Annotated in this window: 40 protein-coding genes (1 of these 40 running past the window's edge); 22 read left to right on the forward strand and 18 right to left on the reverse strand. The window is 74.3% G+C overall.

The genetic code is table 11. From position 1 onward, the window contains the following. Positions 1-256 carry the final stretch of a TetR/AcrR family transcriptional regulator gene (locus tag ACZ4XJ_RS22565; RefSeq protein WP_468497126.1) on the forward strand. 446 nt of this gene lie to the left of the window's left edge, so the window shows 256 of its 702 coding nt (coding positions 447-702); its start codon lies beyond the left edge, outside the window; its stop codon occupies positions 254-256. A 147-nt stretch (positions 257-403) separates the two neighbouring features. Next, entirely contained in the window at positions 404-1,576 is a 1,173-nt protein-coding gene (locus ACZ4XJ_RS22570; RefSeq protein ID WP_362883593.1) for an acyl-CoA dehydrogenase family protein, read from the forward strand. Positions 1,577-1,785: 209 nt separating this feature from the next. Here the strand turns inward: ACZ4XJ_RS22570 and ACZ4XJ_RS22575 are convergent, their stop codons facing one another. After that, positions 1,786-2,193 carry a hypothetical protein gene (locus ACZ4XJ_RS22575; protein ID WP_362882942.1) on the reverse strand — a complete coding sequence of 136 codons (408 nt, stop codon included), beginning with the start codon at positions 2,191-2,193 and terminating at the stop codon, positions 1,786-1,788. A 266-nt stretch (positions 2,194-2,459) separates the two neighbouring features. On the opposite strand from ACZ4XJ_RS22575, the gene ACZ4XJ_RS22580 reads away from it, so the two are divergent. Together ACZ4XJ_RS22580 and ACZ4XJ_RS22585 are read left to right on the forward strand one after the other, a co-directional pair. Then, positions 2,460-3,593, forward strand: coding sequence for an Rv3169 family protein (locus tag ACZ4XJ_RS22580; RefSeq protein WP_468497127.1), 1,134 nt, complete (start codon positions 2,460-2,462; stop codon positions 3,591-3,593). Positions 3,594-3,629: 36 nt separating this feature from the next. After that, entirely contained in the window at positions 3,630-4,730 is a 1,101-nt protein-coding gene (locus ACZ4XJ_RS22585) for a phosphotransferase family protein (protein ID WP_468497128.1), read from the forward strand. Between the two features lie 6 nt (positions 4,731-4,736). On the opposite strand, the gene ACZ4XJ_RS22590 is transcribed toward ACZ4XJ_RS22585, so the two are convergent. After that, positions 4,737-5,174, reverse strand: coding sequence for a hypothetical protein (locus tag ACZ4XJ_RS22590; RefSeq protein ID WP_362882947.1), 438 nt, complete (start codon positions 5,172-5,174; stop codon positions 4,737-4,739). 219 nt (positions 5,175-5,393) lie between these two features. On the opposite strand from ACZ4XJ_RS22590, the gene ACZ4XJ_RS22595 reads away from it, so the two are divergent. From ACZ4XJ_RS22595 to fxsA, 4 genes are all read left to right on the forward strand, one after another. After that, positions 5,394-5,834 carry an Lrp/AsnC family transcriptional regulator gene (locus ACZ4XJ_RS22595; RefSeq protein WP_030011705.1) on the forward strand — a complete coding sequence of 147 codons (441 nt, stop codon included), beginning with the start codon at positions 5,394-5,396 and terminating at the stop codon, positions 5,832-5,834. A 67-nt stretch (positions 5,835-5,901) separates the two neighbouring features. After that, positions 5,902-7,536, forward strand: coding sequence for an amidohydrolase (locus ACZ4XJ_RS22600; protein WP_468497129.1), 1,635 nt, complete (start codon positions 5,902-5,904; stop codon positions 7,534-7,536). A 299-nt stretch (positions 7,537-7,835) separates the two neighbouring features. Next, positions 7,836-8,618: a polyprenol monophosphomannose synthase gene (locus tag ACZ4XJ_RS22605; protein WP_362882950.1), complete on the forward strand. Its 783-nt coding sequence runs from the start codon at positions 7,836-7,838 to the stop codon at positions 8,616-8,618. 142 nt (positions 8,619-8,760) lie between these two features. Further along, positions 8,761-9,348, forward strand: coding sequence for an FxsA family membrane protein (gene fxsA / locus ACZ4XJ_RS22610; protein WP_468497130.1), 588 nt, complete (start codon positions 8,761-8,763; stop codon positions 9,346-9,348). A 109-nt stretch (positions 9,349-9,457) separates the two neighbouring features. Here fxsA and ACZ4XJ_RS22615 read toward each other — a convergent pair whose 3' ends face one another. The 3 genes from ACZ4XJ_RS22615 to ACZ4XJ_RS22625 all read right to left on the reverse strand — a co-directional run bounded on the left by ACZ4XJ_RS22615 (position 9,458) and on the right by ACZ4XJ_RS22625 (position 12,341). Continuing rightward, positions 9,458-9,832 carry an RNA polymerase-binding protein RbpA gene (locus tag ACZ4XJ_RS22615; protein ID WP_007262928.1) on the reverse strand — a complete coding sequence of 125 codons (375 nt, stop codon included), beginning with the start codon at positions 9,830-9,832 and terminating at the stop codon, positions 9,458-9,460. Positions 9,833-10,133: 301 nt separating this feature from the next. Continuing rightward, the gene (locus ACZ4XJ_RS22620) at positions 10,134-11,504 is read right to left on the reverse strand and encodes an MFS transporter (protein WP_468497131.1); all 1,371 of its coding nucleotides are present in this window, start codon (positions 11,502-11,504) and stop codon (positions 10,134-10,136) included. Positions 11,505-11,570: 66 nt separating this feature from the next. Beyond that, the gene (locus ACZ4XJ_RS22625) at positions 11,571-12,341 is read right to left on the reverse strand and encodes a glycerophosphodiester phosphodiesterase (protein ID WP_468497132.1); all 771 of its coding nucleotides are present in this window, start codon (positions 12,339-12,341) and stop codon (positions 11,571-11,573) included. Between the two features lie 179 nt (positions 12,342-12,520). Between ACZ4XJ_RS22625 and ACZ4XJ_RS22630 the strand changes: the two genes are divergently transcribed. Then, on the forward strand, positions 12,521-14,023 hold the full coding sequence (locus tag ACZ4XJ_RS22630; protein WP_362882957.1) for an SCO1417 family PLP biosynthesis transcription factor: 1,503 nt from the start codon (positions 12,521-12,523) through the stop codon (positions 14,021-14,023). A gap of 9 nt (positions 14,024-14,032) precedes the next feature. On the opposite strand, the gene ACZ4XJ_RS22635 is transcribed toward ACZ4XJ_RS22630, so the two are convergent. Together ACZ4XJ_RS22635 and ACZ4XJ_RS22640 are read right to left on the reverse strand one after the other, a co-directional pair. Next, positions 14,033-15,709, reverse strand: a complete 1,677-nt coding sequence (locus ACZ4XJ_RS22635; RefSeq protein ID WP_468497133.1) for a P-loop NTPase family protein — start codon at positions 15,707-15,709, stop codon at positions 14,033-14,035. Between the two features lie 50 nt (positions 15,710-15,759). Then, positions 15,760-15,954 carry a hypothetical protein gene (locus tag ACZ4XJ_RS22640; RefSeq protein ID WP_030031218.1) on the reverse strand — a complete coding sequence of 65 codons (195 nt, stop codon included), beginning with the start codon at positions 15,952-15,954 and terminating at the stop codon, positions 15,760-15,762. A gap of 305 nt (positions 15,955-16,259) precedes the next feature. Between ACZ4XJ_RS22640 and ACZ4XJ_RS22645 the strand changes: the two genes are divergently transcribed. Together ACZ4XJ_RS22645 and ACZ4XJ_RS22650 are read left to right on the forward strand one after the other, a co-directional pair. Further along, positions 16,260-16,661, forward strand: coding sequence for an ankyrin repeat domain-containing protein (locus ACZ4XJ_RS22645; RefSeq protein ID WP_362882961.1), 402 nt, complete (start codon positions 16,260-16,262; stop codon positions 16,659-16,661). A gap of 342 nt (positions 16,662-17,003) precedes the next feature. After that, positions 17,004-18,401 (forward strand): HEAT repeat domain-containing protein, encoded by a 1,398-nt coding sequence (locus ACZ4XJ_RS22650; protein ID WP_468497134.1) that lies wholly within the window; start codon positions 17,004-17,006, stop codon positions 18,399-18,401. Between the two features lie 53 nt (positions 18,402-18,454). Here ACZ4XJ_RS22650 and ACZ4XJ_RS22655 read toward each other — a convergent pair whose 3' ends face one another. The 3 genes from ACZ4XJ_RS22655 to ACZ4XJ_RS22665 are packed head-to-tail and all read right to left on the reverse strand — an operon-like array spanning position 18,455 to position 20,714. Then, the gene (locus ACZ4XJ_RS22655) at positions 18,455-19,318 is read right to left on the reverse strand and encodes a 5-oxoprolinase subunit C family protein (RefSeq protein ID WP_468497135.1); all 864 of its coding nucleotides are present in this window, start codon (positions 19,316-19,318) and stop codon (positions 18,455-18,457) included. After that, entirely contained in the window at positions 19,315-19,932 is a 618-nt protein-coding gene (locus ACZ4XJ_RS22660) for a 5-oxoprolinase subunit B family protein (RefSeq protein ID WP_468497156.1), read from the reverse strand. The genes ACZ4XJ_RS22655 and ACZ4XJ_RS22660 overlap by 4 nt, the downstream gene beginning before the upstream one ends. A 2-nt stretch (positions 19,933-19,934) precedes the next feature. Further along, positions 19,935-20,714 carry a LamB/YcsF family protein gene (locus ACZ4XJ_RS22665; RefSeq protein ID WP_362882998.1) on the reverse strand — a complete coding sequence of 260 codons (780 nt, stop codon included), beginning with the start codon at positions 20,712-20,714 and terminating at the stop codon, positions 19,935-19,937. A gap of 93 nt (positions 20,715-20,807) precedes the next feature. On the opposite strand from ACZ4XJ_RS22665, the gene ACZ4XJ_RS22670 reads away from it, so the two are divergent. From ACZ4XJ_RS22670 to ACZ4XJ_RS22685, 4 genes are read left to right on the forward strand one after another with little or no spacing between them, the layout of a single operon-like run. Beyond that, a complete protein-coding gene (locus tag ACZ4XJ_RS22670; protein WP_383993292.1) occupies positions 20,808-22,358 on the forward strand; it encodes a hypothetical protein in 1,551 nt (516 codons plus the stop codon). After that, the gene (locus ACZ4XJ_RS22675; RefSeq protein WP_468497136.1) at positions 22,355-22,567 is read left to right on the forward strand and encodes a hypothetical protein; all 213 of its coding nucleotides are present in this window, start codon (positions 22,355-22,357) and stop codon (positions 22,565-22,567) included. The genes ACZ4XJ_RS22670 and ACZ4XJ_RS22675 overlap by 4 nt, the downstream gene beginning before the upstream one ends. After that, positions 22,564-23,466: a hypothetical protein gene (locus ACZ4XJ_RS22680; RefSeq protein WP_383993286.1), complete on the forward strand. Its 903-nt coding sequence runs from the start codon at positions 22,564-22,566 to the stop codon at positions 23,464-23,466. The genes ACZ4XJ_RS22675 and ACZ4XJ_RS22680 overlap by 4 nt, the downstream gene beginning before the upstream one ends. A 58-nt stretch (positions 23,467-23,524) precedes the next feature. Beyond that, positions 23,525-28,186, forward strand: a complete 4,662-nt coding sequence (locus ACZ4XJ_RS22685; protein ID WP_468497137.1) for a hypothetical protein — start codon at positions 23,525-23,527, stop codon at positions 28,184-28,186. A gap of 108 nt (positions 28,187-28,294) precedes the next feature. On the opposite strand, the gene ACZ4XJ_RS22690 is transcribed toward ACZ4XJ_RS22685, so the two are convergent. Then, positions 28,295-28,675, reverse strand: a complete 381-nt coding sequence (locus tag ACZ4XJ_RS22690) for a hypothetical protein (RefSeq protein WP_468497138.1) — start codon at positions 28,673-28,675, stop codon at positions 28,295-28,297. A gap of 390 nt (positions 28,676-29,065) precedes the next feature. Between ACZ4XJ_RS22690 and ACZ4XJ_RS22695 the strand changes: the two genes are divergently transcribed. From ACZ4XJ_RS22695 to ACZ4XJ_RS22710, 4 genes are read left to right on the forward strand one after another with little or no spacing between them, the layout of a single operon-like run. Then, positions 29,066-31,936 carry a nitrate- and nitrite sensing domain-containing protein gene (locus ACZ4XJ_RS22695; protein WP_362882973.1) on the forward strand — a complete coding sequence of 957 codons (2,871 nt, stop codon included), beginning with the start codon at positions 29,066-29,068 and terminating at the stop codon, positions 31,934-31,936. Further along, positions 31,933-32,364 carry a roadblock/LC7 domain-containing protein gene (locus ACZ4XJ_RS22700; protein ID WP_468497139.1) on the forward strand — a complete coding sequence of 144 codons (432 nt, stop codon included), beginning with the start codon at positions 31,933-31,935 and terminating at the stop codon, positions 32,362-32,364. Before ACZ4XJ_RS22695 ends, ACZ4XJ_RS22700 begins: the two co-directional genes overlap by 4 nt. Positions 32,365-32,374: 10 nt before the next feature. After that, complete coding sequence (locus tag ACZ4XJ_RS22705) at positions 32,375-32,827, forward strand: DUF742 domain-containing protein (protein ID WP_383993272.1); 453 nt, start codon at positions 32,375-32,377, stop codon at positions 32,825-32,827. Beyond that, complete coding sequence (locus tag ACZ4XJ_RS22710) at positions 32,808-33,452, forward strand: GTP-binding protein (RefSeq protein WP_362882979.1); 645 nt, start codon at positions 32,808-32,810, stop codon at positions 33,450-33,452. Before ACZ4XJ_RS22705 ends, ACZ4XJ_RS22710 begins: the two co-directional genes overlap by 20 nt. Positions 33,453-33,714: 262 nt before the next feature. Here ACZ4XJ_RS22710 and ACZ4XJ_RS22715 read toward each other — a convergent pair whose 3' ends face one another. Genes ACZ4XJ_RS22715 through ACZ4XJ_RS22730 form a run of 4 tightly spaced genes read right to left on the reverse strand, consistent with a single transcriptional unit; the run spans position 33,715 to position 36,512 of the window. Continuing rightward, positions 33,715-34,905 carry a lipid-transfer protein gene (locus ACZ4XJ_RS22715; protein WP_468497140.1) on the reverse strand — a complete coding sequence of 397 codons (1,191 nt, stop codon included), beginning with the start codon at positions 34,903-34,905 and terminating at the stop codon, positions 33,715-33,717. Next, positions 34,902-35,357, reverse strand: a complete 456-nt coding sequence (locus ACZ4XJ_RS22720; protein ID WP_362882983.1) for a Zn-ribbon domain-containing OB-fold protein — start codon at positions 35,355-35,357, stop codon at positions 34,902-34,904. The genes ACZ4XJ_RS22715 and ACZ4XJ_RS22720 overlap by 4 nt, the downstream gene beginning before the upstream one ends. A 32-nt stretch (positions 35,358-35,389) precedes the next feature. After that, positions 35,390-35,758, reverse strand: a complete 369-nt coding sequence (locus tag ACZ4XJ_RS22725) for an Mpo1-like protein (protein WP_468497141.1) — start codon at positions 35,756-35,758, stop codon at positions 35,390-35,392. Between the two features lie 13 nt (positions 35,759-35,771). Then, positions 35,772-36,512: a M15 family metallopeptidase gene (locus tag ACZ4XJ_RS22730; protein WP_468497157.1), complete on the reverse strand. Its 741-nt coding sequence runs from the start codon at positions 36,510-36,512 to the stop codon at positions 35,772-35,774. 254 nt (positions 36,513-36,766) lie between these two features. Between ACZ4XJ_RS22730 and ACZ4XJ_RS22735 the strand changes: the two genes are divergently transcribed. Then, positions 36,767-37,276: an NUDIX domain-containing protein gene (locus tag ACZ4XJ_RS22735; protein WP_468497142.1), complete on the forward strand. Its 510-nt coding sequence runs from the start codon at positions 36,767-36,769 to the stop codon at positions 37,274-37,276. A gap of 507 nt (positions 37,277-37,783) precedes the next feature. Here ACZ4XJ_RS22735 and ACZ4XJ_RS22740 read toward each other — a convergent pair. Continuing rightward, entirely contained in the window at positions 37,784-40,192 is a 2,409-nt protein-coding gene (locus tag ACZ4XJ_RS22740) for a glycoside hydrolase family 31 protein (RefSeq protein WP_468497143.1), read from the reverse strand. A gap of 211 nt (positions 40,193-40,403) precedes the next feature. On the opposite strand from ACZ4XJ_RS22740, the gene ACZ4XJ_RS22745 reads away from it, so the two are divergent. After that, positions 40,404-42,380, forward strand: a complete 1,977-nt coding sequence (locus tag ACZ4XJ_RS22745) for an acetoacetate--CoA ligase (protein WP_468497144.1) — start codon at positions 40,404-40,406, stop codon at positions 42,378-42,380. A 70-nt stretch (positions 42,381-42,450) separates the two neighbouring features. Beyond that, positions 42,451-43,392: a hypothetical protein gene (locus tag ACZ4XJ_RS22750; RefSeq protein WP_468497145.1), complete on the forward strand. Its 942-nt coding sequence runs from the start codon at positions 42,451-42,453 to the stop codon at positions 43,390-43,392. 70 nt (positions 43,393-43,462) lie between these two features. Here ACZ4XJ_RS22750 and ptsP read toward each other — a convergent pair whose 3' ends face one another. Continuing rightward, positions 43,463-45,133: a phosphoenolpyruvate--protein phosphotransferase gene (ptsP, locus tag ACZ4XJ_RS22755; RefSeq protein WP_468497146.1), complete on the reverse strand. Its 1,671-nt coding sequence runs from the start codon at positions 45,131-45,133 to the stop codon at positions 43,463-43,465. 70 nt (positions 45,134-45,203) lie between these two features. Further along, entirely contained in the window at positions 45,204-45,653 is a 450-nt protein-coding gene (locus ACZ4XJ_RS22760) for a PTS sugar transporter subunit IIA (RefSeq protein WP_362882996.1), read from the reverse strand. Positions 45,654-46,150 lie beyond the last annotated feature (497 nt).

Below are 46,150 nucleotides of genomic sequence, written 5' to 3' on the forward strand. Positions count from 1 at the left end.
GCTCGCCCGGCTCGCCCTCGTCGGCTGGCTCTCCGGCGTCGAGGGCGTCACCCTGGACTGGATCGGCGCCCTGGGGGCGGAGGGGCAGCCCGACCGGGCGACCGTCGGAGCGCTGCTCGTACGCCAGCTCCGTGCGACGCTGACCGTGATCGAGGAGTTCGTCCCGCAGTGTCCCGCCCCTCCGGCGGACCTGGACGGGGCGTCGAACGCCCTCGGCCACGGTGATGATCAAGCACCGGTGACGGAAAGCGTCTGATCGGGCATACTCAACCCGCCGCAGCCGCTCTTCGAGCCCTTCCGTGACCCGGGAGGGCCGTGTCGGTTGTGTGAGCACCGAGACCCGGTGGCGCGTCCCACACCTCACGCGTCGCCGCCGTGCCCGACCAGGGAGGAGAGCGCCGCCATGACCGAACGCGCCCCACAGACGGTGGACCGTCAGCTGCCCACCGAGGAGTCCCGCGACCTCCTGGCGCTCGTGCGCGAGATCGCCCAGAGGGAGATCCGCCCCCTCGCCTCGGACGAGGAGGAGGCCGGCCGGTTCCCCCGCGAGGTCTTCACCCTGCTGTCCGAGTCCGGGCTGCTCGGTCTTCCGTACGCCGGTGAGTTCGGCGGCGGCGACCAGCCGTACGAGGTGTACCTCCAGGTACTGGAAGAGCTCGCGGCCGCCCGCCTGACGGTCGGCCTCGGCGTCAGCGTCCACTCCCTGGCCTGCCACGGCCTCGCCGGCTACGGCACCAAGGAGCAGCGCGCCGCCCACCTGCCCGACATGCTCGGCGGCGGGCTCCTCGGCGCCTACTGCCTGTCCGAGCCGGCCGCCGGCTCGGACGCCGCCTCGCTCACCACCAAGGCCGTCCGCGACGGCGACGACTGGGTGATCACCGGCACCAAGGCCTGGATCACCCACGGCGGGGTCGCCGACTTCTACACCGTCCTGGCGCGCACCGGCGTGCCGGGCCCCAAGGGCATCACGGCCTTCCTGGTCCCCGGCGACGCCCCGGGCCTGACGGCGGCCGTGCCCGAGAAGAAGATGGGCATGAAGGGCTCGCCCACCGCCCAGCTCCACTTCGACGGCGTACGGGTCCCCGACGCGCGGCGTATCGGCGACGAGGGCCAAGGCTTCACCATCGCGCTCGCCGCCCTCGACGCGGGCCGGCTCGGCATCGCCGCCTGCGCCATCGGCGTCGCGCAGGCCGCCTTGGACGAGGCGCTCGCGTACGCGCTGGGCCGCAAGCAGTTCGGGCACCCCATCGCCGACTTCCAGGGCCTGCGCTTCATGCTGGCCGACATGGCCACCAAGATCGAGGCGGGCCGCGCCCTCTACCTGGCCGCCGCGCGGCTGCGGGACGCGGGCAAGCCGTTCTCCCGGCAGGCCGCGATGGCGAAGCTGTTCTGCACCGACGCGGCGATGTCCGTGACCACGGACGCCGTCCAGGTCCTCGGCGGCTACGGCTACACGGCGGACTTCCCGGTGGAGCGGCTGATGCGCGAGGCGAAGGTGCTCCAGATCGTGGAGGGCACCAACCAGATCCAGCGCATGGTCATCGCCCGCCACCTGGCCGGCCCCGAAACCCGCTGACGCGGCCCGGGCCGACGCCCGCGGTTCCGTAGCCGTCGGGGCCGCCGGGCCGGCCGCCGGGCGTGCTCGTACCGGCAGGGTGCGCCGGCCGGGGGTGGTGGGGCGGGCTGACGCACGCGGTTCCGCGATCCGGGCCTGCCCGGATCGCGTACCCGCCCCCGGGGCGGCCGGCGGGGTGGGACGGCCACCGCCCCGGGACGGCCCGAGCGTCAGCCGCCGTACAAGGGCCCGCTCGGCCAGATCGGGGACGATGCGACCCGGTGCCATTCGGGGTCGCGCAGGCCCGGCAGGGTGCGGCCCGCCTCGGTCCAGCGGGCGATGAGGTCGAGGTAGATGGGCGGATCGGGGTGACGTTGCCGGCCCGGCTGCCGGACCTCCCCGGGTGGCCGTTCCGCCGCCGACCGGCCCGCCTGGAGGCGCTCGGCCTGCGGCCGTTCGGCTTGCAGGCGCTCGGCCCGGAGGCGTTCCGCCTGGTAGCGCTCGGCCTGCGGCCGGTCCGCCGTGGGCGGCCGGTCCCCGAGCTGACGATCCGCCCGCTGAACCGATTCTTCGAATCCGGGCGGTGTGGGCCGCCTGCGGCGTCCCGTCCGTGACGGGGAGGACTCAACCGTGCTCATGCAGGGGCAACGCGGCGCGTCCGCCCCGGGTAATCGCCGGCCGGCCCCGCCCATCCGTTCGACCCCTCCCACCGGCCGCCCCCGCGCACGGCCCCCGCCCCGGCGCGCTTCGGCCCGCGAGGGGCGGAGCGGCGCGGGCCGGAGCACGCCCTGGCCGAGCGTGCCGGGTTGTCAGGACGTGCCACAACTATGGCCCCGCGCCGAGTTCCTGACGTACCGTCATATTCGCTGTGCGGCGTCCCGCCCCCGTGCCCTGGAGGTTTGTCATGCCCGCGGACCGTCCCGTCCCGCTCGACGAATACCCCGTCCACCAGGCCCCTTTGTCGATGAAGCACCTCGTCAGCGGCGACCGCAACGCCTACGACCGCTGCATCTTCCACGTCTTCGACCACGCCGGCCGGGCCCTCCTCATCCTGGGCCTGGGGGTCTATCCCAACGCCGGGGTCATCGACGCCTACGCCACCCTGCGCACCGGTGACCAACTCCGTGCCGTCCGGGCCTCCGACGCCCTCGGCGACGACCGGATGAACCTCTCCGTCGGCCCGCTGTCCGTCACCGTCGACGTCCCGCTCCAGAAGTTCACCCTCCGGTGCGACCCCGACCCGGCGGACCCCGACGGGCTGTCGTACGACCTCACCTGGACCGGCGCCTTCCCCGCCGTCTGGGAGCCCCACCACGTCCAGCGCCGCGGCGACCGGCTGATGTTGGAGGGCCGCCGCTTCGTCCAGGCGGGCGACGTCACCGGCCGCATCCGGGCCGGCGGCGAGGAGATCACCCTGGCCGCGGGGGAGTGGACCGGCACCCGCGACCGCAGCTGGGGCGTCCGCCCGATCCCCGGCGAGGACGGCGGCCGGGCGGCGCAGGAGCACCGCCCCGAAGGCTTCCACTGGCTCTGGATCCCGGTCCGCTTCGAGGACCGCTTCCTGATGGTCATCGCGCAGGAGGACGCCGACGGCCACCGCACCCTCAACGAAGCCGTGCAGGTCTTCCCCGAGGGCAGCGGCCGCCACGACGTCCAGCTCGGCTGGCCGCACACCGAGATCCGCTACCGGCCGGGCACCCGCCACCCCGAGAGCGCGGTCGTCCACCTCACCGATCCCTCCCGCGAGCCGCTGGAACTGGGCGTCGAGATCCTCGCCTCCTCCCCGCTCGCCGTCGGCGCCGGCTACCCGCCCGCCGACGACTGGCAGCACGGCAGCTGGCGGGGCCGCGGCTGGACCGACCGCCGCGTCTACGACCTCTCCGACCCCACCGCCCACCCGATGGCCGCCTTCGGCGTCACCGACCACTCGGCCCGGTTCACCCTCGACGGCCGGATCGGCCACGGGATCTTCGAACACGGCAGCTTCGGCCGCCACGACCCCACCGGCTTCGCGGACCACTCCTCCGTCGCCCCCTGACCCCCGCTGCCCGCAGCCCCGAAGGAAGGGCCGGTCATGGCCGCCACCGCTCCGCGTCCCCGCACCTCCACCCGCGAGCCCGAGGAACTCGCCCGCCGGCTCGCCGCCTGGCTCGACGTACGACTCCCGGGTGCCCGCGTCACCGACGTCCGCGTCCCCGGCTCCAACGGCATGTCGAGCGAGACCCTGCTCTTCGACATCGAACACCCGCGCACCCCGCTGCGGGAGTGCGCCCTGCGGCTCGCCGCCGACCCGGCCGCCTACAGCGTGTTCCCCACCTACGACATGCCGCGCCAGCACCGCGTGATGGACCTCGTCGCCCGCCACACGGACCTGCCCGTCCCGCGCGTGCAGTGGCTGGAGGAGGACCCGGCGCCGCTGGGCGCCCCGTTCTTCGTCATGGCCCGCGCCGAGGGCCGCGTACCGCCGGACGTGATGCCCTACACGTACGAGGGCAACTGGCTGCACGCCGCCACCGACGCCGAACGCGCGGTGCTCCAGGAAGCGAGCATCTCGCTGCTGGCCCGCCTGCACGACGGGTTCCCGGCCGAGGAGGCCGCGTTCCTGCTGCCGCCCGGCAAGGGCAGTCCGCTGCGCCGGCACGTCGACGCGCAGCGCGCCTACTACGCGTGGGTGGTCGACGGCCTGGCCCGTTCGCCGCTCGTGGAGCGCGCCTTCGACCGGCTGGAGGAACTCTGGCCCACCGACGAGGGCGAACCCGTCCTCAACTGGGGCGACGCCCGCATCGGGAACGTCATCTACCAGCCCGACGGCTTCGAACCAGTCGCGGTCCTGGACTGGGAGATGGCCGCCTGCGCCCCGCGCGAGGTCGACCTGGGCTGGACGGTGTTCTTGCACCGCTTCTTCCAGGACCTGACCGTCGGCTTCGGCCAGCCCGGCCTGCCGGACTTCCTGCGCCGCGAGGACCTGGAACGCCGCTACGCGGAACTGACCGGCCACGTCCCGCGGGACATGGAGTTCCACACCCTGTACGCCGCCCTGCGGCACGGCATCGTGATGCTGCGCATCGCCTACCGGCAGGCGTACTTCGGGGAGGTCGAGGTCCCCGCGGACCCCGACGGCCTGATCCTGCACCATGCCGGACTCGCCGCCATGGTGCAGGGAACGTACTGGTAGCCCGGCTCAGGCGGCCTGCGCGTGCCGGCGCATCTGCGGCAGCGGGGCCGCCGCCCACCGGACCGGACGCGAACCCGGACCGCCCACGTGGGAGAAGGGCTGCGTCCGCCAGTCCAGGCCCTGCGGCAGGTCGATCAGCACGACGTCCACTTCCGGCTGCTCCGTCTGGAGCAGGGCCAGGAGGGGAAGCGCGTCCGAGGCCGGCCGCCCGGTGCCCGCGCACACCGTGAGCCCGAACGGGTTCCACGGGGTCGGGCACAGCGCGTGCTGCGGCAGGTGCTCCTCGTCGGCGACGAGGGCGATCGACTGCGCGCAGTCGGGGCAGAGCGCGTGGTGGACGTCGAAGTCCTCGGGTTCGAGGTGTTCGTCGTCCTGCGCGTACGCGCCGTCGAGCAGTTCCAGGGGCTCCGGTTCGGTGCGACCGGCGCGCTTGGTGTTCAGCATGTGGATGTATTCCCCCTTGGATGGGCCGGGCGGGCAGGTTCTACGGCCACGGCCACAGCAAGCACTTCCCGTCGCGCGGCACGAGTAACCACGAGCGCCCGCTGTACGCCCGTACACGCCTGTGGCATTCGTCACATGCCCGCCGCAGGTGCCGCTTCTGCGTGGACAGCGCTGTGCCTGGAGCGGTTCCGGGCCGTAGGTTGAGCGGCTATGAGCGCAATGGAGGAGCTGGACCGCCAGATCGTTGATCTGCTCGTGCGGGACGGGCGGATGAGCTATACGGATCTGGGCAAGGCCACCGGACTGTCCACGTCGGCGGTCCATCAGCGAGTACGCCGGCTGGAGCAGCGCGGAGTGATCCGCGGCTACGCGGCCGTGGTCGACCCGGAGGCCGTCGGGCTGCCCCTGACCGCCTTCATCTCGGTCAAGCCGTTCGACCCCAGCGCCCCGGACGACATCGCGGACCGGCTGGCCGGCGTGCCCGAGATCGAGGCCTGCCACAGCGTCGCGGGCGACGAGAACTACATCCTCAAGGTCCGGGTGGCCACTCCGCTGGAGCTGGAGGACCTCCTGGGCCGACTGCGCGCCCTGGCCCACGTCTCCACCCGGACGACCGTCGTCCTCTCCACCCCCTACGAGGCCCGCCCGCCCCGGGTCTGACCCCGGGCCGGCGCCGGCCGGCCACCCGGGTCCCGGCGGACGCGGCGCAGGGGCCAGACTGGTCCGCATGACTGACCGCACCGCCGCCTCCGCCGACGCCGCCGGAGCCACCGCACCCGCCCGTACCGTCCTCCTGCGCGGCGGTGAGGTGCACAGCCCCGCCGACCCGTTCGCCACCGCGATGGTCGTCGAGCGCGGGCACATCGCCTGGGTCGGCTCCGAGGGCGCCGCCGACGCCTTCGCGCAGGGCGTCGACGAGGTCGTCGACCTCGACGGGGCGCTCGTCACCCCCGCCTTCACGGACGCGCACGTCCACACCACCTCCGCCGGACTCGCCCTGACCGGCCTGGACCTCACGGGCGCCCGCTCACTGCCCGACGCGCTGGAACTCGTCCGGGCGTACGCCGCGGCCCGGCCCGGCGACAGGGTCCTGCTCGGGCACGGCTGGGACGCCGCCCGGTGGCCCGAACGCCGCGCCCCGCGCCGCGCGGAACTCGACGCGGCGACCGGCGGGCGCCCGCTCTACCTCAGCCGGATCGACGTCCACTCGGCGGTCGTCACCACCGCCCTGCTGGCCCTGGTGCCCGCGGTGCGGCCCGACGGGGACGAGCCGCTGACCCGCGACGACCACCACGCCGTGCGCCGGGCCGCGCTGGCCGCCGTCACACCCGCCCAGCGCGCCGAGGCCCAGCGGGCCGCCCTGGACCGGGCGGCCTCCCTCGGCATCGGCTCCGTACACGAGTGCGGCGGACCGGACATCTCCTCCGAGGAGGACTTCACGGCCCTGCTGGAGCTGGCGGCCGAGCGCCCCGGACCCCGCGTCTTCGGCTACTGGGCCGACCGCGACCTGGACCGGGCCAAGGCGCTCGGAGCGGTCGGCGCCGCCGGTGACCTCTTCGTGGACGGGGCCCTCGGCTCCCACACGGCCTGCCTGCACGCCCCCTACACCGACGCCCCGCACACCGGGACGGGCTACCTGGGCGCCGCCGAGGTCGCCGCGCACGTCGCCGCCTGCACCCGGGCCGGCCTCCAGGCCGGGTTCCACGCCATCGGGGACGCCGCCCTCACCGCCGTGGTCGAGGGGGTGCGCGCCGCGGCCGAGGAGGTCGGCCCCGCCCGGATCCGGGCGGCCCGGCACCGCGTCGAGCACGCCGAGATGATGACCCCGGCGACCATCGCCGCCTTCGCGGAACTCGGCCTGACCGCCTCCGTGCAGCCCGCCTTCGACGCCGCCTGGGGCGGGGAGGACGGCATGTACGCGGACCGGCTGGGCGCCGAGCGGGCGCGGACCCTGAACCCGTACGCGGCCATGCTCAAGGCCGGCGTCCCGCTCGCCTTCGGCTCGGACGCGCCCGTGACCCCCCTCGACCCGTGGGGGACCGTCCGCGCGGCCGCCTTCCACCGCACCCCCGAGCACCGGATCTCCGTACGGGCCGCCTTCGCCGCGCACACCCGGGGCGGCTGGCGGGCCATGGGCCGGGACGACGCGGGCACCCTCGTTCCCGGGGCCCCCGCCGACTACGCCGTCTGGCAGACGCGGGAGCTGGTGGTCCAGGCCCCCGACGACCGGGTCGCCCGCTGGTCCACCGACCCCCGCTCCGGCACCCCCGGCCTGCCGGATCTCGGTCCCGGCGCCGAGCTGCCGGTGTGCCTCGCGACGGTCGTCGGCGGCCGGGAGGCATTCGTACGGCCACAGGGGTGATCCGCCCGGCCTCGGTTCGGTCCGGGCGGTCGGCGCCGGATAGGTTCGGCCGGGTCCACCACAGGACGCCCGTACCGGACGGAGCCGTCCGCTCAGCGCACCCGCGCCTCGGGGGCGAGGGAAGGTTTCGCCGGCCGGCAGGTGGCTCCGGATCGGGGCCCGGCGGTCCAGTAGACAACGGTCACGGCCTCCCGCAGCCGGCGGGGGGCCGAGCCGGCCCGAAGGCCCGCCGGCCCCGATCGCTGTTCTAAAATCATCCAAGAGCGACGGGACGTACCAGGCGGGCTGGACGCGAAAACATGCAAGGGGACCACGTGAGCGACGGCGGACAGCGGACCAGTGGACCGCTCGGCACCACCCTGGTGATCATTCCGACGTACAACGAGGCGGAGAACATCGGTCTCATCGTCGGCCGGGTGCGCGCGGCGGTCCCCGAGGCCCACGTCCTCGTCGCGGACGACAACAGCCCCGACGGGACCGGCAAGCTCGCCGACGAGCTGGCCGCCGACGACCAGCAGGTGCACGTCCTGCACCGCAAGGGCAAGGAGGGCCTCGGCGCCGCCTACCTCGCGGGCTTCGCCTGGGGCCTGGAGCACGGCTACGGGGTCATCGTCGAGATGGACGCCGACGGCTCCCACCAGCCGGAGGAACTGCCCCGCCTGCTGACGGCGCTCCAGGGCGCCGACCTCGTCCTGGGCTCCCGCTGGGTACCGGGCGGCCGGGTCGTGAACTGGCCCCGGAGCCGGGAGTTCCTCTCCCGCGGCGGGTCCACCTACTCGCGGCTCATGCTGGACGTGCCGATCCGCGACGTCACCGGCGGCTACCGGGCGTTTCGCCGCGAGACCCTGGAGGGGCTCGGCCTGGACGAGGTCGCCTCGGCCGGCTACTGCTTCCAGGTCGACCTGGCGCGACGCGCCGTCCGCAAGGGCTTCCGTGTGGTGGAGGTGCCCATCACCTTCGTCGAGCGCGAGCTCGGCGACAGCAAGATGAGCAAGGACATCGTGGTCGAGGCCCTGTGGCGGGTCACCCAGTGGGGCTTCAAGGAGCGCGCGGCGAAGCTGACGGGCAAGCGCCCCTCCTGACCCCGCCCGGGGCACGCGAGACCGTTCCCCGTGTCGTTTGCGCAGGTCCGGCCGTATGTCGGGAGCTCCGGGCATCCCCTAGGGGAAGCCCGGTACCTCCGACTGAGCCCGTTCTTAACCCGGCCCGGGCACACTGGGTGGTATGACGACCGGCATTTCGACGGCCCCCCGGCGGCGCTCGCCCGCCCGTACCTTCATCCCCCTGGCGGTCGCCGCCTGGCTCATCCTGGAGATCTGGCTGCTCGGCCTGGTCGCCGGCGCGGCCGGCGGCCTGACCGTCGCGCTCCTGATCGCCGGCTCCATGCTGCTCGGCGTGGTGCTCATCAAGCGGGCCGGGCGGCGCGCGTTCCAGAACCTGACCCGGACCTTCCAGCAGGCCCAGGAGCAGGCCATGGCCGGCCAGGTCCCCTCCCCGCAGCCCACCAAGGGCTCGGGCAACGGCCTGACCATGCTGGCCGGACTGCTGTTCATCCTGCCCGGCATGCTCTCCGACGTGGCCGCGCTGCTCCTGCTGCTGCCGCCGGTGCGGGCGCTGATCGCCCGCCGGACCGAGCGCGCCGTGGAGCGCCGGATGGCGGCCGCGGGCCCCGGCAGCCTCGGCGACGCCTTCAACCAGGTCCGCATCCACCAGCCCGACGGCAAGGTCGTACCGGGCGAGGTCATCCGCGAGGACGGCCCCGACGGCCGGCGGGGCCCCGACACCTCCTACCGCCCGCCGCTGGCCCCGTAGCCCGTAGGGCCCGCCGGCGCGCGAACGCCGCAGGCACGGGAAAGCCGAGGGGCCCCGCCACGGTGTGTGGCGGGGCCCCTCGGCTTGTCGCGTGATCCTTCGTCCGTTGTCAGGCGGACTTGCGGCTGTCCCGCGGATGCACGGCAATGTTCATGGCGCCGGAACGCAGGACGGCCAGCCTCTCGGCCAGCACCTCCTCCAGCTCCTCGCGGGTGCGTCGCTCCATGAGCATGTCCCAGTGCGTTCGCGCAGGCTTGCCCTTCTTCTCTTCGGGCCCGTCCCCGTCCACCAGGAGTGCCATGGCGCCGCACGCCTTGCACTCCCACTCCGGCGGAATTTCTGCTTCTACCGAGAACGGCATCTCAAATCGATGTCCGTTCTGGCATGCGTACTCCACCGCCTGGCGCGGGGCCAGATCGATGCCGCGGTCCGTCTCGTAGCTGGTAACCACGAGCCGCGTACCGCGGAGAGCTCGCTCACTCATGAATCGTGCCTCCCGGGCTTGTCGCCCACAGGACAGGTGTCGCTGTCGTCGTCATCCGGTCAACGTCCGGTCGGCGGTATAGATTCCCGCTCCGGGTCGTGCGTCGCCCGTCGTGCCGCCCCTTGTTGTACCCACCACTGCCCGTTTTGTCACATCTGGCAGCAGATGTCACCCAACGTCCACACTTCTTGAGCGCGCAGTAACGGTCCGGCTGGCAGGCCAAAGGCGTACACTACCGGCCCTTCGCTTCAACGTCGAAATTCGTTCCGAATTCGTATCCGCGTCCAGGTCGGATCAGCCCTCAGACCCGCTCCGGAACAGGATTGCCCGCCGCCTCCACCGCGCGCCGCACCGGCACCCTCGCGAGGAGCACGAAACCCAGTGCGAAGAAGACCACCAACGAGATGATCGCGTCCCGGTAGCTGCCCGTGAGCTGGAAGGTCAGCCCGAAGACCAGCGGTCCGATCCAGCTCAGACCGCGGTCGCTCATCTCGTACGCGGAGAAGTACTCGGCCTCCTTGCCCGCCGGCACCAGGTGCGAGAACAGGGAGCGCGACAGGGCCTGGCTGCCGCCGAGCACCAGTCCGATCATCGCGGCCAGCGCGAAGAACCACACCGGGGTCCGGGCCGGCAGGAAGTAACCGGCGGCCAGGGTGAGCGTCCACGCGACGAGCGAACCGAGGATCGTCCGCTTGGCCCCGTACGTCCGGGCGAGCCGGCCCATGCCCAGCGCCCCCGCCACCGCCAGCACCTGGACCAGCAGCACCGCCACGATCAGCGTGGACTGCTCCAGCTCCAGCTCCTCCGAGCCGTACACCGAGGCCTGCGAGATGACGGTCTGGACCCCGTCGTTGTAGACCAGGTAGGCCAGCAGGAACGAGAGGGTCAGCGGATAGCGCCGCATGTCCTTCAGCGTCGCGACGAGCCGGCGCCAGCCGCTGACCGCGGGCGCGCCGCCGGCCTCCTCGACCACGGCCCGGTCGCGCAGCCTGCGCAGCGGGACGATCGCGAACGCCCCCCACCACACGCCCGCCGACGCCAGACAGATCCGGACCGCCTCGCCCTCGGAGAGCCCGAAGGAATCGTGCCCCTGGAACAGCACCAGGTTCAGCAGCAGGACGAGGGCGCCCGAGGTGTAGCCGAAGGCCCAGCCCCGCGAGGAGACCGTGTCCCGCTCCTCGGGCGTGGCGATCTGGGGCAGGAAGGCGTTGTAGAGCACCATCGACACCGCCAGCGAGGCGTTCGCGACGATCAGCAGCAGACCGCCCAACAGGTAGCGGTCGCCGCCCAGGAAGAACATCCCGGCCGTCGCCGCCGCGCCCGTGTACGCGGCCACCGCCAGCAGCGGCTTCTTGCGCCCGGTGCGGTCCGCCGCCGCGCCCACCAGCGGCATGATCAGGACGGCCAGGAGCACCGACGCGGACACCGAGTAGGCGAAGAAGGAGCCCGCGCGCACCGGCACGCCCAGCGGGTGGACGTAGCCCTCGGCGTCCGCGGCCGCCTTCGCCACGGCGGTCAGGTACGGGCCGAGGAACACCGTCAGCACGCTCGTCGAGTAGACCGAGCAGGCGAAGTCGTAGACGTACCAACCGTGCTGCTCGCGCTTGCGCGCGGCGGCGGCCCCACCGTCCTCCGCGCGGGGTTCCGTTCTGCTGTCCGTCCGTTCGCTCATGAGCGCCCCCTCGCTGGTCCCCGTACCGCCCGGCCCGTCGACCCGGGCGCGGCGGCCCGGGGCACGTCAGGCCCAGGCGCCGCGCCGGTCCAGCACCGTGCGCAGGATGTCGATCCGGTCGGTCATGATGCCATCGACACCCAGGTCGAGCAGTGCCTCCATGCGTTCCGGTTCGTTCACGGTCCACACGTGCACCTGGAGGCCCCGTTCGTGCGCCGTGCGCACGAACCGCCGGTCGACCACCCGGATCCCCGCCTGCGTCTCCGGCACCTGCGCCGCCACCGCCCCGACGCGCAGGGCCGCCGGGATCGCGTACGAGCGCAGCCGCAGTCCCACCACCCCGCGCACCCCGTACGAGGTCGCCAGCCGCGGGCCGGCGAGCTTCTGCGCCCGGGCCACCCGGCTCTCCGAGAACGAGCCCACGCACACCCGGTCCCAGACGCCGGCGCGCGCGATCAGGTTGACCAGCGGGTGCAGCGCGGACTCGGCCTTCAGGTCGACGTTCCAGCGGGCGTCCGGGAACTCCTCCAGCAGCTCCTCGAACAGCGGCAGCGGCTCGCTCCCGGCCACCCGGACCTCCCGCAGCCGCTTCCAGGGCAGCTCGGCGATCCGCCCGCTCCCGTCCGTCACCCGGTCCAGGGTCGCGTCGTGGAAGGCGACGAGCTTCCCGTCGGCCGTCGCGTGCACGTCGGTCTCGAAGTACCGGTACCCGGCGTCGCAGGCCCTGCGGAAGGCGGTGGCGGTGTTCTCCAACCCGTCCGCGGCCCCGCCCCGGTGGGCGAAGGGAATCGGAGCCGGGTGGTCCAGATACGGGTGGCGAAGGCGTACGTGAGTCACGGCCGCAGTATGCCTGCTGCGCCGCGCAGGTCGACCGCGGCCGCAGGGCCACCCGGTGAACGCGGAGCCCCACTGGCCCGAGCGGACCGCGCCGTGGCACCCTGGGCCCGCGCAGTCAATCCAATACCGGCCCCTCACCCCGCCCAACGGGGCCAATTCGACGAAGGTGGCCCGACGCCATGGCTCAGTGGACCTCAGCGGTCGGTGCCGCGCAGCTCGCCCGGCTCATCGGCTCGCAGCAGGAGCGCCCCGGCGCACCGGGCACCCGCAAGCCCCCCGCGTACCGCACCCTGGCCGACGGCATCCGCCTGCTCGTCCTCGAAGGCCGCGTGCCGGTCGCCGCCCGGCTGCCCGCCGAACGCGAACTCGCCGTCGCCCTCACCCTGAGCCGGACCACCGTCGCCGCCGCCTACGAGGCCCTGCGCGGCGAGGGCTTCCTGGAATCGCGCCGCGGCGCGGGCAGCTGGACCTCCGTACCGGCCGGCAACCCGCTGCCGGCGCGCGGCCTGGAACCCCTGCCGCCCGAGTCCCTCGGCTCGATGATCGACCTCGGCTGCGCCGCGCTCCCGGCCCCCGAGCCCTGGCTCACCAAGGCCGTCCAGGGCGCCCTGGAGGAACTCCCGCCGTACGCGCACACCCACGGGGACTACCCGGCCGGGCTGCCCGCGCTGCGCCGGATGCTCGCCGACCGCTACACCGAGCGCGGCATCCCGACCATGCCCGAGCAGATCATGGTCACCACCGGGGCCATGGGGGCCATCGACGCCATCTGCAGCCTCTTCGCGGGCCGGGGCGAGCGGATCGCCGTCGAGTCCCCGTCCTACGCCAACATCCTCCAGCTGATGCGCGCCGCCGGGGTCCGCCTCGTGCCCGTCGCCATGGCCGAGGGACTGACCGGCTGGGACATGGACGTCTGGCGGCAGGTGCTGCGGGACTCCGCGCCGCGCCTGGCCTACGTCGTCGCCGACTTCCACAACCCGACCGGGGCGCTGGCCTCCGACGACCAGCGGCGCGCGATGGTCGAGGCCGCCCGCTCGGCGGGGACCGTCCTGATCGCCGACGAGACCATGGCCGAACTCCGGCTGGACCCGGAGCAGGCCATGCCGCGCCCGGTCTGCTCCTTCGACCCCGCCGGGAGCACCGTCGTCACCGTCGGCTCCGCCAGCAAGGCCTTCTGGGCGGGGATGCGCATCGGGTGGGTCCGCGCGGCCCCGGACGTCATCCGCAGCCTGGTCGCGGCCCGCGCCTACGCCGACCTCGGCACCCCGGTCCTGGAACAGCTCGCGGTGAACTGGCTGATGCGGACCGGGGGCTGGGAGGAGGCCGTCGGGATCCGCCGCGAGCAGGCCCGGGGCAACCGGGACTCCCTGGTCGCCGCGGTGCGTCGGGAACTGCCCGACTGGGAGTTCGAGGTGCCGCGGGGCGGGCTGACCCTGTGGGCCAAGGCGGGCGGGCTGTCCGGGTCGCGGCTCGCCGAGGTGGGGGAGCGGGTCGGCGTGCGGGTTCCCTCGGGGCCCCGGTTCGGCGTCGACGGGGCCTTCGAGGGCTACGTCCGGCTGCCGTTCACCGTGGGCGGCCCGGTCGCCGACGAGGCCGCCGCGCGGCTGGCGGCGGCGGCCCGGCTGGTCGGCACCGGGGCCGGCGGGGGCGGCGCAGAGCCGCCCCGTACGTTCGTGGCCTGATCCGGGGGCTCACGGCGCGTCGGCCGGGACCTCGGGGATCTCGGAGGCGTCGATCGAGGAGCCCTGCGCCTGCGCGGGCGGTTGCGCCCGCAGCTGACCCGACAGGGTGGCGTGCTCCTCCCGGCGGGTTTCCTCCCGGCGGGCGTCCTCCCGGTCCGTCGGCCCGTCGGCGCCGGCGCCCCGGCGTTCCGGCAGCAGCTCCAGCACCGCCTGCCGGTGGGCGGGGTGGGCGGCGTCGTCGTACGGGTCCGGCGTCGCCGGCACCTGGAGCCGGTGCACCGGGCCCACGCCCAGCCGGGCGTAGCCGCGCCCGGGCGGGAGCTGCGGGGTGGGGGTGGTGTGCGGCGGCAGCCCCAGGACATCGGTGATCTGCTGGACGGTCGCGGGCCCGAGGACCACCCGGGCCCGGGTGTGCTGCCAGACGGCGTCGTTCAACAGTTCCACGTGCTCGAACTGTTCGGCGACGACCACCGTGACGTGCGCGGCGCGGCCGTGCCGCAGCGGCACCTGGAGCTGGGCGAGCGGATCGGGCCGTCCGTCGGCGGCCGCGAGGTGCGCGAGCACGCTGGGCCGGTCCAGCAGGACCCACAACGGGCGCCGCGTGTCGTCGGGGGCGGGCCGACCCGCCTCGCGGGCCCGGTGCGTGGCGATCAGGCGCCGCTCGGTCTCCTGGGCCGCCCACTCCAGGGTGGCCAGGGCGCCGGTCGGCCCGCACTCGACGGCGAGCACGCCCTCCCGGCCGGACAGGCAGGTGTACTCGCCGCTGCCGCCGCCCTCCACGACGAGGACGTCCCCGTCGTGGCGCAGGGCCTGCAGGGCGATCGAGCGCAGCAGGCTGGACGTGCCGCTGCCGGGCGTGCCGACGGCCAGCAGGTGGGGTTCGGTGGAGCGGGGTCCCGTACGCCAGAGCACGGGCGGCACGTCGCGCGGTTCGCCCCCCTCCACGACGGGCAGGGTGCGCCGCACCCCGCCGGCGTCGGTGAAGCCGAGGACGGTCTCGCCGGGGGAGGTCACGAACGGCTGGGCGGCGATGCCGGTCGGCAGCGCGGCCAGCACGCTCAGGCAGAGTTGGTTGCCCTCCTCGTCCCAGTCGAAGAGGTACTCCCGGCCGCGCCCGGACTTGGCGTGCAGCAGGGCCTCGATCCGGGTCCGTGCGGTGGCCTCGCCGTCGGCGAAGTAGGCGGGGTAGCGGATCAGGAGCCGGGTGAGGCGGCCGGCCCCGTCGAACTCGTAGCCGCTGAAGGCCTGGTCCCAGCTGCCGCCGTGGGCGAACAGGGGGCTCGGGTCCTCCGCGATGGAGAAGTACGGCACGAGGGCTTCGTAGAGGGAGCCGAGGCGTTCGCCCTCGGCGTCGCTGGGTCCCGTTCTGGCGGGGGTGCGGTCGCGTCCGTGCCAGGCCGCCGCCGCCATGAGGGTGATCAGGGCGAGGAGCGGCCCGTACGGGACGAGGCCGACGGCGAGGGCGCAGGCCGCCCCCAGGAACAGCGCGGGACCGCGCTTGTCCTTGGGGGTGTCGGCCCACTTGCGTCGCCCGGTGGAGGCCAGGACGCGCAGCCCTCGTCCGATGACGAGGAGCGGATGGAGGACGTCCGTGGCGTTGTCGGCGGCCGAGCGAGCCAGGTCGCGGCCCCGTGCCAGCGACGGGGCGCCGCTGCTGAGGATTCGGGGGAGTGGGCGCCGTGCCACGGTCGTCTCCTGGAGTCGTGGGTGGTGCGGGACGGAGCGGTCGGGGCGGTCTAGAGCTTGATCCCGCCGAGCAGGCTCGCGAGGCTCGCCGTACTTGCCGTGATGCTCGGCGCGATGGCGGAACCGGCGAGGAAGAAGCCGAAGAGCGAGCAGACGAACGCGTGCGTCAGCTTCATCCCGTCCTTCTTGAAGAACAGGAAGCAGATGATGCCGAGCAGGACGACACCTGAAATGGACAGGACCATGAGCGTTCTCCTGGTGGGTGGGGACGGTCACCATCAGTTCTTCCAGGCTCACAGCAAGTATCAATGCGACAAAAGGTGCATACGGGTGAATCGGCGTGTTTTTCACTTGACCGGCCCCTCCCGGCTGGCGCGTCCGCCCCGGAGGGTGTTGGCCGGGATCCTTGCCTTGAGACGCCCCCACCATGTCCCGGAACGGGCGCTACCCTGGCGATTCATCCGTACGGACGCAGTGCCGTGCGTCCCCCTGCCCTCGTGGCCTGGGGAAACTCTTGCCTGCAAGCAGCGAGTGAAAGGCGGTACGACCGATGAGCGAGCACCAGGACGCTCCCGACGAGGACGTCATCGAACTGGCCACCAAGATCTTCGACCTCGCCCGTCAGGGTGAGACCGGGAGCCTGGCCGCCTACCTCGACGCGGGCGTGCCCGCGAACCTCACCAACGACCGCGGCGACACCCTCGTCATGCTCGCCGCCTACCACGGTCACGCCGACGCCGTCGCGGCCCTCCTCGCCCGCGGCGCCGAAGCCGACCGCGCCAACGACCGCGGTCAGACCCCGCTCGCCGGAGCCGTCTTCAAGGGCGAGGAGGCCGTCATCCGCGCGCTGCTCGCCGGCGGGGCCGACCCGAACGCCGGCACGCCCTCCGCCGTGGACACGGCCCGCATGTTCGCCAAGGCCGACCTGCTGGAACTCTTCGGAGCCAAGTAATCCGCTTTTTCCCGTGCCCAGCCCGGGCCGGGACCGGCCCGCGACCTCACGGGTTGGTCACAGCGGCCTTAAATGTGGTCGCGGCACACAAACCGCCTGGGTCATCATGGCGTCGGATTCGATTCGCGGACATGACGGACGGGCAGGAGCGGGCTGGACACGACGGGTGTCCACACCCACCCCTGCCGCACCGGCCGTCACGGTCGCGAAGCACCGACGAGAGTGAGAAGGCAATGGTCTACACCGAGCGGAACCTGACGGCGAACGTCCTCACATGCTGTTACGCGGCCCTGTGAATCTCGATTCCCGGTTGCGTCCCCAGCTTGATTTGAGGCCATTCCCATGTTCGAACCAGTCATAGCGCCGAGCGGCACGCTGCTCGGGCTCCTCCAGCGGGGCCGCGGCGACGGCACGCTGCACGCCCTCGCGGCGCCCCGGCCCGAGGCCCTCGCGGCCCTCGACCAGTGCGTGCTCCGCGACCCGCGCCAGGACTGGCAGGTCGAGAACCGCTCGCTGTACTACGCCCGCCTGTACCTGGACCTCGACGGGCCCCTCGGCGCCATCGAGACCCACCTCTGCGGCGCCGAGGACCTCCTCGACGAGGAGGACCACCGGACCGGCCTCGCGCTGTCCGTCCTCGGCCACCTGGCCTCCTACGGACGCGACGACGCGCTCATGCTGCTGCGCCGGTACGCGGCCTCCGGCGCGAACTGGGCCTGGGCCCTCGACGAACTCGCCCTGCGCGACGACGACGAAGGCCTGCGCTCCCTCGCCGAGCCGGTGCTCGCCCGCTTCCCCGCCGACCCCGATGGTGAGGCGCGGCTGGCCGCCGCCGTGCGCGACGCCTACGAGCCCCGCCCGTGGTGCCTGTGGGAGGAACTGCCCCCGTACGGGGAGCGCCTGCGCGCCGCCCGGCAGCAGGGCTCCTTCGACCGTTGGCAGCGGCAGCTGACGCCCAGCGGCCCCCGACCCGGCTGGGGGGTCCAGGCCGTCTTCGACTGGGCCGCCGACGGGCTGCGCCGCGGCACCCCGCTGCACGTGCCCGCGGCCCGCTGCCTCGCCGCCGTCGCCGCGCCCGAGGACCGCTCCGCGATCCTCGCGGCGGCCGCCGGGGCCTCGGGCGAGGCCGCCCGCGCCACCGCCCTGCACCACCTGGTCCTCGCCGAACCGGATAACCCGGCCGTCCTGGACCTCATCGAAGCCGCCGGGGACGAGCCCGCCGTGGCCGCCTACGAACGCATGTGCGGACCCGCCGCCCTCGACCGGGCCCGCCGCTGGATCCACCGCCCCGACGCCCTCGGAGCGGCCGCGGCGGCCCTCCTCGCGGCCCGTGGCGGCCCCGAGGACGCCGCACTGGTCCTCGGAGCCCTGCGCTCCACCGTCCGTGGCTGCGGCCCGGACACGATCCGCCTCTTCACCCTGGTGGACGGCGCGGGCCGGCTCTCCATCGGCTGCGCCGCCCCGGTGCTGCGCCACATCTACCGCGAGACGGCCTCCTCGCACCTGCGAGGCCGTGCCGCCCGGGCCCTCGCGAGCACGGACCCGACCTTCGCGGCCGGCTTCGCCGTCGAATGCCTGTGGGACTGCGAGGAGACCACCCGCGAGGTCGCGGCCCGCCACGCGGAAACCGCGGACGCCCGCGTCACCCCCCGCCTCCGTCGCCTCGCGACGGACCCGGCGGAGGAGGAGGACGTCCAGTCGGCGGTCCGCAGCCGCATCACCCCGGAATCGGCGGTGTAGGAACCATCCCCGGGGTCGGGGCCCCGCGGCCCCCGGCCCGACCGCCGGCCCCCCTACGCCCCCACGAACCGAACCCGGGTGCCCGGGCGGGCCTGGGCGGCGGCGTTCAGGGCAAGGCCCTCGGGGACGACGCCGACCACGGGGTAGCCGCCGGTCACCGGGTGGTCGGCCAGGAACAGTACCGGGAGGCCGTCCGGGGGGACCTGGACCGCCCCGAGGACCATGCCCTCGCTCGGCAGCTCGCCCGTTCGGGCGCGGACCAGCGGGGGGCCGGCCTCCGTCCGCAGGCCGATCCGGTTCGACGCCGCCGACACCCGGTACGTCGAGGTGAGCAGCGCCCGCAGCGAGGACGCCGTGAACCAGTCGGCCCGGGGGCCCGACCGCAGCGGCAGGACCAGTTCGGTCGGGGGCGCCGGCGCGGGCAGGGTGTCCGCCCCGCGGATCGGATCCGGGCCCGGGGTGCCCACCGTGAGCAGCGTTCCGGACGTCAGGACGGCCGGGCCCAGCCCCGACAGCAGGTCCGTCGAGCGACTGCCCAGCACCGGCGGGACGCGGAACCCACCCCGCACCGCGACGTAGCCCCGCACTCCCGGCTCCGCCCGGCCCACGTCCAGCTCCGCCCCCGCCGGGAGCCGGACCGGCGCTCCCCAGGCAGCCGGCCGGCCGCAGACCCGTACCGCGCAGGGAGCGCCCGTCACGGCCACCGTCACCGGGGTCAGGGCGCGCAGGGCGACCCCGTCGAGGGTGGTCTCCAGCACCGCCGCGTCGGGCGGGTTGCCCAGCAGTCGGTTGGCCAGGGCGTACGCCCCGAGGTCGAGCGCCCCGGACCGGGGCACCCCGAGGTGGGCGTACCCGGGCCGGCCGAGGTCCTGGACGGTGGTCAGGGCCCCCGGGCGCAGCACCAGCAGCCCGCTCATGACCCGCCCTCCGTGAACCGGACCCGTACCCCGGGCGCGAACAGGGCCGCCGGTCGCCGGGCCGGGTCCCACAGCACCGCGCCGGTGGAGCCGATCAGCTGCCAGCCGCCGGGGGAGGAGCGGGGGTAGACGCCCGCGTACTCGCCGGCCAGGGCGAGGGAGCCCGCCGGGACGGCCGTGCGGGGCGTGGCGCGGCGGGGCACGCGCAGGTGTGGGGGCAGCCCCGTCAGGTACCCGAAGCCGGGGGCGAACCCGCAGAAGGCCACCCGGAAGACGGTGGCGCCGACCAGGCGCGGGACCTCGTCCGGCGCCACCCGCCAGGCGGCGGCCACCTCCGCGAGGTCGGGGCCGTCGTACCGGACGGGGACGGTGACCAGCGGCCCCTCGGTGTCCGCGAGGGCCGGAACCTCCCAGCGGGCGATCCGCCCGGCCAGGGCTCCGGGATCGCGCACCCCGTCCAGCAGGACGGTCCGGGCGGCGGGCACGACTTCCCGTACGCCGGCCAGCTCGCCCGCGTCGCGCCGGCGCAGCACCTCGGCGTGCAGGGCGGCGACCTCGGCGGCCGAGCCCACCTCGATGAGGAGTCCGCGCTCGCCCACCGGCAGCAGGTGCATCCTCACGCGAAGGCCGCCACTTCGACCCCGGCGCCGCCCAGGGCCTCGCGGACCCGGCGGGCGAGGTCGGCGGCGCCCGGGGTGTCGCCGTGCACGCACAGCGAGCGCGCCGCCACCGCGACCGGGGTCCCGTCGGCGGCCGTGACCGCGCCCTCGGCGGCCATCCGGACGGCCCGGGCGACCACCGTGTCCGGGTCATGGAGCACCGCACCCGGCTCGCCGCGCGGGAGCAGGGTGCCGAGGGCCGTGTACGCCCGGTCGGCGAAGGCCTCCGCGACGGCGTCCAGGCCGGCGTCGCCGGCGGCGGCCAGCAGCAGCGAGCCGGGCAGGCCCAGGACCGGCAGGCCCGCCGCGCCGGCCGCGAGGCGGATTCCGGCGACGACGGCGCCCGCCTGGCCCGCGTCGTGGACGGTGCGGTTGTACAGCGCGCCGTGCGGTTTCACGTACGACACCCGGGATCCGGCGGCGCGCGCGAACACCTCCAGTGCCCCGATCTGGTACGCCACCTCGTCCGCCAGTTCGCCCGGCGGCACGTCCATCGAGCGGCGCCCGAAGCCCGCCAGGTCGCGGTACGAGACCTGCGCGCCGATCCGTACGCCCCGCTCGGCGGCCAGCTCGCAGACCCGGCGCATGATCGACGGATCGCCCGCGTGGAACCCGCAGGCCACGTTCGCGCTCGTCACCACCGACAACAGCGCCTCGTCGTCGGTCAACGTCCACCTCCCGAAGCCCTCGCCGAGGTCGGCGTTCAGGTCGATCGCGGCCGCGCGGGGTGTGATCATGGAAGCCATGCCGCGAGCGTAGAACAGCGCGACCGCTGCCGGGGAACAGTGCGCCCCGGCCGTTCGCGGCGCCGGGGACGATCCGGCCGAACCATGCTGTTTGGGATGTTGTCCGTGTCAGCGCCTAGTCTTTCCGTCGTGACTCTCCCTGCCCCGGCGAAGACCCTTCCGTCCCCGGCGCCGGGCCCGGCCGCCGACGAGGGCCTGGCCCGGCGGCTGCGCGCCCTCGCCTGCACCGCCCCGCTGCACGACCTCGACGTCCGCAAGGCCAATCTGGCCGGCGAGTACGGGGTCTACGCGATGGCGGAGGTCGCGCTGTCCGCGATCGACCTGGTCACGCTGAACATGGACTTCGACACGGGCGCGGACGCCGAGCAGATAGTGGCCAGGCTGCTGCCGCGCGTCGCGGCCCAGGCGCCGTCCCGCCCGGCGGCCGAGCACGAGCGGGTCGCCCGCTGGGTGCTGGAGAACCTGATCAACGTCGGCAGCGTGGACCGCGGGTTCCGCGCGATCTACGGCACCTTCGGGCCCGACGGCGTCTACGTCCGCCGCGACTACGACTTCAAGCTGATCGAGGAGGTCCCCGGCTACGGCGGCGCGGTGTACCTGCGCACCACGGACGAGGCCGTCAACGTCCTGGTCGGAGCCCTCGACACCGATGTCACCAGCGCGCAGATCGCCGCCGAGGTCAAGCTGGAGGTGCTGATCAGCCGCGGCCGGCTCGCCGACGCCCAGCTGGCGGCCGAGCAGGCCCGCTACCGGACCGTCCAGTACGCGGAGACCCTGCGGCGCACGCTCGACGCGACGCGGCGCAACGTCCGGGCCGTGGACTGGCTCCAGGCCGTCCCCGACATGATCGCCGAGGCCCTCGACCACGTCGCCGACCGCTACCGGCACGAGAACGCGATCCTCACCAACATCCGCAAGGCCCGCGACGAGGCCGAGGACCCCGACAACAAACGGCGCGCCGCCGAGCTCGTCGACATCGTCAAGGACTGCATCCGCCGGCACACCCAGCTCCAGTCCCGACTGCTGGACGCGGGCCCGCTGTTCCGCGCCGAGCAGGACCGGCAGGCCTTCGCCGCCCCCGCGCCGCGCTCCGGGATCGACCTGTACGGCCAACTGGTGGCCCCGGTGCTGCCCCTGCCGCTCGAACAGGCCGTCCGGGTCACCGACGCCTTCTTCGCGGCGGGCACCGGGCTGCGCACGCCCGTCTCGGTGCGCGTCGCCGACCTCGTCGAGATCCTGCTGACCCCGCCCCTGGAGCGGGAGCACCTCGGCGTGGAGATGCCGGAGCCCGACCTCATCGCCACCCCCGACGACAGCCGCTTCAGCGAGGAGCAGCTCGCCGCCGCGAACCGGCTCCTGGACCTGCCCCACGACGCCCCGCGCCGACTGTCCGGGCTGCTGGCCGAGGCCCGCCGCGGCGACCCGGACCTGCCCTACCTGGTGGCCCTGCTGACCCTCCACGCGGCGAGCCCGGCGGTGGGTACCGCGTACCGGCAGGGCGAGGAGCGGCTGCTGTTCGCCGTGGACGACGGGACCCGGCTCGACGACCCCGAGTTCGGCGGCGCCGACCTCATCGTCGGCACCGCCCTCCTGGACGCCGCCGGCATGGCCGCGGACCGTTCGGAGGCGGCATGACCCCCACCCGGGCGGGCCGCACCACCGGCCCCGACGCCCGTACCGCCGGCGGACCCGGGCGGGTGGTGGACCCGGCACCCCGTGCGGGCCGCATGCCGTGTCCGGGTCGCATGCCCCGTACGGGTCGCATGCCCCGTACGGCCCGGACGACCGGGCCCGGAACCACCGCACGGAACCACCACCGCACCGCCGAGGAGACCCACCCGTGAGCGACCACCACGCCGAGCACCCCGCGTGGACCGAGCCCGATCCGGCGTCGGCGCCCGCCGCGGCCGTCTCCTCCGGGGCCCTCACCCCCGCCGACGCCGCGGACGCGGCCCGGCTCGTCGCGTTCGGGCTCCAGCCCAAGCTGCTGCCCGCCCGCGACGCCGAGTACGCGGAACTGCTGCGCCGCTACCGCGAGGACCCCGGCTTCGGCCGGCTCGCCGACGCCGTCGCCACCGGGCTCGGACTCGTCGTCCTGGAGGTGTCCCCGCGCGCCGGGATGGCCGTCGCCGCCGGCGAGGACTCCGTCTTCGCCGTCCGCATGGGCGACTACGCGCGCCGCACCACCGCCGACGGCGGCGACCGCTTCCTGCACGGCCTCGCCCACCTCGCCGTGGCCGCCCTCGCCTTCCCCCGTCCCGAGGACCTCGCCGACGACGGCTACATCGGCCGGATCACCGTCAACGGGGTCGACTCCTTCGTCCGGCAGACCTGCCGCCGGCTGGAGGAACGCGCCGGGGAACTCGGCGAGAACACCGACCCGGCCTCCGACGCCCCCGGTCTGGAGGCCGCCTGGCGGGTCTGGACCCGCCGCAGCGCGACCGGGGCCACCAAGGACGCCCGCCGCCTCGCCGGTTCCACCACCGGCATCGTCGGCAAGGCCGCCGCGTTCCTCACCGAGTCCGGCTTCCTCCAGCGCACCGGCGACGACTCCGGCGGCACCTACCGCACCACCCCCCGCTACCAGCTCCAGGTCCGCGACATGGCGGGCAGCTCGGCCATGGCCGAGCTCCTGGAACTCGGCGTGGTCCCCGTCGGCGACGGTTCCCCCACCCTGCTGCCCCCGCCCGAGGGCGACGACCTGGACCTCGCCGCCGACGCGGGGCTCCCCTTCCACGCCTGAGCCGCACCCCCTTCCGTACGTACGCACGACCTACCAGAGACCACGAGAGTCCGCCGAAATGTACGAGCTGTCCCGGATCCGCCTCTACTCCATCGGGCCCGCCGGCGCGCGCTACGCCGACACCGTGCTCGACCTGCGCGGAGTCGGCGAACCGGTGCCCCATCCGGCGCCCGCCCAGGCGGAGTTCTTCGAGGAGGAGCCCGCCGGCCCGCCGCGGCGACCCGCGCCGGCCGGCGTGCTCTTCCTGGAGAACGGCGGCGGAAAGTCCGTCCTGCTCAAGCTGATCTTCTCGGTGATGCTCCCGGGCCACCGCAACACCCTCGGCGGCGCCAGTTCCGGCGTGCTGCGCAAGTTCCTGCTCGCCGACGACTGCGGCCACGTCGCCCTGGAATGGCAGCACACCCGCACCGGCGAGTGCGTCGTCGTCGGCAAGGTCAGCGAATGGCGCGGCCGGCAGGTCTCCAACGACCCGCGCAAGTTCGCCGAGGCCTGGTACTCCTTCCGCCCCGGACCGGGCCTCAGCCTGGACAACCTCCCGGTCGCCGAAGCCACTTCGGTGCGCCCGCCCGTCGAGGGCGTCTCCGGCGCCCAGGGCCGCCGCCGCACCATGAAGGGCTTCCGCGACGCCCTCACCGAGGCCGGCAAGGCGTACCCGCACCTGGAGGTGTACTGGGAGGAGATCCACGACCGCTGGAACGAACACCTCACCGACGTCGGCCTCGACCCCGAACTCTTCCGCTACCAGCGCGAGATGAACGCCGACGAGGGCGAGGCCGCCGGCCTCTTCGCGGTCAAGAAGGACTCCGACTTCACCGACCTGCTGCTGCGCGCCGTCACCGACACCCGCGACACCGACGGACTCGCCGACCTCGTCCACGGCTTCGGCAACAAGCTGGGCCGCCGGGCCGAGTTGATGGCCGAACGCGACTTCACCGCCGGCTCCGTCGACCTGCTCACCCGCATCGTCGAAGCCGCCGCCACCCGCTCCCGACTGCGGGACGTCCACGCCGGCGCCGAACGGCGTACGCGCACCCTGGCCCGGCGGCTGTCCGCCCGCGCCGCCGGGGAACGCGTGCGCGCCGCCGACCTCGCGCAGCAGGTCACCGGCGCCGCCCACCAGGTGACCGCCGCCGAGTCCGCGCGCGCCCGCAGCGCCGCCGTCTCCGCCGAACTCGCCTACCGGCACGCCTCGCTGGCCCTGACCGTCGCCGACAAGGCCGCCGCCGCCCAGCGGCGCGAGCTGCTCGAAGCCCGCACCCTGCACGCCGCCTGGCAGGCCGCCGAGACCGTGCTGCGCCACCGGGCCGCCGCGGACCGCTCCACGCGCGTCGCCGCCGCCATCCTGGAGGCCGAGCGGGACGCCGCCCCGGCACTGGCCGCCCGCGCCGACGCGGCCGGCGCCCTCGTACGGGCCCTGCACACCGCCGCCGAGCACGGCGAGCGCGCCGCCAACGAGGAGGAGGAGCGTTCCGCCGAGCTGCAACGCCTCGGTGAGGGCGCCCACCGCGACGCCACCGCCGCCGCCACGGCCGCCCAGCGGGCCCGCAGCGAGGCCGAACACCTGCGGGCCCGCCTCGCGGAGGTCCAGCAGGAGACCGCTGAGGCCGTCAAGGCCGGCTGGCTCGACGACTCCGCGCCCGACGCCGACCCGGCGCGCGCCGCGCTCGCCGCCAGCGACGCGGAGAAGACCGCCGTCGCCGCCTGGGACGAGGCCCGCGAGGCCGCCCGCGGCGCCTCCGACGCCGCCCGCGAGGCCGCCGCCGTCGAATCCCGCGCCGAACTCACCGCCGCCCGGGCCGCGGACGCCGCCGACGCGGCCGAAGCCGCCCACGGGGCCGAGGAACGCGCCGCCGCCTCCCTCGCCGGCTCCCCCCGACTGGCCGCCCTCCTGGGCCTCCCGTCCGGGCCCGACGCCGACGTCCCGCGCCCGCGTTCCGGCGCCGGGCCGGCCGACGGGGCCGCACGCGAGCCCGGCGCCGCCGAGGGCGGTTGGCTCACCGCCGAGGACCTCGACCGGGGCGCAGACGACCTGCGCACCCTGCTCGGCGACCAGGTCACCGCCGCCGAACGCCAGCTCTTCGAGCTGCGCACCGCCGCCGCCGACGACTCCCGCATCCTGGCCGCCCTCGGCGACGGCGGCCTGCTGCCGCCCGGCCCGGACGTCCTCGCCACCGTCGAGTACCTCGGCGAACACGGCATCCCGGCCCTCCCCGGCTGGCGCTACCTCGCCCAGTCCGTGGACCCCGCCGACCACGCGGCGGTCCTCGCGGCCCGCCCCGAACTCGTCGACGGCGTCGTGATCACCGACCCCGACACGCACTCCCGCGCCCGCGAGGTCCTCACCGGCGCCGCCCTGCTGCCCCGCTCCACCGTGGCCGTGGGCACCGCCGCCGCCCTGCTGGCCCCCGTCCCGTCGACCGCCGGCCCGGCGGGCGATCCGGACGTCTTCCTGGTCCCGCCGAACCCGGCCATGCACGACGAGCACGCCGCCGACGAGGAACGCCAGGCCCTGCGCGCCCGCGCCGGCGCCCGCGACACCGAGATCCGCGACCTCGCCGCCCGCCTCTCCGGTGACCGGGAGCTCGCCGCCCGCCTCGCCTCCTGGCGCACCGGCTGCCCGCCCGGCCGGCTCGCCGAACTGGCGGGCCGGGCCGCCGCCGCCCGGACGTTCGCCGAGGAGGCCGACGCCGAACTCGCGGAGGCCCGTACCGTCCGCGCCGAGGCCGACGAGGCCGCCGCCGACGCCAACCGGGTACGCGACGACCGGCAGGAGAGCGCCCAGCGCGCCCGCCGCGTCGCCGACGTCCTGTCCGGGCTCGCCCACCGCCTGCGCGAGCGCGCCGGCTGGCAGGCCCGGCTGCGCGAACTCGCCGACGAGGCCGCCGAGTCCGAAGCCCGCGCCGAGGCCTGCCTGGACCGGGCCCGCTCCGCCGACGAGGACCGCCGGGCCGCCCAGCGCGCCGCCGACGACGCCCGCCGCACCGCGCGCGCGCTGCGCGCCGAACGCGCCGAGATCGCCGGCGCCCCCGAACCCCTCCCCGAGGAGCCGCCGGGCGCCGCCAAGGCCCCGTTGCCCGAACTGCGCGAGGCCTACCGCGCGGCCTCCCGGCTCTACGAGAAGGTCGGCGTCGGCGCCGACCTGCGCGCCGAACAGGCCCGCGCCGAGAGCGACGAGAGCGGCGCGCTGACCGAACTCGACCGGCTCACCAACAAGGTGCGCACCCGCGCCGGCCAACTCCTCGAAGGCACCGACGGCGCCGACGGACCCTCCCGGCAGGCCGCGGCCGCCCGCGCCGAGGCCCTCGTACAGATGCTGGAGACGCGCGCGTCCACCGCGAGCGAGCAGCTCGGCCGACTGCGCGGCGAGGCCGAACGGCACGCCCCCGCCGAGGGGGAGGCGCACACCGAGCTGCCCGAGGAACTGGTCCCGGCCGACGTCGAACAGGCCCAAGGCCTGCTGCGCACCGCCACCGCCCAGCTCGCCGCGCACAGCGCGGCCGTCGACGCCGCCCGGTCCGCCCACGCGGACCTGCTGCGCGCCCACCGCGCCGCCGAGGACGGCGCCGGCGGTTTCGACGAGACCGCCGCCATGCTGCGGGACCTGCTGCGCGACCACACCCACCCGGACGACGAGCAGGAACCGGCGCCGCACCCGGGGACCCTGGAGGAGGCCCGGCAGTCCGCCGCCGAGGCCCGCCGCTCCCTGCGCGCCTGCTCGGCCGACCTCTCGGCGGCCGAGTCCGGCGTCCGCGAGGCGAGCGACGTACTCGTCCGGCACGCCAACGCCAACCGCTACGAGCAGGTGCGCACCCCCGCGCGCCAGCAGATCCGCGAACTGCCCGCCTCCGCCCTGCCGGAGCACGCCGCCGCCTGGGCCACCGCCTTCGCGCCCCGGCTGCGCGTACTGACCGACGAGCTCGCCCAGCTGGAACGCAACCGCGACAGCATCGTCGACCGGCTGCGCGGCCTCGTCGAGTCCGCCCTGGCCACGCTGCGCTCCGCGCAGCGCCTGTCCCAACTGCCCGAGGGGCTGGGGGAGTGGTCGGGGCAGGAGTTCCTGCGGATCCGCTTCGAGGAACCGGACCAGGCCGTCCTGACCGAGCGGCTCGGCGAGGTCATCGACGAGGCCACCCGGGCCGCCGTCAAGAAGAACAGCACCGCCTCCTTCGGCGAGGGCCGCCGCGACGGGATGTCCCTGCTGCTGCGCGGCGTCCAGGCGGCGCTGGAACCCAAGGGCATCGCCGTGGAGATCCTCAAGCCGGACGCGGTCCTGCGCGCCGAGCGGGTCCCGGTCGGCCAGATGGGCGACGTGTTCTCCGGCGGGCAGCTCCTCACCGCCGCCATCGCCCTCTACTGCACGATGGCGGCGCTGCGCAGCAACGACCGGGGCCGCGACAAGCACCGCCACGCGGGCACGCTCTTCCTCGACAACCCGATCGGACGCGCCAACGCCACCTACCTGCTGGAGCTCCAGCGGGCCGTGTCCGACGCCCTCGGTGTCCAACTGCTGTACACCACGGGTCTCTTCGACACCACGGCCCTGGCCGAGTTCCCGCTGGTCATCCGGCTGCGCAACGACGCGGACCTGCGGGCGGGCCTGAAGTACATCAGCGTCGAGGAGCACCTGCGGCCGGGGCTGCCCCAACCCTCCCCGGACGGGGAGACCATCCACGGCGAGATCACGGCGACCCGCATGTTCCGCCGGGGCGGCGCTTCGTAGCGCCCCGGGCCGGCCCCGCCGCGCCGGGCCCGGCCGGGGAATGGGTCCGGCCCTGGAACGGTTCGGCCCGCCGCCGGCGCGGGGCCGCGCCGGGCCCGGCTCCCGCCCCTACCGCGGCCGCGCGACCGGTATCGGGCCCCGGCGCTCGCTCCAGCTCCGGCCGGGGGAGGCCGCGCTGCTGGGCTGCGACACCACCCCGTTCCGCTGGTGCCACATCTGCCGGGTGATCCACACGTCCAGCACCCCCCAGGTGGCGACCACCGTCCCGGCGACCCCGCAGATCACCATGGGGAAGGCCAGCAGCGAGCCCGTCAGCGTGAGGAAGAACGTGATGGTGGCCTCCGTCAGGACGACCGCCACGATCAGCACCGCCCGCACCGCGGAGGCCCGCACCGGATCCGGCATCCGGCGACGGCGCGCGGGTTCCTCCACCCACAGGCCGCGCCCCGGCGCCTCGCTCGCCACGCCGTTCTCCTCGTACATCCTCATGGTCCGCCCACTCCCCACCGCGCGGTCCGCAGAGCCTGCTCCCACACCTGCCCGCCCCGCGCGCGCCCACACGTCATGTCAGACGTACAGGGAAGCCGGGAGATTCCCGCATCGCGGACACGACCCACGCCGCCCACCCACCCGGAACGAAGAATTCCAGCCATCCGTCACGTGAAGGGAACCGACACCCCACTGAGTGTCATCTGCCACATATCGGGCCGGACTTGACCGGAACTATGGGACAACTGGTGATCTTAGTGCGAGGGTCAGGCCGAAAACGTCCGGACACCCCTTCGAGGTCGCTCCCTGTCAGTAGTAGGCTCACGCCGTTTAAATGACGGAACACCGACCCCCGAGAAGCGGGTTGAGCTGGGGGAGGCTGGGGAGGCCATGCGCTTTCGCGGGAAATCCATCCGCCGGAAGATCGTGGCGTTGCTCCTGGTGCCGCTCGTCTCCCTGACCGCCCTCTGGGGCTTCGCGACGGTCATCACCGGGCGACAGGCCGTGCAACTGCTCGACGTCGCCTACGTGATCGAGAAGGTCGGCTACCCCGTCGAGGACGTCGCACGGGTCCTGCAGAAGGAGCGCCGGCAGAGCCTCGTCGTCATCGGCGACCCCCGCGCCTCCGCCGCCACCACCGAACTCACCAAGAGCCGGGCCGCCACCGACGCGATGTTCCGCCGGCTCACCGAGAACGCAGCCGACCCCGAAGTCACCGACGAACTCAACTCCCTCACCGCCGGCCGACTGCGCTCCGTCCTCGACGCCTTCCACGGCATCTCGGCGCTGCGCAACTCCGTCGACCGCAACGCCCTAGACCCGGGCCAGGCCCTGGAGCTGTACAGCCGGCTCGTCGACCCCTGCTACGCCTTCCTGATGAACCTCCACGCCCTGGACGACGTCGAGATGGACAAGCAGGGGCGCGCCCTCGTCGGCGCCACCCGGGCCCGCGAGGCCCTCTCCCGCGAGGACGCGGTCATATCCTCCGCCCTCGCGGCCGGCCGGATCACCGCCGAGGACGTCCGCCGGGTGTCCGGCTTCGCCGCGAACCGGGCCCTGCTGTACGAGGTCAACCTGGCGATCCTGCCCGCCGAGGACCGCGGCCTGTTCGAGCAGTACTGGCAGGGACCCGAGAGCAAGGCCCTGCGTGACGTGGAGGAACGGTTCATCGCCGGGGGCGCCGTCAAACCCCCGCGCACCGTCACCGCCGCCCAGTGGGACGAGGCCTCCGGCAAGGTCCTCGACGACCTCGCCGCGATGGGCACCGCCGCGGGCGACCGCTACCAAAAGCGCGTCGAGCCCGTCGCGATGGGCGTCCTGGTCCAGGCTGCCGTCGCGGGCGTCCTCGGCTTCATCGCCCTGGCCGTCTCCCTCGTCCTGTCCGTCCGCATCGGCCGCGACCTGATCCGCGACCTGTCCCAGCTCCGCAAGGACGCCCACGAGGCGTCCGGCGTCCGGCTGCCCGGCGTCATGCGCCGGCTCGCGGCCGGCGAGGTCGTCGACGTGGAGACCGAGGCGCCCCGCCTGGAGTTCGAGAAGGACGAGGTCGGCCAGGTGGCCCTGGCCCTCAACTCCCTCCAACGGGCCGCCGTCGAGGCCGCCGTCAAGCAGGCCGAACTGCGCCGGGGCGTCTCCGAGGTGTTCGTGAACCTGGCCCGCCGCAACCAGGTCCTGCTGCACCGCCAGCTGACCCTCCTCGACACCATGGAACGGCGCACCGAGGACACCGACGAACTCGCCGACCTGTTCCGCCTCGACCACATGACCACCCGCATGCGCCGGCACGCCGAGGGCCTGGTGATCCTCTCCGGCGCCGCGCCCTCCCGCCAGTGGCGCAAGCCCGTGCAGCTCATGGACGTGGTCCGGGCCGCCGTGGCCGAGGTCGAGGACTACGAGCGCATCGAGGTGCGCCGGCTGCCGCGCCTGGGCATCGAGGGCCCGGCCGTCGCCGACGTCACCCACCTCGTCGCGGAACTCCTGGAGAACGCGACCGTGTTCTCGCCCCCGCACACCGCCGTCCAGGTCCACGGCGAGCGGGTGGCCAACGGCTTCACCCTGGAGATCCACGACCGCGGCCTCGGCATGAACCCCGAGGCCCTCCTCGACGCGAACCTCCGGCTCGCCGAGACCCCCGAGTTCGAACTCTCCGACACCGACCGCCTGGGCCTGTTCGTCGTCAGCCGGCTGGCCCGCCGGCACGCGGTCAAGGTCGTCCTCCAGCCCAGCCCGTACGGAGGCACCACCGCGGTGGTCTTCCTCCCGGCCGAGCTGCTCACCGAGGCCCCCGACACCAACGGCACCGGCATCCGCCTCAACGGCCTCGGGGGACTGGGCGGCAAGACCCCCAAGGGCGTCAAGGGCGGCCCCGTCGGCAAGGGCCCCCGCCGCCCGGCGCCCCTGGCCGTCGACCGGGGCGTCCCGCCCCGCCCGCTGCCCGCCGGCGTGCTGAACGGCCCCGTCGAACTGGAGGGCCCGCTCGGCGTCCTCGGTCTGGACGCCCTCGACGGCCCGGGCGCCGCCGACGACCTCGCGGCCCTCACGGCGACGGGCACCCGCCCGCCCATGGCCACCCTCGACGACGAGACCCCGCCCGGCGGCATCCCCCGCACCGCCCTGCTCGGGCTGCGCTCGGCCGACCGCCCGCACGGCGACCGGCACCCCGGGCGCGGCTCCGCCTGGAAGGGCGACCGGATCGGCGACCGCGGCGCCGACCACCACCACGACCGGGGCGAGGGTGCGGATCCGACCGCCGACGGCGTCCGCACCGCATCCCGGGGCGCCGCCGCCCCCGACCGCGGGCCGGCCGCCTCGACCGGCCCGGTCCGGCTGGAGCGCACCCGCCCCGACACGGCCCGTCCCGACGGGACCGTCCCGCTGCCCCGGCGCCGGCCCACCCCGACCCTGGTCGCCGAGCACGGCCGCCGCGTCGAACCCCGGGCGGTACCGGCGAAGCCCGCGGTCGGCGCCGGACCGGAGGTCGGCCGTACGCAGCCCGCCGCGGGCCCCGGCGGCCTGCCCCGCCGGGTCCGCCAGGCCAACCTCGCGCCCCAGCTCAAGAACGGCCCCGGCGCCGCCGCCGTCGAAGCCACCACCGACCAGGTGATCGACCGCGACGCCGAAGACGTACGCACCCGCATGTCCGCCCTCCAGCGGGGCTGGACCGCGGGCCGCGACCAGCACGCGCAGCAGCAGTCCGAGACCGGGACAGGCACCCCCGCCGCCTCCGGTCCCGCGCACGAGAACGAAGGGGACGGTCGATGACCGCACCGCAGACCGGGAACGACAGCAGGGGCCGCGGCCCGCTCAACTGGCTCCTCGACGAGCTCGTCGACAAGGTCGCCAGCATCCGCAAGGCCGTCGTCCTCTGCGGGGACGGCCTGCCGACGGGCAGCTCCCAGGACCTCACCCGGGAGGACAGCGAGCACCTCGCCGCCGTCGCGTCCGGATTCCACAGCCTGGCCAAGGGAGTCGGCCGACACTTCGACTCCGGCCGGGTCCGCCAGACGGTCGTCGAACTCGACGAGGCCTTCCTGTTCGTCATGGCCGCCGGCGACGGCAGCTGCCTGGCCGTCCTGGCCGACTCCGAATCCGACGTCGGCCAGGTCGCCTACGAGATGACCCTCATGGTCAAGCGCGTCGGCGATCACCTGGCGACCGCCCCGCGCACCGGGCTGCCAGCCGGAGGGTGAGTCGGACCGGATGAGCGAATCAGGACAGGACCACCCCACCAACGCCCTGAGCACGCCGGGAACCCCCGACTCCCCGACCCGGCCCGAGCACCCCCACTGGTTCGACGACGACGCGGGTCCCGTCGTCCGTCCGTACGCCATGACCAGGGGCCGGACCAGCCACTCCGGCCGGCACCGGCTCGACCTGATCGCGCTCGTCATCGCCGAACCGGCGGCCGACGATCCGGTCTGGGACCTGACCCTGTCCCCGGAACACGCCCACATCCTCGGGCTGTGCCGGGAACGCCCCCAGTCGGTCGCGGAACTCGCCGCGGACCTCGACCTCGCCATCGGCGTGGTCCGGGTCCTGATCGGGGACCTCGTCGACGAAGAACTGGTCCACGTGACCCGGCCGGTCCCACCGGCCGAACTCCCCGACGAATCCATACTGCGTGAGGTGATCAATGGCCTTCGGGCGCTCTAGCCGCACCGGCGCGATGCACGCCGTGTCGCCGGTCGAGCCGCTGACCCTGAAGATCCTGGTCGCGGGCGGTTTCGGGGTGGGCAAGACCACCCTCGTCGGCGCGGTGAGCGAGATCCGACCCCTGCGCACGGAGGAACGCCTCTCCGAGCCGGGCATCGGCATCGACGACACACAAGGGGTGGAGGGCAAGAGCACGACGACCGTGGCCATGGACTTCGGTCGCATCACCCTGCGCGAGGACCTCGTCCTGTACCTCTTCGGCACGCCCGGACAGGACCGCTTCTGGTTCCTGTGGGACGAACTGGCGCAGGGCTCGCTCGGCGCCGTGGTCCTCGCCGACACCCGTCGACTCGCCGACTGCTTCGCGGCGATCGACTACTTCGAGCGGCGCGGCATCCCCTTCGTCGTCGCGGTCAACTGCTTCGACGGCGCGGCCCGCCACCCGGTGGTCACGCTCCGCGAGGCGCTCGACCTCGACCCGGGAGTGCCGGTGCTGCTCTGCGACGCCCGTGACCGGGAGTCCGTCAAGGACGTCCTGGTCGGAGTCGTGGAACACGCCATGTCGCTGGCCCGTGAACGCCGTCGCAGCCTGACGGCGGGGGCCCGAGGGGCGGGGGCCCGATGATGTGCGCGGCCTGACGGCGGCAGCCCGCCGGTCGGCCGCGGGCGCCTGACATGGAGGCGGCCCGTACCCCCGCCGACTGGGGTACGGACCGCAGCTCTCATGGGGGGATCGAGGGAGGCCCCGGTCGCGGCGCGGGACCGTGGGGAGAGTGTGAACCCGCCGTCCGGGACCGTCAAGCGTTCGGGCAACACACCCTGTTCACGCCCCGCCCGACCGTCGCGCCGCCGCGCCCGGCGGTCCCCGCGGCCCCGCCCCGCGCGCCTCAGCGCACGGCCACGACCGACGAACCGTGGCCGAACAGACCTTGGTTGGCGGTGATCCCGACCCGCGCCCCCGGCACCTGGCGGGCGCCGGCCGTCCCCCGCAGCTGCCACGTCAACTCGCACACCTGGGCGATGGCCTGGGCCGGCACCGCCTCCCCGAAGGAGGCCAGCCCGCCGCTCGCGTTGACCGGCACCCGGCCGCCGAGGGCCGTCGCCCCGTCCCGTACGAGCTTGGCCCCCTCACCCTCGCCGCAGAGCCCGATGTCCTCGTACCACTGCAACTCCAGCGCCGTGGAGAGGTCGTACACTTCGGCGAGCGACAGGTCGTCGGGCCCGATCCCCGCCTCCTCGTACGCCGCCCGCGCGATCGACGACCGGAAGGACCCCCCGGACGGTGACCCGGCCGTCGCGGAGTCGGTGGCGATGTCCGGCAGGTCCAGCACCGTACGCGGGTACGTGGGCGTCACCGTCGACACCGCCCGGATCCGCACCGGGTCCGCGGCCCCGCGCGCCCGGGCGAACTCCATGCTGCTCAGCACCAGGGCCGCGCCCCCGTCCGAGGTCGCGCAGATGTCGAGCAGCCGCAGCGGATCGGCCACCACCACCGAGGCGGCCACCTCCTCGGCGCTCACCGGCTTGCGGTAGCGGGCGTTCGGGTTGAGCGCGCCCGCCGCCGCGTTCTTCACCTTGACCAGCGCGAAGTCCTCGCCGGTGTCCCCGTACAGGGCCATCCGGCGGCGGGCGTACAGCGCGAAGTACGCCGGGTTCGTGGCACCCAGCAGCCGGAACCGGAGCCAGTCCGGATCGTCGGGCCGTTCGCCGCCCGCCGGGGCGAAGAACCCCTTGGGCGCGGCGTCGGCGCCCACCACCAGCACCACGTCGGCCAGCCCCGCCAGGATCTGCGCCCGGGCCGCGCCGATCGCCTGTGCCCCGGAGGCGCAGGCCGCGTACACGCTCGTCACCCGGGCGCCCTGCCAGCCGAGGGCCCGGGCGAAGGTGGCGCCGGCGACGTAGCCCGGGTAGCCCGAGCGGACGGTGTCGGCGCCGACGATCGACTGCACGTCCGTCCACTCCAGGCCCGCGTCGGCGAGCGCGGCGAGGGCGGCCGCCCGCCCGTACTCGACGAAGCCGCGACCCCATTTGCCCCACGGGTGCATCCCGGCCCCGAGGACGGCGACGTCGGCGCTCACGAGGCCGCTCCCACCGGCCGGAACCGCCAGGTGGTCCAGACGGTTCCGGCGTCCTCGTTCAGCACGCCGGCCACCACCTCGACCTCCGTCCCGACCGCCAGATCGGCGACGCCCACCCCGGGCACCGCCTGCCCCAGCACGACCATCCCCTCGGCCTCCAGCTCCACCGCGACGAGCGTGTACGGCTCCCAGGGCACCTCGGGGTCGGACACGTACGGCGCGGGCGGCCGGTAGCGCCCGTCGGTGCAGGACCAGACCCGGCCCCGGGGGGACAGCGGCACCTCGACGAGCGCGCCGCCCCCCGCGCAGTGCGGATTGCGGCAGTACGCGTCCTCGCGCGGGAAGAACACCGCGGCGCAGGCCGCGCAGCGGGTGCCGAGCAGGCGGAAGCCGCCGTCCGGACCGTCCTCGGTGAACCACCCGTCCACGACGGGTGTGCGTGTGCGTGCCAAGGCCCCTCCCAGATACAACTTCTGACGGGTCGTCAGAAGTCTGTCACGGGTGAGGCCTCCTGACACGGGTTCTCGGCGAGCCACTTGCGGGCGATCTCGCCCAACTCGGCGTCCCGCCCGGCCAGCATCATCCGGATCATCCGCGCGTCCCCGCGCAACGACCAGGCCGGATTGCCGAAGGTGGCCGGGTTGTTCCCCTCGATCAGGAAGTGCGCCGGCCAGGCGGTCCCGTACCCGATCAGCGGCAGCGCGGCGAGGTAACGCTTCCTGCCCCGCGCCACCCCGTAGGCGCTCAGCGCGAGGCCGGTGAGCGTGCCGGTGAGATGGATCCAGCGGGTGGCGGCCCGGGAGTGCATCGCGACGTAGTACGGCCAGAATTCCTCGTACGAGCTGAGGGTCATGCGGGCACGGTACTCACGGGCGGACGGAGGCGACAGCGACCGGGACGTCGAAATACGCATCCGGATACGCCTCGGGCCGGTACGTGAAGTGCCACCACTCCACGGGCAGGTTCACGAACCCCTGCGCCCCCAACACCCGCTTCAGCACCTGCCGGTTCTCCCGCACGGCCCCGGACACCCGGGGATCGTCGGTGTGCGACAGGGAGCCGAAGAAGTCGAACGCGGTCCCCATGTCCACCTCCCGCCGGGCGGGCAACCGCACCAGCGTCACGTCGACCGTGCTCCCGCGACTGTGGCCCGACCGCGCGGCGATGTACCCCTCGGGGATCAGCCGCGCCTTGTCGACCTCGGGATAGAACTCGGCCTTCGTCGACTGGTCCGCCGCGTCCCCGGCCCAGCGCACGAACCGGTCCACCGCCCGCTGCGGCCGGTAGCAGTCGTACACCTTCAGCGAGTACCCCGCCCGCAGCACCTCCCGCTGCGCCCGCCGCAACGCCTCAGCGACCGGCCGCGCCAGGAGGCACACGGGCTCCTCGTACCCGTCGACCACCGCTCCGGTGAAGTTCAGCGACCCGGCGTACCGGATGTCCTCGACGACACTCGGATCGACCTCCCGCAACGCGACGAACCGCGGGCGCGGGCCGGCCGCCGGGCCGGGGGCGCCTGCCGTGCCCGCGGCGCCCGCCGTGCCCGTCGGGGCTGTCGCCGTGCTCGGCGTTCCAGGGGCCGCCCCTGTCGTGACGGGTTCGCCCACGGCGGCCGTGTTGCGCGGCGCGCGTGCCGTGTCCTGCGCCCTCGGCGTCCCGGATGCCGCCGCCACCCCTTCCGTCGCGCTCCACGTCCGGGCGGCGGCCGCCGCTCCCGCGGCGTGCGCCGTGTCCGCCGTACTCGCCGTGCCCGCGGCGTGTGTCGGTAGCCCGAGCAGCGCCTGTGCCACCCATACCGCCGCCACCACCCGCACCGCGACAACCACCCTCATCCTCATGCCCCTTGGCATACCATCGCCGCATGCCGGCACACCTGAGGGACTCGCACTGCTCCACCTGCGGAGCCCCGTTCGACACGTCCGACTGGCCCCGCACCTGTGCCGGCTGCGAAACGACCGCCTACCGCAACCCGCTTCCGGTGGCCGTCGTCCTCCTCCCCGTCGAGGACGCCTCCGGCACCGGCCTCGTGGTCATCACCCGCACCATCGAACCGTCCCTCGGCGGCGTCGCCCTGCCCGGCGGTTTCATCGACTTCGGCGAGGACTGGCGCGAGGCCGTCGCCCGCGAACTCCGCGAGGAGACCGGCATCGAGGCCCCGGCCTCCGATGTCGCGCTCGCCGACGTGATGACCTCCCCGCGCGGCCACCTGCTGGTGTTCGGCCTGCTGCCGCCGCGCCCCCTCGCCGCTCTGCCGCCGTCCGTCCCGACCGACGAGACGACCGGCTGGCACGTCCTGCACACCCCCTCGGAACTGGCGTTCCCCCTCCACACCCGGGCGGCGGCCGCCTGGTTCGCGGGCCGCTACACCTGACCGGGTCGGGCCCCGGCCCCTCGCCCCGTCCGGGCCGGCCACGTACCCCCTCAGGTGGGGTCCCGATCGCGCCGGACCCAGCTGCCCCGCCCGCCCCGGGTGGGGGAGCGGGCATCTCGGAGACGGCCCGACCCGATCCCTTCCGAACGCCCGACCCCGACTCCCGGCAGGAGCCCGGGCCAGAGCGAAGCGGGCCCGCAGCTCCCGACCGCGCACCTGCCCGTGTCGGCGCTCCACCCCCTGACGCCGCAGCTCCGCCAGGACAGTCGCCGACATCCCCACCCCGACCACCGTTCCCGCCGCCACCGCACCCCCGGCCACCATCGCCCCACCCGCCACACCGCCCTCACCGGGCTCGCCCCGACCATCACCGGCCTCCTCCCCGCCCCTGCCCCGTACCCCGTCCGGTCCACGGTCCGACCCCGGTCCCAACCACCCGGGCCCGCCCCCCTCCAGCCGCACCACACCCCCGCCGCAGCCCCGAACCCCACCGTCCCCCCTCGGAGTTCACAGGCCGCGTACCGTCACACCCCGCACGGGCTCGCCCGTCTCGTCCTCCACCACCACCGACTCGCCGACCCACCGCACCACGTACCGCTCCACCGTGCCCGGCGCGAACCCCGACCCCGCGTCCCGGATCACCACCCCGCCCCCCGTCCGCCCCCGCGCCGGAGCCCACGCCTCCAGGACCACCGACCCCTCCGCGCCCCGTACCGGCAGGACCGACCCCGCCCGCGCCAACACCGGCACCCGGCCCCGCGGAGCATCCAGCAGCACCTGCCCCGGTCCCTCGTACGCCGCCCCCGTCACCGTGTCGTACCAGCGCCCCCGCGGCAGCCGCACCGCCCGCCGGTCCGCCCCGCACTCCAACACCGGCGCACACAGCAGCGCGTCACCCAACAGGAACGCGTCCTCGCAGTCCCGCAGCACCCGGTCCTCCGGATTGCCCCACCACAGCGGCCGCACGTACGGAGCCCCCGTCCGCCGTGCCAGATGCGCCAGCGTCACGAAGTACGGCCGCAGCCGCTCCCGCTCCGCCAACACCTCCGCGGCCCGTTCCGCCACCTCCGGCCCGAACTCCCACGGCTCCCGCCGCCCCGCCGAGAGCGCCGAATGCGTACGGAACAACGGCAGATAGGCCCCCAACTGGAACCACCGCAGGTACAGCTCCGGCGACGGCGAACCCCCGAAGCCCCCGACGTCCGGCCCCGAGTACGGCACCCCGCACAGCCCGAGGCCCAACACCAGCGCCAGCGACGCCCGCAGTCCCTCCCAGCTGCTCTCCACGTCCCCGGACCACGAGCCCCCGTAGCGCTGCATCCCCGCCCACCCCGACCGGGAGAACAGGAACGGCCGCTCGTCCGGCCGCAGCCGCGTCAACCCCTCCCACCCTGCCCGCGCCATCCCCAGCGCGTACACGTTGTGCCCGGACCGGTGGTCCCCGCCCGCCCCGTCCATCACGTGCCGGGCCGACCGCGGCAACGTCGGATCCCCCCACGGCGCGAAGGAGACCGGCTCGTTCATGTCGTGCCAGAAACCCGAGAACCCCTGCGCGAGCCGTTCCCCGTACAGGTCGCCCCACCACTGCCGCACCGCCGGATCCGTGAAGTCCGGGTACGCGCACTCACCCGGCCACACCTCGCCCCGAACCTCCTCACCCCGCGCGTCCCGCACGAACGCGCCCCGCGCGCCCACCGCCCGACCCGACGCGTGCAGCGGATCGCCCGCCTTCACCGCCGGATCCACGATCGACACCAGCCGCACCCCCTGCCCCGCCAACTCCCGCGCCAGCCCCGGCAGATCGGGGAACGCCTCGCGGTCCACCGTGAACACCCGGTGCGCGTCGTGGTGGTCGATGTCCAGGTGTACGGCCGCCAGCGGCAGCCCCCGCTCCCGGTACCCCGCCACCACCCGCCGCACCTCGGCCGCGCTCCCGAACCCCCAGCGCGCGTGCTGGTACCCCAGCGCCCACTCGGGCGGCACCGCCGGCGCGCCCGTCAGCCCCGACCACCCCTGGAGCACCCGCGCCGGGGTCCCCGTCAGCACCCAGCAGCGGGCCGGCCCGCCCTCCAGCCGCAGCTCGCTCGTCCCGACCCGGTCCACGCCCGACCCGGCCCCCTCCTCACCCTCCCGCAACACCATCCGCCCGTCCCACGAGTTGTCGTAGAACGCCAAGTGCGTGCCCACGTCCGCGACCACCACCTGGACGGGCATCGTGACGTACAGCGGATCGTCGCCCGGCCCGAAGGCGCCCCCCGGATCCGTGTTCCACAACCGGTACGTCCCGTCGCGCAGCCGGGGCCCCGACGCCCGCCCGCCCAGCCCGAAGAACCGGGCATCGGCCGGCACCTCCGACCGCTGGAGTCGGCGCGGGCCCTGCGCCGCCGCCCCGTCCGGGGGCCGCCCGCCCACCCCCTCGCCGTCGCACCCGTCCGCCCCTGACGCCCCGGCTCCCACCGGATCCCACCAGCGCGGCGGCAACTCCCGCCGCAACATCGCCCCGCCCGGCGTCCGCACCTCCACCGCCCCGTGCCGGGACACCGCCACCATCACCCGCTCCGACACCACCCGCCAACCGCCCCCGGTGTCCGGCTCCAGCACCGCCCGGGGATCGGGCTCCGGCCCGCCGCCCACCACCGCGTACGACGGCCCCGGCTCCGCCCCGTCCCAGCCCCAGAACACCGCCCCGCCCACGGTCACCCGTACCAGCAGCTCGGAGCGCGCGAACCGCAGTACGCCGCCGCCCGGCAACGCCCGCGTCCCCTCCAGCAGCCCCGGCACCCGCGCCCGCTCCGCACCCCGTCGCGGCAGGGCCACCGCGTCGGCCCGGCGGCGGCGCAGGGCCGCGCGCCAGGCGCGCCGCCCGCGCGCCGTACCGATCTCTTTCACCGCACGTACCAGATCACTACCGTCCATGCGGATCACCCTGCCACCGGCCCCGGTCCGAGCGGGCGGCGTTCAGCTGCCGTTCACCCGCGACGGGACCGGGCCCGACCGCACGGGACACCTCTGGTGCGTATGTCGATCACATGGCATCGTCCCAGTGAGCCGTCGCGCGAACACCCACGCCGCGGTGGCACCGTACGCACACGAAGCGCGAGCCGCAGACTTGACCGGGAGCCGACCCATGACCTCAGCCACCCCGCCGGAACCCCTCTGGTCCCCGGCCCCCGACCGGATCGCAGCGGCCCGGATCACCGCCTTCCAGGCCTGGGCGGCCGAACGGTTCGACGCCCCCGCCGACGGCGGCTACCCCGCCCTGCACCGCTGGTCCGTCGACGAGCTGGACGTGTTCTGGCAGGCCGTCGCCGAATGGTTCGACGTACGGTTCACCACCCCTTACGAGCAGGTCCTCGCCGACCGCTCCATGCCCGGCGCCCGGTGGTTCACCGGCTCCACCCTCAACTACGCCGAGCACGCCCTGCGCGCCGCCGAGGACCCCGCCCGCGCCGCGGAACCCGCCCTGCTCTCCGTGGACGAGACCCACGAGCCGACCCCCCTCACCTGGGCCGAGCTCCGCCGCCAGGTCGGATCGCTCGCCGCCGAACTGCGCGCCCTCGGCGTCCGCCCCGGCGACCGCGTCAGCGGCTACCTCCCCAACATCCCGGAAGCGGTCGTCGCCTTCCTCGCCACCGCCGCGGTCGGCGGGGTCTGGACCTCCTGCGCCCCCGACTTCGGCGCCCGCAGCGTCCTCGACCGCTTCCAGCAGGTCGAACCCGTCGTCCTCTTCACCGTCGACGGCTACCGCTACGGCGGCAAGCAGCACGACCGCCGCGACACCGTCGCCGAACTGCGCGCCGAGCTCCCCTCCCTGCGCGCCGTGGTCCACATCCCCCTCCTCGGCACGCCCGCTCCCGAATCCACCCTCCCCTGGGCGGACCTCACCTCGGGCGACACCGAGCCCGTCTTCGAACCGGTGCCCTTCGAGCACCCGCTGTGGATCCTCTACTCCTCCGGCACGACGGGCGCCCCCAAGGCCATCGTCCAGTCCCAGGGCGGCATCCTCCTCGAACACCTCAAGCAGCTCGGCCTGCACTGCGACCTCGGCCCCGGCGACCGGTTCTTCTGGTACACCTCCACCGGCTGGATGATGTGGAACTTCCTCGTCTCCGGCCTGCTGACCGGCACCACCGTCGTCCTCTACGACGGCAGCCCCGGCTACCCCGACACCGGCGCCCAGTGGCGCATCGCCGAACGCACCCGCGCCACCCTGTACGGCACCTCCGCCGCCTACGTCATGGCCTGCAAGAAGGCCGAGGTGCACCCCGCCCGCGACTTCGACCTCTCCACCGTCAAGTGCGTCGCCACCACCGGCTCCCCGCTGCCGCCCGACGGCTTCCGCTGGCTCCACGACGAGGTCGCCGACGACCTGTGGATCGCCTCCGTCAGCGGCGGAACCGACGTCTGCAGCTGCTTCGCGGGCGCCGTCCCCACCCTCCCCGTCCACATCGGCGAACTCCAGGCCGCCTGCCTGGGCACCGACCTCCAGGCCTGGGACCCGTCCGGCAAGCCCGTCACCGGCGAGGTCGGCGAGCTCGTCGTCGCGGCCCCCATGCCCTCCATGCCGATCCACTTCTGGAACGACGCCGACGGCAGCCGCTACCGCGACAGCTACTTCGAGATGTTCCCCGGAGTCTGGCGCCACGGGGACTGGATCACCCTCACCGACCACGGATCCGTCGTCATCCACGGCCGCTCCGACTCCACCCTGAACCGGCAGGGCGTCCGGATGGGCTCCGCCGACATCTACGAAGTCGTCGAACGCCTCCCCGAGATCAAGGAATCCCTGGTCATCGGCCTCGAAGAGCCGAACGGCGGCTACTGGATGCCGCTCTTCGTCCACCTCGCCCCCGGCGCCACCCTCGACGAGGCCCTGCGCAAGAAGATCGCCAGGACCATCCGCGAGCAACTCTCCCCGCGCCACGTCCCCGACGAGGTCATCGAGATCCCGGCCGTCCCCCACACCCTGACCGGCAAGCGCATCGAGGTGCCCGTCAAGCGCCTCCTCCAGGGCACCCCCCTGGCCAAGGCCGTCAACCCGGGCTCCGTGGACCGCCCGGAGCTCCTCGCCTTCTACGAGGAACTCGCCCGCACCCGGGGCTGAGCCCAGGCCCGATGTCAGTGCCCCTGATTACTCTGAGTGAGCAAGTCGTCACGACACTCAGGGGGAAACCATGTCAGGCACGCACCACACCCCTCCACCGGCCACCACCGCGGGCACCGCGCCCCGCAAACGGACCTCCCGGCGCCGCAGCCTGCGCCGCGAAGTCCCCAGCACCGTCGGCCTCCTCGCCGACGCCGGGGACTTCGCGGCCATGCGGGACTACCGCAGCTTCGGCTTCGACCACCACGACGACTACGGCGACTACCTCCGCCAGGTCGACGCCCTCCTGAAGTCCCTCGCCGCCCAGGGCATCCACACCACCGTCGCCCTCTTCGACCCCGAGGAGTACGCCGACTACTGCGCGGAACACGACCTCGACCCCGACACCCCCCGGACCCGTACGCGCTTCACCGCCGAACTCGCCGGCGGCGGACCGGCCCTGCCGTACACCGGCCAACCCATCGAGGAACTCGTACCGCTCCTCGTGGACGAAGCGGTCCGACAGGCGACCTGGGAGTGCGCCACCATGCTGCTCACCGGCGTCGGCACCTGCGCCGACTGCGGCCAGGACATCGGACAGGCCTCCTTCGAACGGGCCGCCGGCATCCTCGACCGCCTCCTCGCCGGAGCCGGGCCGGGCCGGCACCACCTCGTCTGCAGCGTCCCCACCGCACAGGAACAACTCGTCGTCGTCCTGCACGCGGAGATCACCGAAGACCCGCCCGGCCGGCCCCGGACACCACCCCGCGACAGCCTGGACTTCGTGACGGTGCTCGCCGCCGGCCTCGCCCTCGGCGGCCCCGGGGGACTGGTGCTCCGCAGCACCACCGACGGCTTCCGCGACCGGGTCCACGGCTGGCGACTCGACCGGGGCCGACTGGTCGCCCTCACCGCCGCCGCCGTCTTCGACGCCTACTGCACGGACGCCGACACGGGCGAACCCGTGGCCCCCGAACCGGGAGTCGAGTACTGCCCGGGATACGAGGCCGACGTCCCGGGCCCCCACCACTGAAACGGCCGAGGGGCCCCCGCCACCGGCGAAGGCCCCTCGACTGCGATGCGATTGCGATCGAACCGTCCGGCTATTCCCCGGACAGCACCGCCTGGGCGGCCACCCGGGCCTCCTCGGCGGTGTCCGACGCACGCGCCGCGGCAGCGGCACGCTCGCACTGCGCGAGCGTGTACTTGGCCAGCGTCGCGCGGACGTAAGGAATGGACGCGGCACCCATCGACAGGGAGGTGACACCCAGACCGGTCAGCACACAGGCCAGCAGCGGGTCGGCCGCCGCCTCGCCACAGACACCACAGCTCTTGCCCTCGGCCTTCGCGGCGTCCGCGGACATCGCGATCAGGTCGAGCAGCGCGGGCTGCCAGGGGTCCTGCAACCGCGAGACGGCGCCGACCTGACGGTCGGCGGCGAAGGCGTACTGCGCGAGGTCGTTCGTGCCCAGCGACAGGAACTCGACCTCCTGCAGGATCGAACGCGCCCGGAGCGCGGCGGAGGGGATCTCCACCATCGCACCGAACTTCGCCCGCAGACCGGCCTCGCGGCACGCGTCCGCGAACGCCTTGGCGTCGGTCCGGTCGGCCACCATCGGGGCCATGACCTCAAGGTAGACCGGCAGCCCCTCGGCGGCCTTGGCCAGCGCGGTGAGCTGCGTACGCAGCACGTCCGGGTGGTCCAGCAGCGCCCGGAGCCCGCGCACGCCGAGCGCCGGGTTCGGCTCGTCGGCCGGCGTCAGGAAGTCCAGCGGCTTGTCGGCGCCGGCGTCCAGGACGCGCACGACGACCCGACCCTCCGGGAAGGCTGCGAGCACCTTGCGGTACGACTCGACCTGCTTGTCCTCGGACGGCGCCTTCTTGCTGTCGTCCAGGAACAGGAACTCGGTGCGGAACAGACCCACACCCTCGGCCCCGGCCTCCACCGCCGCCGGCACGTCGGCCGGACCGCCGACGTTGGCGAGCAGCGGCACCTTGTGCCCGTCGGAGGTCGCGCCCGGACCGGACGAGGCGGCCAGAGCGGCCCTGCGTTCGGCGGCCGAAGCCTCCAACTCGGCCCGCTTCTCCGCACTCGGGTCCACGAACAGGTCACCGGTGCTGCCGTCCACGGCGATGAGGGTGCCCTCGGCGATCTCACCGGCACCCGGCAGCGCCACGATGGCAGGCACCCCCAGCGCCCGCGCGAGGATCGCGCTGTGGCTGGTCGGCCCGCCCTCCTCGGTCACGAAGCCGAGGACCAGCGCCGGGTCGAGCAGCGCGGTGTCGGCGGGCGCCAGGTCCCGGGCGATCAGCACGTACGGCTCGTCGCTGTCCGGGACGCCCGGCATCGGCACGCCCAGCAGGCGCGCGACGATCCGGTTGCGCACGTCGTCCAGGTCGGCCACCCGGCCCGCCATGTACTCGCCGGCGCCGGCGAGCAGGACGCGGTAGGCGGCGAACGCGTCGTAGATGCCGCGCTCGGCGGTGCTGCCGACGGCGATCCGCCGGTCCACGTCCGCCATCAGCTCGGGGTCCGTGGCGATCATCGCCTGGGCCTCGAGCACGTGCTGGGCCTCGCCACCGGCCAACTGACCGCGTGCGATCAGGTCCGCCGAAACAGCCTCCACGGCCTGACGGGCGCGCCCCTGTTCGCGCTCCGCCTCATCCGCGGTGATCTGCCTGGCCGGCGGTTCGAGGACCGCCGTACCCATGTGCCGCACCTCGCCGATCGCCACACCGTGGCTCACGCCGACGCCTCGCAGCGTTGTCTCCATTTCACCGTCTCCGATTGAGCGGCGGCCCCAGCCGCCGCGATGGATGTCCGACCCGCCGTGCAGGGGACGCTTACCGCCAGCTGAAGAGCGCGTCGTCAGCCTTCACGTCGCCGGACTCGACGACGTCGGACAGCGAGTCGGCCGTCGCCTCCAGCGCCACGACGGGACAGATCGGCGACTTGCCGGCGGCCTCGACCGCGGCCGGGTTCCAACGGATGACGCCCTGGCCGCGCGTCACGGTGTCGCCCTTGTTCACGAGCAGCTCGAAGCCCTCGCCGTTGAGCTGGACGGTGTCGATGCCGAGGTGGGTGAGCACACCGTGCCCCTCACCGTCGACGACCACGTACGCGTGCGGGTGCAGGGAGACGACCACACCATCTACGGGGGACACCGCCTCCGAGGGCTCGCGCACGGGATCAATGGCCGTGCCCGGTCCCACCATCGCGCCGGAGAACACCGGGTCGGGCACTGCCGCGAGTCCGATGGCGGTCCCGGCAAGTGGGGACGTCACGCTGGTCATGGGGGCCTCCCAGGGGTGGGGCTTCATCGTGTCGCCGTCACTACCTGTCGCGAACGGCATACTCTTCAGAAGGATATGTCAAGGGCTGTACCGGTTCGCCCGATGTTGGTCCTGACTCGGACGACCTTTGGCACGGAGACTAGTGGACTAGACCGGTGGACTAGACCATACGCGTGAAACGATTTGCCTGGACACGGACGGCCCTGTACTGTCGTGACTCCCGCCGGGACGTGTCGTGTGAACATCTCGCGAACGTCCGATGGACGGGATTCCTCCTCCAGCAGTAAAGATCCAAACTCCCTCAACCTCCGCGTGCCCATTTCGGTGCAACGGATCGTGGTCGGGGGGACGGAAAAGCGCTGATAGAGTCGGAATCGCCGGAAAGGGAAAGTGCGAAAGCGCAGGACCTGGAAAGCGCCGAGGAAATCGGGCCCGAGAGAGTCTGATAGAGTCGGAAACGCAAGAACAGAACAACACAGAACGAAAGCCCGGAGGAA

Source organism: Streptomyces sp. NPDC029836 (genome assembly GCF_055574495.1).

What these genes read in the sequence shown, in the direction of transcription:
- ACZ4XJ_RS22570 (WP_362883593.1), top strand. Translation starts at nt 404, where the DNA reads ATGACCGAACGCGCCCCACAGACGGTGGACCGTCAGCTGCCCACCGAG.
- ACZ4XJ_RS22575 (WP_362882942.1), bottom strand. Translation starts at nt 2,193, where the DNA reads ATGAGCACGGTTGAGTCCTCCCCGTCACGGACGGGACGCCGCAGGCGG.
- ACZ4XJ_RS22580 (WP_468497127.1), top strand. Translation starts at nt 2,460, where the DNA reads ATGCCCGCGGACCGTCCCGTCCCGCTCGACGAATACCCCGTCCACCAG.
- ACZ4XJ_RS22585 (WP_468497128.1), top strand. Translation starts at nt 3,630, where the DNA reads ATGGCCGCCACCGCTCCGCGTCCCCGCACCTCCACCCGCGAGCCCGAG.
- ACZ4XJ_RS22590 (WP_362882947.1), bottom strand. Translation starts at nt 5,174, where the DNA reads ATGCTGAACACCAAGCGCGCCGGTCGCACCGAACCGGAGCCCCTGGAA.
- ACZ4XJ_RS22595 (WP_030011705.1), top strand. Translation starts at nt 5,394, where the DNA reads ATGGAGGAGCTGGACCGCCAGATCGTTGATCTGCTCGTGCGGGACGGG.
- ACZ4XJ_RS22600 (WP_468497129.1), top strand. Translation starts at nt 5,902, where the DNA reads ATGACTGACCGCACCGCCGCCTCCGCCGACGCCGCCGGAGCCACCGCA.
- ACZ4XJ_RS22605 (WP_362882950.1), top strand. Translation starts at nt 7,836, where the DNA reads ATGCAAGGGGACCACGTGAGCGACGGCGGACAGCGGACCAGTGGACCG.
- fxsA (WP_468497130.1), top strand. Translation starts at nt 8,761, where the DNA reads ATGACGACCGGCATTTCGACGGCCCCCCGGCGGCGCTCGCCCGCCCGT.
- ACZ4XJ_RS22615 (WP_007262928.1), bottom strand. Translation starts at nt 9,832, where the DNA reads ATGAGTGAGCGAGCTCTCCGCGGTACGCGGCTCGTGGTTACCAGCTAC.
- ACZ4XJ_RS22620 (WP_468497131.1), bottom strand. Translation starts at nt 11,504, where the DNA reads ATGAGCGAACGGACGGACAGCAGAACGGAACCCCGCGCGGAGGACGGT.
- ACZ4XJ_RS22630 (WP_362882957.1), top strand. Translation starts at nt 12,521, where the DNA reads ATGGCTCAGTGGACCTCAGCGGTCGGTGCCGCGCAGCTCGCCCGGCTC.
- ACZ4XJ_RS22640 (WP_030031218.1), bottom strand. Translation starts at nt 15,954, where the DNA reads ATGGTCCTGTCCATTTCAGGTGTCGTCCTGCTCGGCATCATCTGCTTC.
- ACZ4XJ_RS22645 (WP_362882961.1), top strand. Translation starts at nt 16,260, where the DNA reads ATGAGCGAGCACCAGGACGCTCCCGACGAGGACGTCATCGAACTGGCC.
- ACZ4XJ_RS22650 (WP_468497134.1), top strand. Translation starts at nt 17,004, where the DNA reads ATGTTCGAACCAGTCATAGCGCCGAGCGGCACGCTGCTCGGGCTCCTC.
- ACZ4XJ_RS22655 (WP_468497135.1), bottom strand. Translation starts at nt 19,318, where the DNA reads ATGAGCGGGCTGCTGGTGCTGCGCCCGGGGGCCCTGACCACCGTCCAG.
- ACZ4XJ_RS22660 (WP_468497156.1), bottom strand. Translation starts at nt 19,932, where the DNA reads ATGCACCTGCTGCCGGTGGGCGAGCGCGGACTCCTCATCGAGGTGGGC.
- ACZ4XJ_RS22665 (WP_362882998.1), bottom strand. Translation starts at nt 20,714, where the DNA reads ATGATCACACCCCGCGCGGCCGCGATCGACCTGAACGCCGACCTCGGC.
- ACZ4XJ_RS22670 (WP_383993292.1), top strand. Translation starts at nt 20,808, where the DNA reads ATGCTGTTTGGGATGTTGTCCGTGTCAGCGCCTAGTCTTTCCGTCGTG.
- ACZ4XJ_RS22675 (WP_468497136.1), top strand. Translation starts at nt 22,355, where the DNA reads ATGACCCCCACCCGGGCGGGCCGCACCACCGGCCCCGACGCCCGTACC.
- ACZ4XJ_RS22685 (WP_468497137.1), top strand. Translation starts at nt 23,525, where the DNA reads ATGTACGAGCTGTCCCGGATCCGCCTCTACTCCATCGGGCCCGCCGGC.
- ACZ4XJ_RS22690 (WP_468497138.1), bottom strand. Translation starts at nt 28,675, where the DNA reads ATGAGGATGTACGAGGAGAACGGCGTGGCGAGCGAGGCGCCGGGGCGC.
- ACZ4XJ_RS22695 (WP_362882973.1), top strand. Translation starts at nt 29,066, where the DNA reads ATGCGCTTTCGCGGGAAATCCATCCGCCGGAAGATCGTGGCGTTGCTC.
- ACZ4XJ_RS22700 (WP_468497139.1), top strand. Translation starts at nt 31,933, where the DNA reads ATGACCGCACCGCAGACCGGGAACGACAGCAGGGGCCGCGGCCCGCTC.
- ACZ4XJ_RS22705 (WP_383993272.1), top strand. Translation starts at nt 32,375, where the DNA reads ATGAGCGAATCAGGACAGGACCACCCCACCAACGCCCTGAGCACGCCG.
- ACZ4XJ_RS22710 (WP_362882979.1), top strand. Translation starts at nt 32,808, where the DNA reads ATGGCCTTCGGGCGCTCTAGCCGCACCGGCGCGATGCACGCCGTGTCG.
- ACZ4XJ_RS22725 (WP_468497141.1), bottom strand. Translation starts at nt 35,758, where the DNA reads ATGACCCTCAGCTCGTACGAGGAATTCTGGCCGTACTACGTCGCGATG.
- ACZ4XJ_RS22735 (WP_468497142.1), top strand. Translation starts at nt 36,767, where the DNA reads ATGCCGGCACACCTGAGGGACTCGCACTGCTCCACCTGCGGAGCCCCG.
- ACZ4XJ_RS22740 (WP_468497143.1), bottom strand. Translation starts at nt 40,192, where the DNA reads ATGGACGGTAGTGATCTGGTACGTGCGGTGAAAGAGATCGGTACGGCG.
- ACZ4XJ_RS22745 (WP_468497144.1), top strand. Translation starts at nt 40,404, where the DNA reads ATGACCTCAGCCACCCCGCCGGAACCCCTCTGGTCCCCGGCCCCCGAC.
- ACZ4XJ_RS22750 (WP_468497145.1), top strand. Translation starts at nt 42,451, where the DNA reads ATGTCAGGCACGCACCACACCCCTCCACCGGCCACCACCGCGGGCACC.
- ptsP (WP_468497146.1), bottom strand. Translation starts at nt 45,133, where the DNA reads ATGGAGACAACGCTGCGAGGCGTCGGCGTGAGCCACGGTGTGGCGATC.
- ACZ4XJ_RS22760 (WP_362882996.1), bottom strand. Translation starts at nt 45,653, where the DNA reads ATGACCAGCGTGACGTCCCCACTTGCCGGGACCGCCATCGGACTCGCG.